This is a genomic window from Streptomyces sp. NPDC048671 (assembly GCF_055587045.1).
On the sequence record NZ_JBVJHB010000003.1, the window covers coordinates 57,672 to 112,200 of the forward strand.

Here is a 54,529-nt window from a genome sequence, read left to right on the forward strand (position 1 = left end):
TCCACTTCAACCACTACGACGTCGAGGTGGAGCCCACCGGCGACGAATCCGAGTGGATCAGTCCGCCGTACGCGGCCGAGATCCACGACGGCCGGATCTACGCCCGAGGTGTCGCCGACGACAAGGGCGCCCTCATGTCACGGGTGCACGCCGCGGCCGCCTGGCGGCTCTCCGGCCAGCAGCCCCCGGTCACCAGCCGTTACATCATGGAGGGGAAGCAGTGGCTGCACAGTCCCGGTCTCGGCTCCTTCGTCGGGGCGTACGCGGACCGGCTCGCCGCCGACGCCGCGCTGTGGGAGAACTCCTGGTGCGACGGTGAGGGCAGGCCGCTGCTGAAGCTCGGCGAGAAGGGCGTCCTGTACCTGCGGCTCACCTCCACCACCCTCAGCCGTGAGCTGACCAGCCAGAACACCGCGCTGCTGCCGTCCGCCACCGCTCGGCTCGTCGGCGCGCTGGCCGCACTCGTCAACCCCGACGGCACCGCCGCCGTCAAGGGCTTCGCGGACGATGCCCGAGTGCCCACCGACGCCGAGCTCGCCCTGCTGGGGACGATGCCGTTCGACGGCGCGTTCCTGAAGGGCCGGGCCGGGGTCGACGCCTTCCGGGGCGGCCTGAGCGACTCCGAGGCCGCCGTCGCCATCCGTACCGTCCCGACCATCACCATCGCCGGCGTCGAGGGCGGCAACAACGCCGACGACGTCACCCTCGGCATCCCCGCCACCGCCACCGCCAAGGTCGAGATCCGGCTCGTCCCCGGCCAGGACCCCGAGCGCGTCCTGGAAACCGTCCGCGCCCACCTCACCGCGGCGGGCTTCGAGGACGTGGTCCTCGATGTGATGGCCTCCAGCTCCCCGCACCGCACCGACCACACCGATCCGTTCGTGGGCCTCGTCGCCGAGACCGCCCGCGCCGCCTACGACGCCGAGCCCCTGATCGAGCCGTACACCCAGTGGATCGGCAACCAGGGCGTCCTGGCCCATCTGCCCATCGTCGGCGTGGGCGTCTCCAGGGCCGACGCCGGTATCGACGGCCCCAACGAGCACATCCGCCTGGAGGACTACCGCATGGGCATCAAGCACGTGGTCGCGATCATGGCCGCGATGGCGGCGACGGAATGAGCGCCCACGCCACGCATCTGAGGGGCACCGCCCACCGCGGATACCTCGAACTGCCCTGGGGCCAGGTCCACTACCGCCGCTCCGGTGACACCGCCGGCCCCGCCCTGGTCCTCGTCCACCAGTCACCGCTCTCCTCGGCCACCTACGAACCGGCCATGGCCGCGCTCGGCGCGCACGGCCTGAACACCGTCGCCATCGACATCCCCGGCTTCGGGATGTCGGACGCCGCACCGGCCCCGTGGTCCATTCCCGAGTACGCCGCGGCCCTGTGGCAGATCACCGACGCCCTCGGGCTCGACAGGATCCACCTCCTGGGCCAGCACACCGGCGCGATCATCGCCGCCGAGGCCACGCGCCTGCGGCGCGACCGGGTACTGAGCCTGGTCTTCCAGGGCATCCCGCTCTACAGCGACGAGGAGCGGGCCGAGAAGGCCGCCGGCTACGCGCCCGGCTACCGCCCCGCCCTCGACGGCAGCCACCTCCAGGTCGCCTGGAACCGGGTCAGGTGGCTCTATCCGACCATCTCCGCCGAGTCGTGCAGCCGCCAGATCGCCGAATACCTCAGCGTCGGCCCGGACTACGGCGTCGCCTACCGCGCCGTCTTCGCCCACCGGACCGACACCGACGCCCTCAAGGGCGTACCGACCCTGCTGCTGCACGGCAGCGAGGACGTCCTCGACCGGATGAACGACGTCGTCACGGCGGCGTTCCCGGACGCCCCGCTGGTCCGTGTCGAGGGCGGCACCGACTTCGTCGCCGAGGAGCGGCCGCAGGAGTTCGCGGACGCCGTGGCCGCCCACGTACTGGCCCACGCGGCCGCCGCCGAGCCGTCGTTCAAGCCGGTCTTCACCGCCGTCGTGGAGGTGTCGGACGGGCGCGCGGGACGCGCACGCTCCCGTACCGGTTCGCTGGACGTGGCCCTGACCCGGCCGGCCGAGCGCGCCGGGGGCGACACCGGCACCGACCCGGAGGAACTGTTCGCCGCGGGGTACGCGGCCTGCTTCGGCGGCGCGTTGGGCGTGGCCGAGCGCCGTCGGCGCGTCACCGCCGGACCGGTCACCGTCACCGCGTCCGTCACCCTCGGCACCGTCCCGGGCGGGGCGTACGCGATCGCGGTCCGGCTGAGCGTCACGGCGCCCGAATGCCCGCAGGAGACGCTGGAGGAGCTGGTGGCCCTGACCCACACCATCTGCCCCTACTCCAACGCCGTTCGAGGCAATATCGAGGTCATCACGGAGGTCGCCGGCGGTTCCTGACACCACCGGGCTCTCCATCCGCCGTGACCACCCACGCCGTGCCCCGCAGACGGGGCGGCCGACCGACCGAGGATCCCATGACCGTCATCGATGACACCGAAGAGCACAACAGCCGCAGCCGTTCCGGGATCGCCCGAGCCCTCGCGGTGATCGACGCCGTGGCACGTGCCCCGCACGCGCAGGGTGTCTCGGTGATCGCACGGGAGACAGAGCTGCCGAAGGCGGTGGCCCACCGCATCCTGCGCGAACTCGTGGCAGGGAACTTCCTCGCCTTCGAGGAGGACACCAAGGCCTACCGGATGGGCCCCGGCGCCCTCACCATCGGGCTCGCCGCGATGCGCGAACTCGACATCCCCACCATCGCCCACCGCCATCTGATCGCCCTGTCCGAGCGCACCGGCCAGACCACGACCCTCTCGCTGCGCCAGGGCTGGTCCCGGGTGTACGTCGACCAGGTCCTCTCCCGCCAGGAGATCCGGATGTCGGTGGCGCTCGGCACCAGCCACCCGCTGCACGCCGGTTCCTCCTCGAAGGCCATCCTCGCCGCACTCCCCGACTCCGAGGTGGAGGACTACATCGACCACCACCGTCTGGACGGCGTCACCGACGCCACCATCACCTCCGCCGCGACGCTGCGCGGGGAGATCGCGGTCATCCGCACCACCGGCTACGCGGTCAGCGTGGGGGAACGGCAGGTGGAGGCCGCCAGCGTCGCCGCCGCCCTGCACGGGCCGATCGGCCAGGTCGTCGGCTCGGTCTCGGTGTGCGGGACGAAGGCCATGTTCAGCGAGGCCAGCAGCCGTCAGCTCGGCGAATGGGTCACCTCGGCCGCCGACAACATCTCCGCCGACCTCGGCTCCGTACGGGACACCGCCGAGGAACGAAAGGACGCACCATGACGACTTCGGCACAGGCCGGCCCGGCGCGGGAGGCCCCGGACCCCGGACAGGGCCCCCTGCGGGGCATCCGCGTCATCGACGCCTCCACCATCCTGGCCGGGCCGCTCTGCGCCCAGCTGCTCGGCGACTTCGGCGCCGACGTGATCAAGATCGAGCACCCGGTCGCCGGGGACGGGATGCGCGGCCACGGCGAGTCCAAGAACGGCATACCGCTGTGGTGGAAGGAGATATCGCGCAACAAGCGCACCGTCGGCCTCAGCCTCTCCGATCCGGACGGGGCCGCCCTCTTCCGCCGCCTGGTGGCGGACGCCGATGTCGTCGTGGAGAACTTCCGCCCCGGCACCCTGGAGCGATGGGGCCTGGGCCCCGAGGTCCTGCACGGGATCAACCCGGGCCTGGTGCTCGTCCGCGTCACGGGCTTCGGGCAGACCGGCCCCTACGCCTCCCGAGCCGGATTCGGCACCCTCGCCGAGGCGATGAGCGGCTTCGCCCATCTGACCGGCGAACCCGACGGCCCGCCCACGCTCCCGGCGTTCGGCCTCGCCGACACCATCTGCGGGATCGCCGCCTCGTCCGCCGTCACCATGGCCCTCTACCACCGGGAACGGGACCCGGACCACCGCGGCCAGGTCATCGACATGAACCTGATCGAGCCCATCATGGCCGCCGTCGGGCCGTCCCCGACGGTCTACGACCAGCTCGGCGTCGTGGCGCAACGGCACGGCAACCGCTCCACCAACAACGCCCCGCGCAACACCTACCGCACCAGCGACGGCCACTGGGTGGCCGTCTCCACCAGCGCCCAGCGGATCGCCGAACGCGTCCTGGAACTCGTCGGCCATCCGGAGGTCGTCCGGGAGGAGTGGTTCGCCACCGGGGGCGGCCGGGCCGCCCACGCCGATCTGCTCGACGGCCTCGTCGGCGGCTGGATCGCCGAACGCACCCGCGAGAAGGTCATCGCCGAGTTCACCGAGGCCGGCGCCGCGGTGGCACCCGTCTACGACGCGCGGGACCTCGTCGAGGACCCCCACATCCGGGCCACCGAGATGCTCACCACCGTGGAGGACGAGGACTTCGGCCCGCTCCTCATGCACAACGTCATGTGGCGGATGTCCGGCACACCGGGAGCGATCCGCTTCACCGGACGCGCGCACGGCGCCGACACCGAACACGTACTCACCGGGGAACTGGGCGTCGGCCCCGAGGAACTGGCGGCCCTGCGGGAACGCAAGGTCGTCTCCTGACCTAGGTCGTGTTTTAGAAGTCCCGTCTGTCTCGCGTGGTCCGGCACGCACGCTCGCCGCGTTGCCGAAATGCCCTAGTAGCTCCGCTACGAGGGCACCCCGGCGCCTTGCGATCGCACGCACCGGACCACGCGAGACCCGCCCTCCGGGCGGCCGACGCTACTTCTAAAACACTCCCTAGGCGGTGGCCACGGCCCCGCCGCGCCGGCAGCAGCACACAGCACCACAGAGACAGAGACGGGACGCACCATGAACAAGACCGCATCGATCACACAGCCGGCGCCCACCGGAAGGCGGGATCCGCTCCTGGCAGCGGTACGCGAGGGAGTACGCGTCCTCGACCTCGGCCGCCGGCTCTACATCGGTATGCCCCAGTCGCCCAACCACCCCGCCTACTGGCACACCCTGCCGCGCCGCCACGGCGACCGGGTGCGCGCGGACGGCGGTTCGGCCGCCAACGACATGCTCGTCATGGGCACCCACGTCGGCACCCACATCGACGCCCTCGCCCATGTCTCCCACAACGGGAAGCTGTACGGCGGAGCCGACGCCCGGACCGCCGGGATCGGCGGCGTCTACCCCGACCACGGGGTGCACACCATCGCCCCGATGGTGCGCCGGGGCGTCCTGCTCGATGTGCCCGCGGCGCTCGGCACCGAGGTCTGCGAGCCCGGCCAGGAGATCACGGTCGCCGATCTGGAGGCCGCCGAACGCCTTCAGGGCACCCCCGTGGAGCGCGGTGACGTCGTGCTCGTCCGCAGCGGCTGGGGGCGCCGGTTCGACGGCCCGGACCGCGAGGGCTTCATCGGCAACGACTCCGGCGTCCCCGGCGTCGGCGAGGCCGGGGCACAGTGGCTCGCCGCACGCGGGGTGCACGCGGCGGGCGCCGACTCCATCGCCTTCGAACGGCTGGCGCCGGGAGCCGGTCACGCCAGCCTGCCCGCGCACCGGGTCCTCCTGGTGGAGTCCGGCATCTACATCATCGAGACCCTCGACCTGGAGGAGATCGCGGCCCGGCAGGTCCACGAGTTCACCTTCGTGCTGTCGCCGCTGCCGCTCTTCGGTGCCACCGGGTCCCCCGTGCGCCCGCTGGCCGTGGTGAGCGACCCGTCGGCGGGAGACAGCCGTGGCTGAGCCCACCCTCGCCCGGCACCTCGCCGAGTTCGCCGCCGAGACCTCGTACGAGGCCCTTCCGCGCGAGGTCGACGACAGCGTCCGCAAGCGGGTCATCGACGTGCTCGGCCTCTGTGTGGCCGCCCACCGGCTGCCCACCTCCGCCGCGATCGTCGAGCATGTCCTCGAACAGGGCGGACGGCCGACGGCCACGGTCGTGGGCGGCGGCGGCACACCGGTGCCCGCCCCGCTCGCCGCTCTCGCCAACGGCGTGCTCGCGCACTCCCTCGACTACGACGACACCCATCTGCCGTCCGTCCTGCACCCCAGCGCCTCCGTCGTCCCCGCCGCGCTCGCCGCCGCCGAGGCCGCCGGCGCGGACGGCCGCCACACCATCCGGGCCATCGCGGTGGGCCTGGAGGTGTGCGTACGGCTCGGCATGGCCGGCTACGACCGCGACTCCGGGAACTCCACCTTCTTCGAGCACGGGCAGCACGCCACCTCGATCTGCGGCGCGCTCGGCGGCGCCGTCGCCGCCGGGCTGCTCCTGGGCCTCACCACGGACGGCCTCGTGGACGTGCTCGGCATCACGGCCTCCATGGCGGGCGGCATCATCGAGGCGAACCGCACCGGTGGCACCGTGAAGCGGCTGCACTGCGGTCTGGCCGCGCAGTCCGCCGTCACCGCCGCCCAGCTGGTGCGCCGCGGCTTCACCGGACCGCCCACCGTCCTGGAGGGGCGCTTCGGGTTCTTCGAGGCGTTCCTGCACGGCGTCTACGACCCCACGGCCATCACCGACGGCCTCGGCACCGAGTGGGCCGTGCCCGGCATCTTCTTCAAGCCGTACCCGGCCAACCACTTCACCCACACAGCGGCCGACGCCGCCATGGCGCTGCGCGAGCAGGGCCTGGACCCGGCGCGCGTGGAGCGCCTCGTGCTCGGCGTGCCGGCGCCGGTGGTCCGCACGATCGGCCAGCCGATCGACCGCAAGCGCGCCCCCGAGACGGGCTATCAGGCCCAGTTCTCCGGCCCCTACATGGTGGCCGCCGGGCTTCTCGGCGGGGGGCGCGGACTCGGCCTCGGGCTGGACGACTTCACCGACGAACTCGCCCGCGACCCCGCCCGCCGGGAGCTGATGGCCAAGGTCGAGGTCGTCGCCGACGACATGGCCACCGGCATCTTCCCCGAGCAGTTCCCCGCGGTGCTCACCGCCCATGACAGCGACGGCCGCGTCTGGCGGCAGGAGGTGCTCAGCAACCGGGGCGGCCCCGACCGACCGCTGTCGGACGCCGAACTCGCCCTGAAGTTCCGCGACAACACCGCCGGCCGGCTCTCCGGCTCCGCCATCGATCTCGTGATGGACCGGGGCCTGAACCTCGCCGGACTCGACCGTATCCAAGATCTGCTCAGCCCCCTGGCCGAGCTGAAGACACTCGCAGGAGGCCAGTCATGACCGAGTACGACCTCGTAGTGAGGAACGTCCGGGTCGTCACCGACGAACAGGACGAGCCGCGGGCGGCGGACATCGCCGTCCTGAACGGGAAGATCGCCGAAGTCGCCCCCGGAATCGACGTCACCGGCGCCGCCGAGGTGGTCGACGGCGGGGGCAAGCTGGCCTTCCCCGGTGTCGTCGACGCCCACCAGCACTGGGGCATCTACAACCCGCTCGACCAGGACGCCGCGAGCGAGAGCCGCGCCTGCGCCCAGGGCGGTGTCACCTCGGCACTGAGCTACATGCGCACCGGGCAGTACTACCTCAACAAGGGCGGCACGTACGCCGAGTTCTTCCCCGAGGTGCTGGAACTGACCGAGGGCCGCGCCCATGTGGACTACGCCTACCACCTCGCCCCGATGTCCAAGGGCCACATCGCCGAGATCCCGGCTCTGGTCCGTGACCACGGCGTCACCTCGTTCAAGGTGTTCATGTTCTACGGCAGCCACGGACTGCACGGCCGCTCGGCCGACCAGAGCTCCTTCCTCATGACACCCGAGGGCGAGCGCTACGACTACGCCCACTTCGAGTTCGTGATGCGCGGTATCCAGGCCGCCCGTGAGCAGTTCCCCGACATCGCCGACCAGATCTCGCTGTCCCTGCACTGCGAGACCGCCGAGATCATGACGGCGTACACCAAGCTGGTGGAGGAGGCCGGCGAGCTGACCGGCCTGGCCGCCTACAGCGCCTCCCGCCCGCAGCACTCCGAGGGGCTGGCCGTCTCCATCGCGTCCTACCTCGCCCACGAGACCGGCCTGCCCACCATCAACCTGCTGCACCTGTCCTCCCGCAAGGCGGTCGACGCGGCGGTACGCATGAGCAGGGCGTTCCCCCACATCGACTTCCGCCGCGAGGTCACCGTCGGCCACCTGCTGGCCGACATCGACACCGCACACGGCCTCGGCGGCAAGGTGAACCCGCCGCTGCGTCCCCGCGAGGACGTCGAGGCCCTGTGGGAGTACGTCCTGGACGGCACGGTGGACTGGGTCGTCTCCGACCACGCCTGCTGCCGCGAGGAGCTGAAGTTCGGCGAGCCCGCGGACGACATCTTCCTCGCCAAGTCGGGCTTCGGCGGGGCCGAGTACCTGCTGCCCGGCATGATCACCGAGGGCACCCGGCGCGGCCTGCCGCTGGGCCGGATCGCCGCCCTCACGGCATGGAACCCGGCCCAGCGCTACGGCCTTCCCACCAAGGGCCGGATCGCCGTCGGCCTCGACGCCGACATCGCGCTGGTCGACCCGGAGGGCAGCTGGACCGTCCGCGCGGCCGACTCGGAATCCACCCAGGAGTACACCCCCTTCGAGGGCTTCGAGCTGACGGCCCGGGTCACCGACACCTTCCTGCGCGGGAACCGGATCATGGCCGACGGCAAGGTCGGTGACAAGGCGGTCGGCTCCTATCTGCACCGGCCGACCGGCAGCTGAGCGACGCGGCACGGCCGCCCGCGCACGCGGTGGGGGCGGGCCCCCCTCCCCCACCGCGTGCCCACTCCGAGCGGCCGCGCCGGTCGGGCTCAGCGGCCGATTCCATTCGAGCGGGACAGAAAGGCAGACGGCGCATGAGATCCGCCCTGTACGTACCTGGCGACCGCCCGGACATGCTGGCGAAGGCCCTCGACAGGGGCGCCGACGCGGTGATCGTGGACCTGGAGGACGGCGTCGCCCCCGGCTCCAAGGAGTACGCGCGGGCCACGGCCTCGGCCTGGCTGGAGGGCATCGCACCGGCCGTCCGGCGCGCCGGCCCGGAGATCTGGGTGCGGGTCAACTCCGGCCGGGAGGCGGTCGCCGACGCCCGCGAGGTGGCCCTGCCGGCCGTCAACGGTCTGATGGTGGCCAAGACCGAACAGGTCGGTGACCTCGTCGACGTGGCCGACGCGCTGTCCGCGGCTCCGTGGATCGCGCTGTGCCCGCTCCTGGAGAGCGCGGCCGCCCTGCTGTCCGCCCCGCTGATCGCGCGCGGGCCGCGGGTGACCCGCATGCAGCTGGGCGAGGCCGACCTGTGCGCCGACACCGGGATCGAACCCGGGCCGGACCAGAGGGAGTTGCTCTGGCCCAGGACACAGCTCGTGCTGGCCTGCGCGGCCGCCCGGCTGGCCCCGCCGCTCGGCCCGGTCAGCACCGACTTCCGTGACCTCGACGCCCTGCGCCGGTCCACCATCGCGCTCAAACGCCTGGGATTCGGTGGCCGGAGCTGCATCCATCCCGGGCAGGTCCCGGTCGTCAACGATGTGTTCACCCCGGCCGCCGCCGAACTGGAGCGGGCCCACGCGCTGATCGAACGGTTCGAGAGGGCGGACTCGGGGGTGGCCGTGGACGACTCGGGCCGCATGATCGACGAGGCGGTGGTACGCGGCGCCCGCCGCGTCCTGGCCGCCGGCCCGGACGGCAGGTAGCCGTCGGCCCCCGGCCCAACGTGCGCCGACCCCTATCACTCCGTCACTTGCGCAACCTATAGAGTATTGGAGACCGAAGCGAGAAGCCCGACGGCGCACACGGCGCCGGGGCGGTGAGGGTCCGAGGAGTGGCACCGTGTTCTCTGATGTGGGCCCGCTGGAAGTCGTCACACTGGCCGTCCTCGCGGTACTCCTCTTCGGACCGGACAAACTGCCGGGGCTCATTCAGAACGTGTCGACGTTCATCCGGAAGTACCGGGAGTTCTCCGAGAACGCGCAACAGGAGATCCGGTCCGAACTCGGCCCGGAGTTCAAGGACTTCGAATTCGAGGACCTGAATCCCAGGACGTTCGTGCGCAAACACGTCCTGGACGGCGACGGCCTGGGGCTCGACGAAATCCGCGACGCCCTTGACCCGAGGCAGGAACTGACGGAGGTCGCGAACGCGGTACGCGGCGCGGCCGACGATTCGGCGGAGCCCGCCGCACAACGGACGGCGAGCCCCGTTTCCCTCGGGAAGGACACCCCGGCGTCTGCGGAGCGGCCGCCGTTCGATCACGACGCCACCTGAGTCCGCAGCCGCGGGAGGTGGCGCCGCGTCCGCCCCGGTGCCGGGTTACTCGGCCCCGGAGGAGCCGGGTCCGGCGAAGTCCGGGCTGCTGAAGTCCGGGCTCGCGTAGCCGGGGGCGGTGAAGCCCCGGTCCGACGGGCGAGCCGGGCGCTCACGCGCGCTGTCGGCCGCGCCGGGCAGCGCGGGGCGTGCGGACGGGCGACCGGCTTCCCCGGTCAGCGATTCGCGCACCCCGCGGTGCAGGAACGGCACCATCCCCCGCTCCAGCAGCGCTCGTTGCCATCGCTCGCGTTCCTGTACCACCTCGGGGCGCTCGTCACCGGAGTAGGTGTCGTAGGAGGTGGAGCGGTTGCGCGAAGCCGCCACGATCATCGCGATGATGCCGGCCAGCGCGGCCGCCGCCGCCACGAGCGCGGCCGTCCACCCGGCGGTCACCAGCCCGTCCGCGAGATGGGGCTGCGCGCCGCTCAGGCGCAGGCCGTACCCGAGCAGCAGGAAGAGGGCCGCGGCCACGGCCACCACGCTGGGCGTGAGCACCACCAGTGCGGTCATCAGCCCGCTCCGGAAGCCCGACGAGCCCCCGGCGCTCGGCCGTACCCCACCGGAGGTGTCCGCCCGGCCACGGACTTGCAAGAGACCGTGGTACTCGGCGTCCGCGGCGGCTGCGATCCCGGTGCTCGCCGCCAGCGCGCGGGTACGCAGCTGTTCGGCGTTCACGGCCCCGTCCGCGCCGCTCAGCGCCTCGCGGACCGACGGGGAGTTCAGCGCCTGATCCAGCACGCGCTCGAAGTGGATCCGGTCGCGTGGCTGCACCTGGCCAGGCCCGTTCATACGTGTCCCCCGGTGAGATCGGTACCCAGGACTGTCGTCAGCCTTGCCGCGCAAGGCAGTCAGCCGATGTTCACGCCGTAGTCGGTGGCGATCCCGGCCAGGCCCGACGCGTACCCCTGGCCGATGGCACGGAACTTCCACTCCCCGCCCCTTCGGTAGAGGGCGCCGAAGACCATGGCGGTCTCCCCGGCAGCGTCGTAGGAGAGTTCGTAGCGGCACATCTCGCGGCCGGTCAGGTTGTCCACGACCCGGATGAACGCTTCGCTGACCTGGCCGAAGTTCTGACCGCGCGTCTCCGCGTCGTGAATGGACACGGCGAAGACGACCTGGGTGGCCTTCTCGTCGAGGCCGTCGAGGTCGACGAGGATCTGCTCGTCGTCGCCGTCCCCGTCGCCGGTGAGGTTGTCCCCGGTGTGCCGCACCGCGCCGTCGGGGCTGGTGAGGTTGTTGTAGAAGATGAAGTGCGCGTCGGAGAAGACCTTCAGGTCCGGCCCGCAGACGATCGCCGACGCGTCGAGGTCGAAGTCCGTGCCACCGACCGGCCGGGCGTCCCAGCCCAGGCCGATGGCCACATCCGCGAGCGGGGTGCCGTCCCGGTTGAGGACGACGTTCTGACCCTTGGCAAGGCTGACGCCCATGTGTGCTGCTTCTCCTGGGGTGAGGTGAGGATGGCCGGGCCTGCCGTGAGCCGCTCCGGCGTGACGCGTCCATTGTAGTTCAGAGCTTGCGCAACCATTGAAGCGTTGTCATGGACTCGCGTGACACGACGGACCCCGCGCCCGCGACGCCCCGTTCACCGGCCACCGTATCCGCCGGGTACAGGGCGAGCCGCCACCGGAGGGCCCCGCACCGGCCTCCGGACCGCGACTCAGCGGGGGGCCGCGTCGCTCTCCGGGACGGGGCGCGCGGAGGCCGCGTCGCCGGGGGCGGCCCGGATCGTCCGCGCCTGCGCCTCTTCGGCCGGGGCGGGCTCCGGGGCGGCCGCCGGCGCCGGGGAGTCCTCCTTCATCGCCTTCGCCTCGCTCTTGAGGATGCGCATCGACTTCCCCAGCCCGCGGGCGGCGTCCGGCAGCTTCTTCGACCCGAACAGCACGATGACCACGATCGCCACGATCAGCAGATGCCAGGGTTCCAGTCCGTTGCGGAGCATGCGTCAGCTCACCCTCTCTCTCGCTCGTTCCGGTGCGTGCCTCGATGACCGCGCCCGTCTTTAAGGTTGCTAGATTGCGCAACTGTACAACCTTGGGGCGGGGTCAGTCGTCTCCTCTGGATGAACCGGATGAATGAGAGCGCACACATGACAGGCAGCCACAAGACGGCACCGGTGCGCCGCGGCGGCGCTCGGGCAGCCGCCCGCGGCCGGCGGCGCAGGCGCGGCCGGGTACGGCTCGTGCTCGGGATATCTCTGTCGCTGCTCGTGCTCGTGACCGCGGGGGCCGGCTGGGCCTATTTCAAACTCAGCGGCAACATCGACACCTTCGGTGCCGACGGGATCTCCGACGACCGGCCCGCGGCCACCTCGAAGGGCCAGAACGTCCTGGTCATCGGTTCGGACGCGCGGACCGACGGCAACAGCGAACTGGGCGGCGGCGACAAGGGCGACATCGGCCGCTCCGACACCGCGTTCGTGCTGCACGTGTACGCCGACGGCAAGCACGCGGTCGGCGTGTCCATTCCCCGCGACACCCTCGTCGACATCCCCCGCTGCAAACTGCCCGACGGCAGCTGGAGCCGGCCCGAGTCCCATGTCATGTTCAACTCGGCCTACTCCGTCGGCCAGACCGCCAAGGGCAATCCCGCCTGCACCCAGAACACCGTGGAGGCGCTCACCGGTCTGCGCGTCGACCACACCGTCGTCGTCGACTTCAAGGGCTTCTCCGAGCTGACGGAGGTGGTCGACGGCGTCCAGGTGTGCCTGCCGCAGGACGTGTACGAGAACGACATCAACCCCAACCGGGCCACCCGCGGCAAACGCATCCTCGCCAAGGGGGAACAGACCGTCTCCGGCCGGGCGGCCCTGGACTACGTACGTCTGCGGCACGGGATCGGGGACGGCTCCGACATAGGCCGCATCCAACGCCAGCAGGCCTTCGTCGCCAGCCTGCTGAAAAAGGTGAAGAGCGACGGGCTGACCCCGACCAGGCTGCTTCCGCTCGCGAACGCCGCCACCAAGTCCATGACCGTGGACCCCGGCCTCGGTTCGGCCGAGAAACTGATCTCCTTCGTCATGTCCCTGAAGAACATCGACCTGCACAACACCAAGTTCATCACCATCCCCTGGCGGTACGAGGGGGCGCGCGTCGCGATCGTCGAGCCGGACGCCGACGCCCTGTGGGCGGCGCTCAAGGCCGACCGCACCCTCGACGGCCAGGACGCCAGCGGCGAGAAGCCCTCCGGCTCGTCCTCCCCGTCGCCCAGCGCCGACGAGCCGCCTTCCGGCGCGGGCATCGCGGTCGCCGTCTACAACGGCACCTCCCACACCGGTCTGGCCTCCCGGGCGGCGGCGGGACTGAAGGCGGCGGACTTCACCGTGACCGGCACCGCGACGGCGAGCACCCAGGACTACCGCACCACCGTCATCGAGTACGGGCCGGGCCAGAAGGAAGGGGCCAGGACCGTCGCCCGGCTCTTCGCCGCCGCGGAGCTCCGCTCCACCACTGCCTCGGGCATCAACGTGATCCTCGGGCAGTCGTACGCGGACGACCCCACCGCCACCGCCTCCGCCGCACCGACCGCGGTGCCCTCCAAGGTCGCCGACGACGCCCGCTCCGCCGACGACGACCTCTGCGCCAAGCTCTCGTACGGCTGACCCCACCGCCCTGCACACCCCTTCGCCCCCCTTCGCCCCCCTCGCCCCCTTCAGGAGAACCTCCATGCCTGTCATCACCGGAGCCCGGCCGGCGCTCCGCCCGGCCACGGCCCTGGCCGCGGTGTTCCTGGCCCTCGCCGCGTTCCTGGCACCCGGACCGGCGCACGCCGCCGCCGGCGGAACCGGCGCGGTGGCCGAGGCGCTGAGGAAGAGTCCCGTCTATGTCGACCCACGGGCCGAGAGGCAGCTCCCGAAGGCCGATGCCGACGCACTGGCGAAGAAGATCGAGGACGCGGACCGGCCGGTATTCGTCGCCGTGCTGCCCGAGTCCGCCGAGTTCCCGCAGGCGACCCTGCTGAAGGATCTGCGGTCGCTGACCGGTGTCACCGGTGTGTACGCGGTCCGTCTCGGTGACGGCTTCAACGCGGCCGCCGATGCGCGGGTCATGCCCCGCGACGCCGTCGCCAACCTCAAGGGGGCGACCGGGCGTTCCTCGCCCGAGGACGCCGGGGCGCAGCTGAACAGCTTCGTCGAACAGGCGCTCCAGCAGGCCGGCGGCAGCGCACCGGCCTCCTGGGCGGCGGACGGCGGGGACGACTCGGGCACCGGGCTGCTGGTCGCCGGCGGCGTGGTCGTCGCCGTCGGAGCGGGCGCGTACGCCCTCCACCGCCGGTCGAGGAGGAAGAGGCAGGAGCGCGAGCGCACCGAGCTGGAGGCCCTGCGTGTCGTGGTGGACGAGGACATCACGGCCTTCGGCGAGGAGCTGGACCGCCTCGGCTTCTCGCCGTCGGAGCCGGGTGCCACGGACGACATGCGGCAGGACTACACCCACGCGCTGGACGCCTACGACAGGGCCAAGACACAGATGGCCGGGGCGACCCGTCCCCACGACGTCCAGCAGGTGACCGGGACCCTGGAGCAGGGGCGGTTCACCCTGGCCACCCTGGCCGCCAGGCGCGGCGGTGACCCGCTGCCCGAACACCGGCTCCCGTGCTTCTTCGACCCCCGGCACGGCCCGTCGGCCACCGACGTGCGGTGGGCGCCGCAGGGAGGCACGCCGCGGCCCGTTCCCGCGTGTGCCGCGGATGCCGCGCGCATGGCCGATGGCGGGGAACCGTGGTCCCGGATGGTCGACACCGGCCACGGCAGGCAGCCCTACTGGAACGCGGGCCCCGCCTACACGCCCTGGGCAGGGGGGTACTTCGGCGGCGGGGGCGGGGGCGGCATGCTCGGCGGCCTCCTCGTGGGCACCATGCTCGGCGGTCTGATCAGTGCTCCCTCGGCATTCGCCGGCACCGGCACCCCGGCCGAGGAGCTCCCGGACGGCGGAGATTTCTCGGGCGCCGACTTCAACGCGGCTGACTTCGGAGCGGGCTTCGGGGGCGGGGACTCCGGCAGCGACTTCGGGGGTGACTTCGGCGGCGGGGACTGGTGACCGGCGCCGGTCATGTCCGTAGCGCTGCCGCGGCCCTGGCCCAGTTGGCGTGCAGTCGGTCCAGGTAGGTGCGGGCCTGGCTGCCCGGTTTCACGCCGCGGGCGAACGCGCTCATGTTGCCTGCCCCGGCGTTGTAGCCGAGGGCCGGCAGTTCGTCCCTGGAGTAAGGACCGGCCCACCGGGCGGGCAGCTGGGCGGCGAGGTCGTGCAGGTGCCAGGCGGCCGCCTCGATGGCCAGGTCCCGGTCGTCGGGCAGCTCCTCCCATCTCCGGTCGGCGAAGCCGTGTGCGCGCTTCGTCTCGTCGAAGGCCGCCCGGTGCATGTTCGCGATGCCGAACGAGGCTTCCGGCTTGCCGCGCTGCCAGGCCCGTTCCAGTTCGGGGTCGTGCGGTTTGTACGACTCGTTGTAGAGGATGGCCATCAGCAGCGTGGGGTTGATGCCCGCCTGCCGGGAGTGGGTGCGGACCTGCGTGGCGAAGTCCGCCGGATCGTAGGGGGCGCCGCGTTCCGGTGCGCTCGGGCTGCTGCTCGCGCTGTGCGGCGGGGAGGATGACGCGCCGGACGCGGGGCGGGGCGGGGCGTCAGGCGTGGAGGGGTGGCCGCAACGCGCGAGGCCCCAGACCGCCAGGGCGGCCAACGGTACAGCCAGCCAGCGCCAACACGGCCCGGAATCCGTCATGTTCAGGTCCTTCCAGGGCAGGACGGACGGCTCGTCCCCCGGTGGACGGCCGGCGTCCGGGACGGACCCGACGGCCGCCTCCGACGACGGCCGTGATCACCGGCGGCCTCAGGCGAACAGGTCACGGAGCCGGCGGGACGGTGCCTGCGCCGCGCGGTCGGCCAACTGTCCGACCATCAGCCGCACCACCGTCACCACGTCGGTGTCGTCGACGAAGTAGACCTGCCGCCGGCCCTCCCGCCGGGAGCGCACGAGACCGGCCAGCTTCAGCTTCGTCAAATGCTGGCTCACCGCGGGCAGGGCACCGCCCACGCGCTCCGCCAGCCCCGTCACATCGCTCTCGCCCTGCGCGAGCGTCCAGACGATGTGCAACCGCGCGGGTGACGCCAGCAGTCCGAACGCGGCGGCCGCTTCCGCCAGTACCTCGGCAGGCGGGTCCCCGAAGTCGCCCGCACCTGCCGCCATCGCCGCTCTCCCGCCATCGCCGCTCTCCCGCCTGTGTCGCGCTCCCGAAACCGAGCGGGCCAAGTGTATCGAGGCCACTTGACACCGGCGGCGGCGAATTCAGTTGGCGTACTCACCCATACCCCGTGGCAAGTACGCTCCGTGTCCCGCCTCCCCCACATAGGCACGGTCGTCGATCACCGGAACCCCGCGGGACAGCACCGTCTCCACCCTCCCCGTGACACGCTTGCCCTCGTAGGCCGAGTAGTCGACGTTCATGTGATGCGTTTCGGCGGACAGAACCTGCTCGGCCGCCGGATCATAGATGACGATGTCGGCGTCCGAACCAGGTGCGATCGTGCCCTTCCTCGGATACAGGCCGAACATGCGGGCCGGCGCGGCGCAGGCGATCTCGATCCAGCGGCGGCGGCTGATATGGCCGTCGACAACACCTTGGTGCAGCAGGTCCATGCGGTTCTCCACGCCCGGCATGCCGTTCGGGATCTTCGAGAAGTCCCCCCGCCCCATCTCCTTCTGCCCCTTGAAACAGAACGGACAATGATCCGTGGACACCACCTGCAGATCGTTCGTCCGCAACCCACGCCACAGAGCCTCCTGGTGCTCCCTCGGACGCAGAGGAGTGGAACAGACGTACTTCGCACCTTCGAAATCAGGCTCGGCGAGGTTGTCGGTCGACAGAAAGAGGTACTGCGGGCACGTCTCACCGAACACGGGGAGTCCCTCGTCCCGTGCTCGCGCCAGTTCGGCGACAGCCTCCTGGGCCGAGACATGCACCACATAGAGGGGAGCACCCGTCACTTGGCTCAGCTTGATCATTCGATGCGTGGCCTCCGCTTCGAGCAGCGCCTTGCGGACTTCGCCGTGGTAACGCGGGTCCCTCTCCCCGCGGGCCAGCGCCTGCTCCACGAGTACGTCGATCGCGAGGCCGTTCTCCGCGTGCGTCATCACCAGGCCACCGTTGGAGGCGGCGCGTTGCATGGCTCGCAGGATCTGACCGTCGTCGGAGAGGAAGACTCCCGGGTAGGCGGTGAAGAGTTTGAACGATGTGACGCCGGCCGAGACGAGGCCGTCCATCTCCTTGAGCGAGGACTCGTTCACATCGGACATGATCATGTGAAACCCGTAGTCGATCGCGCACTTTCCATTGGCCTTTTCGTGCCACGCGTCGAGCCCTTCGCCCAGGGACCCGCCCTTGGACTGGATCGCGAAGTCGATGATGGTCGTCGTGCCGCCCCACGCCGCGGCCCGGGTGCCGGTCTCGAACGTATCGGAGGCGAACGTGCCGCCGAACGGCATCTCCATATGGGTGTGGCCGTCGACGCCACCCGGAATCACGTACTTCCCGGCAGCGTCGATGACATGGTCGGCTGTCCACCCATGGCTGTCATGAGTGGCCATGGCCACGACTCGACCACCGTCGATGAGCACATCAACGTGCAACTCGTCGGAGGCCGTGATCACCAGTCCGCCAGTAATGAGAGTGCGTGCCATGGCTTCTGCTCCATTCGCGTCGGATCAACGGCGTTCGCTCATGAACCGTTCCTGCTCGCCCCGTGCGCCCCGATGAGGCACATCGGCATGGGTCTCGTCGGATGCGGTGACGACGGTGCCGCCGCGCGGGTGCGGCGCCGGGCCGAGTCGTACACGCCGGTGCGCCCGGCCCCGGACGGGCGAGTGCCGCGAGTCCGTGCGGGGGAACCCGCCGGACGGCGAGCGGCAGTCCTCCCCGGACCCGGGGGCGGCCGCCTAGCTTCGCTCCATGATCAGAAACGCAGTCATCGCCTCGGTCGTCATGTGTGCGTCGTTCGCCACCTCTCCCCCGGCCACCGGGACCGCCGTCCCGTCCGACGGCTGGCAGCGGGTCGGCTCCGGCATCCTGGGCGGGGTGAGCGGCATGGCAACGGCCGAGGGGGCGCCCGCGGGTCCCGGCCTGGCCGATGCCGTCGTCGTACGGGACAACACCGGGCCCCGCGAGTCCAGGGTGGCGACGGTATGTCTGCGGCCCGGCCAGGACCCGGTGGTCAGGGAACTCCCGTGGTTCGGCGTGCTCCCCGCCGGCCTGGAGGCGCTCGACGCGGTGCCCGGCCGCCCCGGGCACTACATCGCCGTGGCCGGCAGGGGCGATGCCTTCCACATCGTCGTGGCGAACGGCCGGGCGAAGGCCGAGGGCGGCCCCGTAGCGCTGCCGGGCCGGCGCGACGGCGACGATTACGCGGGCTTCGCACTCCACCGCGACAGCTCGGGCAGGACCTTCGCGGTGTGGGCGACGCGGGGCAGCGGCGACCGGCCGGCCGTCGTACGCGCCTCCTCGGTGCGCATCGGCGCGTACGGCCCGGACTTCGGCACCGTCAGCGCGCGGCAGGAGTTCGCGGTGCCGTTCCCGGAGCAGGCCGAGGTGCGGCACATCAGCGACCTGAAAGTCCTCGACGACGGCACCGTCATGGTGTCGTCGGCCTCGGACCCCGGCGTGGACGACGGGCCGTTCACCTCCGCCGTCTACGACGCCGGCCGGCTCACCGTCAACGTGGCCCATGACGCCGTGCTGCGCCTGAAGCCGGAGTCCGGCCTCGTCCCGCTCACCCTCTTCACCGAGCGGGACAACCGGAAGATCGAGGCCATCGCCTTCCTGCCCGGCCGGCACGCGATCTGGGGCACCGACGACGAGGAGAACGGGGGCTCCGTGAAGTTCGACCGCGCCGGACGGTAGCCCGACGGGCGGAATCGGCCTTGCCCGGCCGCGCCGCACCGGCGGCGCCCCCGCACCGGTACCGGGAGCGCCGCACATCCGCGGGCTCACCCCGCCGCTTGCAGCGCGTCGGCGAGGATCTCCGCACCCTCTTCCGCCTCCGGGATGGAGAGCGAGAGAGGCGGGGCGATGCGCAGGACGCTGGTGTTGTGGCCGCCGCCCTTGCCCAGGAGGAGGCCGCCCTCGCGGGCCGCCTCCAGGACGGCCGAGGCCGCCTCGGGGTTCGCCTCGTCCGTGCCGGGCTTCACCAGCTCGATCCCGATCATCAGGCCCCGGCCGCGCACCTCCCGGACGCACTCCGAGCCGGCGGCGATCGCCCGCAGCCGCTCGATGAGCAGCCCGCCGACCCGGCGGGCGTTGCCCTGGAGATCGTGTTCGAGGAGGTACGAGAGGTTGGCGAGGCCGGCGGCCATGGTGACCGGGGAACCGCCGAACGTCGAGATGGAGTTGGCGTCCAGGCAGTTCATGACGTCGGCGCGGGCGATGACACCCCCGATCGACATGCCGTTGCCGATCCCCTTGGCGAAGGTGACGATGTCCGGCGGACCGCTGCCCCCGTGCGCCTGCCAGCCCCAGAAGTGCTCGCCGGTACGCCCCCAGCCGGTCTGCACCTCGTCGGAGATCCACAGGATGCCGTGCCGGTCCAGGACTTCGCGGAACGCCGCGTACAGCCCGTCGGGCGGTGAGGTGAACCCGCCCACGCCCTGGATGGGTTCGGCGATGAGCGCGGCGGCGTCCCTGGTGTGGCCGAGCAGATCCTCCAGGTCCGCCACGCAGGCCGCGATGAACTCCCCGTCGCTCAGGTGCGCGTACGGTCCACGGCTGCGGACGCCCCCGTGCACGTACAGCGTCTGGAGCGGCGACAGACCGGTGGGCGACCACGCGTGGTTGCCGGTGACGGAGACCGCGGAGAAGGACCGGCCGTGGTAGCTGTTGCGCATCGCGAGGATCTGGTTCGACCTGCGGTACGCGGTGGCGAGCAGCAGCGCCGTGTCGTTCGCCTCGGTGCCGGAGGTGGTGAAGAAGACCCGGGCGTCCGGGATGCCGGAGAGGGAGACGAGGCGCTCGGCGAGCTCGACCATCGGCCGGTTCAGATAGAGCGTGGAGGAGTGGATGATCCGCCCGGCCTGCTCGGTGACGGCCTTGGTGACCTCGGGCAGCGCGTGGGCGGTCATGGTGGTGAGGATGCCGCCGAAGAAGTCGAGGTAGCGGTTGCCGTCCGCGTCCCAGACGTGGCGGCCCTCGCCGTGGGTGATCTCCAGCGGGTGCCGGTAGTAGAGCGCCATCCAGTCGGGGCTGACCGCGAGGTGGCGATGGTGCAGGCTGCTCACGGCTCCACCAGTCCCTCGTACGCGTCGGGGCGGCGGTCCCGGTAGAACGCCCACTGCTGGCGGACCTCGTCGATGAGCCCGAAGTCGAGGTCGCGGACGAGGAGTTCCTCGGCCTTGTCGCTGGCGACGTCCCCGACGAACTGACCGCGCGGGTCGACGAAGTAGCTGGTGCCGTAGAAGTCGTTGTCGCCGTACTCCTCCTGGCCGACCCGGTTGATCGCGGCGATGAAGTACTCGTTGGCGACGGCGGACGCCGGCTGTTCCAGCTGCCAGAGGTAGCCGGAGAGACCACGTGAGGTCGCCGACGGGTTGTACACCAACTGGGCTCCGTTGAGTCCGAGTTGACGCCACCCCTCGGGGAAGTGCCGGTCGTAGCAGATGTAGACGCCGACCTTGCCCACCGCTGTGTCGAAGACCGGCCAGCCGGCGTTTCCGGGCTTGAAGTAGTACTTCTCCCAGAATCCCTTGACCTGCGGGATGTGGTGCTTGCGGTACTTGCCGAGGTACGAGCCGTCGGCATCGATCACGGCGGCGGTGTTGTAGTAGAAGCCGGACTGCTCGACCTCGAAGACCGGGACGACGATCACCATGCCGGTCTCCCGGGCCAGTTCCCGCATCCGCTGCACGGTCGGGCCCTCGGGCACGGCCTCGGCCCAGCGGTAGTGCTCGGGGTCCTGTACCTGGCAGAAGTAGGGGGCGTTGAACACCTCCTGGAAGCCGATGATCCCCGCCCCCTGCCGGGCGGCCTCGCGGGCATGCTCCTCATGCTTGGCGATCATGGATTCGGTGTCGCCGGTCCAGGTCGCCTGGACGAGTGCGGCGCGTACGACGTGGGACATGAGCTGCTCCTTCGACGCGGCGTCAGAGAGCCTCTTGGCAGTTTCTACGCCCGTAGACACGTGCGTAGAGGAGAACGTAAGCCCCGCCACACAGCGGGGCAAGACCATCGCCGTGAACCAGCGGAGTCGATCATGTTTCACACCCGTGCGGTCCAGCCCGGAGAACCGGGGCGGTGGGGCAGGTCCCGGCGCTGTCCGATCCCCGTTACGCGCAGCGCGTGCACCACGTCCGCTCCCGCGCCCCGGACACCCCACGGGCCGCCGCCAGCAGTCGCGGTACGAGACGGCGCGGATCGCCCTCCGCGATCCTGGCCGCGTCCCGCCGGAGTTCCGCCGCCAGCACCGGCAACCGGTCCGCGGGCAGCCCGGCCGCCTCGCAGAGCACCCCGTGCGCCTCCCCCCTGCGGCCCTCCGTCCGCAGCCGGAGCAGGGCCGCGACGGTGTCCTGGGCCGACTTCAGCGCCACGGGGTCCAGAGCGGCGGCACCACGCGCGGCCGGGTCCTCGTTCACGCCCGGCGCGCCGCCGAACCGGGCGCCGCGCGGCTTTCTGCGCACGGGCGGGGCGGGGGCGGGCGTGGCGAGGGCGGGCATGGCAGGGGCAGGCTCGGGTTCCGACGCGGCTTCGGCGGCGAGTGTCCCCGGCGGCGCGGGTGTTCCGGGGCTCAGAAGGTGACGGCGATCCCGATGTGCGGCCGCTTGCCGAGCCGGACGATCGTCGCCGGGTAGTCCAGCAGCCAGTACTTCCAGGTGTACTTGCGGCTGATGGCCCGGCGCACGGCATTGGTGCCCTCGGCGTCGAGCAGCCGGCCGGTCCCCTCGGCGCTCGGGGCGCCCTGAGCGATCCGGCCGCGGACATCACAGACGGTGACGAGGACGCGGCTGTCGTTGCGCAGCCGCTTGACCTTCCACGAATCGGCCTTGGTCCAGATGAGCAGCTCGTCGCCGTCGACGGCCGCCCAGACCGGCGTGGCGACGGGCGTGCCGTTCTTCCGGTACGTGGTGAGGCTGACGTACTCGCTTCGGGCGAACTCCTGGAGGCTCATGGCGCAACCCTACGCACCGGCGCGGGTGCGGTACGCGGGCGCCTCCGGCACGCCCCGCTCCCGCCACCGCTACCCGGCCAACGGGACGACGTCCGGCTCGGGGGCGCAGCGCAGGAGCAGCTCGTCCATCGAGAGGCCGAGCGCGCCCGCCAGTGCCGCGACGGTGAAGAAGGCGGGGGTGGGGGCGCGGCCGGTCTCGATCTTGCGGAGCGTCTCGGCCGAGATTCCGGCGCTGCGGGCGATGTCGACCATGCTGCGGCGGCCGCGCGCCTCGCGGAGCAGGCGGCCGAGCCGCTCGCCTCGCAGGTGCTCTTCTGGGGTCAGGGGCGTTCGTACCATGCCGTCATTCTAATACCGCCTGAACCGGTATAGTAATTGGCATGGTGCAACTCAAGACAGACACATCCATCGAAGCCATGCGCGAGGCCGGCCGGGTCGTGGCGCAGATTCTGGCGGCCACCCGGGACGCGGCGGTGGCCGGCGTCTCACTGCGGGAACTCGACGAGGTGGCCCGCGGCGTCCTGCGCGAGGCGGGCGCCGGGTCACCGTTCCTCAACTACCGGCCGGACTTCGCCCCGGTCCCGTTCCCCGGCGTGATCTGCACGTCGGTCAACGACGCGGTCGTGCACGGAATCCCGACGGACCTGCGGCTGCGCGACGGCGATCTGGTGAGCATCGACGCGGGTGCGAAGCTCGGCGGCTGGGTCGGGGACTCGGCGATCAGCTTCACCGTCGGCCGCGCCCGGCCCGCGGACACCCGGCTGGTCGAGACGGCGTTCGCGGCGCTGGACGCGGGCATCGCGGCGGCCGTCGTCGGCAACCGGATCGGTGACATCGCGCACGCGGTCGGCCGGGTCTGCCGTACGGCCGGCTACGGCATCCTGGAGGGGTTCGGCGGCCACGGCGTGGGCCGGTCCATGCACGAGGACCCGGGCGTCCCCAACGAGGGACGACCGGGCCGCGGGATGCCGTTGCGGCACGGAATGGTGCTGGCCATCGAACCGATGCTGCTCGGCGGCGGCCTGGACACGTTCCACACCGACCCGGACGGCTGGACGCTGCGCACGTCCGACGGCAGCAGGGCCGCCCACGCCGAGCACACGGTGGCGATCACGGACGACGGCCCCAGAATCCTGACCGCGCTGTGAAAGCCACCGCGGACACGACCTAGTTGTTCTGCAGGAACTCCTTGGCCAGGGCGTCCCCGGCGGTCACCGCCGCGTCGTGGCTCTCGATCGGAGACACCTCGGAGTTCTTGAACAGGATGTACGTGACTCCGGATTCGGCGCCGCCCGTCTCCGGGTCGGGGTCGATGCCGAGGGCCTTCGCCGTGGCGTACGAGGCCTCACCGATGATCTTGTCGGGGCCGGTGTCGCCGACGACGGCGTACTCCACCTTGCCGCCGTAGATGACGGCGACGACGCCGCCGCCCTTGATCCCGGCGCTGCTGTAGTTCCAGATGCCGCTGCTGCTCGGCACGACGACGTACGGCAGCTTCTCCGCACTCAGCGGCTTGTCGCCCGAGGTGTGGAACGCGGTGTCGTCCTGGAACCACGGGTCGGTGTCCGTGTTGCAGGCGGTGGTCACCTGCCCGTCGCAGTCGATGTCCATGTCGGCCTTCCAGAACACCGCACCGTTCTTGCCGCAGACCGGCACCGTGGCCGATGTCTCCTCGTCCGTACGGTACTTGCCGTTCGAGATCTGCGAACAGGACGAGACCTTGGCCAGCAGGTCGGCCGCGCTGACGGAGCCCTCCCTGACGCCGGAGCCGGAGCCGGTGCCGCCGGAGGGGCCGTCGTCGGACAGCCGGGCGGTATGGGCGACGGTTTCGAGGTGCACCGCACCCGAGTGCGCGTTCCGTGCCGTCGCGGGAGCGGCGGAGGGGGAGAGCGAGCCGCCGGGGGCGGCCTGTGTCAGCGATCCGGCCGCGAGCAGAGCGGCGCCGGAGGCTGCGGCGAGGGCAAGCGTTCGCATACGCATGGTGGGGGGTGCCCTTCTGTTAGGAAAGTTTCCTTACCGAGATGCCAAGATGCTCCCCCAGGCATGTTCACGTCAATAGCCCGGAGGGCCGGCCGCCGCGTTCACCACGCGACGACCGGCCCCCCGTGTCTTGTTGTCGACGGCCCGTCAGGACCGGCCGGCCGGCCTCACCACCATGGCCGAACCGCCACCCCGCCGCTCCGGCTCGGCGGCCGCGAGCCATCGCCCGTCCGGCAGCCGCTGCACACCCGTCGCCGCACCGATCTCCGGGTTCGGCTTGAAGACATGCCCCAGGGCTTCGAGTCGCGCCCGCACCGGGCTGTCCCACAGCCCCGGTTCGAGCTCCGTCGTCGCGGCGTTGCGCTGGCTGGCGCGGGGCGCCGCGATGGCGTCCACCAGGGAGAGCCCCCGGTCGACCTTGCCGATCAGGGACTGCAGCACCGTCGTGATGATCGTGGCGCCGCCCGGCGAACCCAGGGCCAGCACGGGCTGCCCGTGCTTCATCACGATGGTCGGCGAGATCGACGACCTCGGCCGCTTGCCCGGACCCGGCAGGTTCGGGTCGTGGACGGCCGGGTCGGCGGGCGCGAACGAGAAGTCCGTCAGCTCGTTGTTGAGCAGGAAGCCGCGCCCCGGCACGGTCATCCCGCTGCCGCCGGTCTGCTCGATCGTCAGGGTGTACGCGACGACGTTGCCCCACTTGTCGGCGGTCGTCAGGTGAGTGGTGTTCTCCCCCTCGTACGTCGTCGGCGCGGCCTTCCCACCGGTGGCGCACTCCGCCGGGTGGCGGGGGTCACCCGGCGCGAGCGGGCTGGTCAGCACCGCGTCGTCCTTGATCAGGCACTCCCGCGAGTCGGCGAAGCGCTGGCTGAGCAGCCCCTTCGTCGGCACGTCCTCGAACTTCGGGTCGCCGACCCAGCGCCCCCGGTCGGCGAACGCGATCCGGCTCGCCTCGATGTAGCGATGCAGGTACCGCGCCTCGCTCGCCCTGGAAAGGTCCGTGGACTCAAGGATGTTGAGGGCCTCGCCCACCGTCGTACCACCGGAGGAGGACGGCGCCATGCCGTACACGTCGAGCCCCCGGTAGCCGGTCTTCGTCGGCGCCTGTCGCAGCGCCCGGTAGGAGCGCAGGTCCTTCGTGGTCAGGTCGCCCGGCCGCACCACGCGGGAGGACTTGGGGTCGACGGGCGGATTGCGCACCGTCCGCACGACATCCTCGGCCAGCTTGCCCCGGTAGATCTCGTCGAGGCCCTTGCGGCCGACCTCCTCATAGGTGCGGGCCAGATCCGGGTTCTTGAACACCGAGCCGACCACCGGCAGTTGACCACCGGGCAGGAAGAGCTTCCGGGTCGCCGGGAAGTCGGCGAACCTGGCCTGATTGCCCTCGGTCTGGGAACGGAACGTGCTGTCGACGACGAAGCCGTCCCGGGCGAGGCGCTCGGCCGGTTTCAGCACCTGACGGAGCGGTTTGCTGCCCCAGGTGTCGAGTGCCGTCTCCCAGGTGGCGGGGGTGCCTGGGGTGCCGACGCCGAGTCCGCTGGTGACGGCGTCGTCGAAGGCGAGCGGCTTCCCGTTCTCCATGAAGAGCGAGGAGTCCGCGCTGCGCGGCGCGGTCTCCCGGCCGTCGATGGTCTGAACGGTACGGGTCCTGGCGTCGTAGTGGACGAAGTAGCCACCACCGCCCAGCCCCGCCGAGTACGGCTCGGTCACCCCGAGCGCCGCCGCGGTCGCCACCGCCGCGTCCGCGGCGTTGCCGCCCTTGCGGAGCACCTCGATACCGGCGGCGGTCGCGTCGGCGTCGACGCTGGAGACCGCTCCCCCGTATCCCACCGCGACCGGGGACTTGGCCGGCGGTGCGACCGGTGGCGCGGACGCGGACGGGGCTGCCGCCCCGACCGACGCGACCACGGCGAGAACACCTAAGAACGACACATTCCGCGCGACGGAACGTCGCATGCGCACCTCCAGTGAAGGATCGTCCGCGCAGGGTAGCGCCGCCCCGGCCGCCCCGTCAGGACCGCCTCGAACTTGAGGCCGAATGCCCGCCAACATGCCCGCCCATGACTGACGGCGTACGCGACATCGTGCCGGGCGTGATACCCGCCGGCATCAGTACCGCCCGCCGGCGTTACCGACCCCCGCGGGAACGCCCGGAACCGCGCGGCAGAGTCCCCACCCGCGAGTTCACGCCTCGTCCCCGACCCCTGCCACCATCGCGTGCGCCTGCGTCGCCGTATGCGTGAGGCTGATCAGCCAGATGCGGACGCCCGCCGCTTCCGCCAGCGCCGCCGCCCGGCCCGTGAGGTGGAGGGAGGGCTTCCCCTCCGGGGCCCGCCGGACCTCGATATCGGTGAGCGGCGCACCGGCGAGGCCCGTACCCAGTGCTTTCAACACCGCTTCCTTGGCCGCGAACCGAACCGCGTACCGCTCGGCCGGGTCCTTCATGATGTCGCAGTAGGCGCGCTCCGCAGGGGTGAACACCTTGGCCCCGAAAGAAGGCCGGCGGGCGAGCACGCTCCGCATCTCCGCCACGTCCGCCAAGTCCGTTCCTACGCACAGGACTCGCCTGCCGACCAGGCGTTCTGTCCATGTCGTGTGAGGCGCCACTCCGGTATCCTCTCTCCTTGCCGCCTGCCCGGCCGCAGGCCAACGTGCCTGCCGCCAACCAACAGTGCACCACGGAACCGAGAGGGTCCCTGCGATGAGTGTGCGGTTCACGGTCGAGGCCAATCCCAGCCCGGCGAGTCGCGCCCGTCGCGCCGAGATCCTGGAAGACCCCAAGTTCGGCAAGTACTTCACCGATCACATGGCCCGTGTCGTGTGGACGAAGGACGGCGGCTGGCGGGACGCCGCCGTCGTGCCGTTCGCCCCCATCCCGATGCATCCGGCAGCCGCCGTCCTGCACTACGCGCAGGAGATCTTCGAGGGCATGAAGGCCTACCGCCATCCGGACGGCTCGGTGTGGACCTTCCGGCCCGAGGCCAACGGCAAGCGCTTCAACCGCTCGGCCCGCCGGCTGGCCCTGCCCGAGCTGCCCGTCGAGGTCTTCCTCGACTCCGTCACCGAACTGGTGCGCGCCGACCGCGACTGGGTGCCCGGCCAGGGCGAACAGAGCCTCTACCTAAGGCCGTTCATGTTCGCCTCCGAGGCGTTCCTCGGTGTGCGGCCCGCGGCCGAGGTCACGTACATGGTCATCGCCTCGCCGGTCGGCCCGTACTTCTCCGGCGGTGTGAAGCCCGTCTCCATCTGGCTCTCCGGTCAGTACACCCGAGCCGGGCGCGGCGGCACCGGCGCGGCGAAGTGCGGCGGCAACTACGCCGCCGGCCTCGCGCCCATGCTGGAGGCCGATGAGCACGGTTGCGACCAGGTGTGCTTCCTGGACGCCACCGAGGGGCGGTACGTCGAGGAACTCGGCGGTATGAACCTGTACTTCGTCACCCGCGACGGGCGTCTCATCACGCCTGAGCTCGGCACCATCCTGGAGGGCGTCACCCGCGCCTCCGTCCTCACCCTCGCCAAGGATCTCGGTCTCGACGTCGAGGAGCGGCCCGTCGACATCCGCGAATGGCGGGAGGGCGCCCGCACCGGCGACATCCGCGAGGTGTTCGCCTGCGGCACCGGCGCCGTCGTCACTCCCGTCGGCCGCCTCGTCTGGGAGGACGGCGAGGTGACCGCCCCGGACACCGGCGCCGAGGACTCGATCACCATGAAGCTGCGCCGCAGCCTCGTCGACATCCAGTTCGGGCGCGCCGAGGATCAGTACGGCTGGATGCGACGCCTCATCTGAGCCCGGTCGCCGCGGGCAGCGAGGCGGTGAGCAGGCCATGGCCCACCGCCTCGTTCGGGCAGGTCCCGCCGCAGTCGTCACCGGTGAGCGTCCGCCCCCGCGTCACCGGCAGACAGGCGTCCGCCAGGTCCGCGGCGGTCAGCGCACGGCCCTTGCCGATGCCCTGCTGCACCGCGAGCGCCACCACCCCGGCCGCGTACGCAGTCGCTCCCGATGTTCCGCTGGACACCAGCCAGCCGTCGTCGGGGGCGGTGCCGTCGTACGCGCTGTTACGACGGTCGAACATGCACCCCGGCTGGGTCGGGAACACCACGTAGTCGCCGTTGGGCAGCATGCCGCAGGGCCCGGACAGGTCGGGGACCCGCCGGCCGGGGAAGACGTCCGAGCGGTAGCTGGACGCCAGGTCGGCGGCCTGCCTGCGCCCGTCCGGCCCCACATGGACCCCGCCGACCGTGATCGCGTCCGGGGTCGCCACCGACTGGAACATGGCGGTACGCCGGTCCGTGGAACCGTTGCCGGCGGCGAACAGGACCGTGATCCCGCGCCGCACCGCGTTCGCGACCTCCAGGTGGAGGTGCGGCTCCGCGCGCAGGGTGCCCCAGCTGCACGAGATGACGTCCGGGGCCAGCTCCACCGCCCGCTGGAAGGCCGCCAGCGGGAAGGAGAAGCTTTCGCAGGCCATCTTGACCATGGTGAGGTCGGCCCCCGGCGCGACCGCGAGCAGCAGCGCCGACATGGCGGTGCCGTGGCCGCGTTCGTCCACGGCGGGATCGAGGGCGGACAGCGCGGGGAGGACCGTCGTGCGGTAGCCGTGGGCGCGGTGGTGCGGATGGTCGTACAGACCGGTGTCCACCATCACGACCCGGACCCCGTCGCCCCGGACACCGGCCGCGTGCGGCCGGCCGGCGCCCGCGAGGCGCACCGCGTCCTCGGGCAGCCGCAGATACCGGGCGTCGCGAGGGAGGGGCGGGGTGGCGCCGACGCCCAGCTCGAAGCCCGCCCGGGGGACCCGTACCTCCGCGACCAGCTCGGGGTGGAGCCGGGAGCGGAGCGGGCCGGCGGCGGCGAACTCGTGGCGGACCGTCTCCCGGATGTACTTGTTCCGCACCGGCCGCACCGGGTGGCCGAAGACCTCCGCCAGCAGGGCGGGGGCGCCGGAGACGGTGATGCCCACCTCGGTCCGGGCCTCGACGCCGAGCCCCTCGCGGGCGTACGCGCCGGCCAGCCGGTCCACGGTGCCGGGCGCCGGAAGGAACTCCTCCGCCCGGTGCCGCAGGAGCAGCGCGGGTTCGTCGCCGAGTGCGAGACCGGTGGCCGAGCGGGGCACGACCGTCAGCACGCCGCACCGCTCGAAGCGGGCCAGCTCCGCGTCGGTCACCTGGACTCCGTCCCGTTTCCGGCCGCGTCCGCTGTCGCCCGCAGCCGGTCGCGGTCGAGCTTGCCGGACGGCGTCAGGCTCACGTCCCCGTCGGCCAGGAACTCGATGCGGGCCGGCAGCATGTAGTCGGGCAGCCGCAGCGCGAGCTCCCGGCGCAGCCCCTCCTCGCGCGGGCCCGTGCCGCCGTCCTGCCGGCCCAGGACGAAGAGCATGATCGCCCGGCCGGTCAGCGGGTGGGCCACCGGGACCGCGCAGCAGTCCGTCACCCCGTCCACGGCCAGCGTCGCCGCTTCCACCTCGGAGAGGTGGACGAGGTTGCCGTTGATCTTCAGGGCGTCGTCGCGGCGCCCCAGGAAGACCAGGGCGCCGTCCTGCGGCCGCCGGCGCACGTAGTCGCCGGAGCGGTAGTACCGGCCCCCGGCGCCGGCCGGGAGCTCGACCACGGACCGGGCGGTGCGCTCCGGCTCGCCGCAGTAGCCCGCCATCACCTGCGCTCCGCCGATGAGGAGTTCGCCGGTCTCCCCGTCCTGGACCGGCCGCAGCTCGTCGTCCACGACGAGCACGTCGACGGCCGGCAGCGGATGGCCGATGGGCAGGAACTCCTCGCCGTCCTTGCCCGGGGCGTCGGTGAGGAAGAGCGTCGCGCTGTGCGTGGTCTCGGTGGGCCCGTACCCGTGCACGTACCGCAGTCCCGGTACGAGGGCGGAGAACGCCTCCAGGACCGACACCGGGCACGACTCGCCGCCGAACCACAGCCGCCGCAGCGAGCCGAGGTCGCGCCGCCCGGCGTCGCTGAACCGGCTCACCAGCATCCGGATCACGGACGGCACGAGCAGCGTGTCGGTGATCCGCCACTCCTCGACGGCCCGGGTGACCTGGGTGGGCATGCGCAGCCGGGGCAGCAGATGGACGCTGCCGCCGACCAGGAAGGTCGACCACAGATCCACGACGGAGGCGTCGAAGAAGAGCGGCGCCACATTGAGGAAGCGCATGCCGTCCTCGAAACCGACGGTCTCCTGCACCCCGGCCAGCAGGGCGCACATCGACCGGTGGCTGATCACGACGCCCTTGGGCGAGCCGGTCGAGCCGGAGGTGAAGACGACGTACGCGTGGTCGTCGGGGCTCCGGCCCGCCACGCCGGCCGGCCTCGGCCCGGCCTCGGCCGAGGGGTCCCAGCCGGTGCCGGCGTCCACGGGGTCCGCGCCCACCGTGACCACAGCCCCGGCCGGCGCGCCTTCGAGCAGTTCCCGGTAGGCGGGCTGGACCAGGGTGGCCGTGGGCGCGCACTTGCCGAGCAGCAGCGCGATCCGGGCCGCCGGCAGCGACTCGTCCAGCGGTACGTAGCGGGCGCCGAGCCGCAGGGCGGCCCACATGACCGCCACCGAGGCGGCGGACTTGTCCATCACCATCGCGACGGTGCCGCCCCGGCCCACGCCGAGCCCGGCGAGGAGGTCGGTCAGGGCCTGGACGCGCCGGGCGAGGGTCCGGTACGAGACCTGCTCGCCGGTCTCCAGGTCCACGACGGCCGTGGCCGCGCTGTCCCGCCGCCGCTCAAGAAGCTCGTCGGCGAGCATGACGTTCATCGTTCCTCCAGGCGAGTCCCGTCGAGGCGGCGGCGGATCGCCTCCAGCAGCTCCGGGAAGGTGTCCATCCGCTGGTCGTACGAGCCGAAGTGGCCCATGCCGTGCATGGCGTTGAACGTACTCCCGGTCAGCTCGTGCAGTTCCTCGGCGACCTCGAAGGGCACCCAGGGATCGTCCTTCGAGTGGAACTGCTCGATGAACGACTGGTTGGCGCGGATCGCGTCCCAGTCCCAAGGGGTGTCGAAGAAGCCGCTGCGCCGCTCCAGTTCGAAGCCGCAGTCGTGGTGGTGGCCGGCGACGGCGAAGGTGCCGAGGAGCGGCGCCTTCTCCGCGTACCGGAAGGCGGCCAGCGCGCCGGACGAGTGGCCGACGATGACCGTCCTCCCGTCCGGGCGGATGACGTCGGTGAGGTAGGGCAGCCAGTACCGCATCCGGCCCTTGATGGGGTCGGGGAAGGTCTCGGCCACCACCTCGGCGCCGAGGGCCTCCAGTTCCCGCTTGAGATACGGGAACCAGATGCCCTCGACGCTCGCTCCGGCGTTCCCGTGGATCAGCACCACGCGCACGTCCGGACGGATCTCAGACAGGGGACACCTCATCTTCGAGGAGTTCCTCCAGGAGACCGGCGAGGGAACCCAGCGTCGCGAAGTTCTCCGTCGTCAGCAGCTCGGGTTCGAGCTCGATGTCGTAGAACGTCTCGAAGCCCAGGGTCAGTTCGATCATCTGGGTCGAGTTGAGCGCCAGACCGCCGTTGAACAGCGGGGTGTCGGAGTCGAGTTCGACCAGCTGCGCCGGGAAGATGTAGGCGATCACCCCACGGAGGTCGTCCTCGATCTCCTTCTGGGTCTTGCGGGTGTCCACCGGCGGATCAGCTCCCCTCGGGCTTGGCGGAGGTGCTCTCCTTGGTGATCTCCTGCGCCGACTTCGGGCGCGTCTGGAGGAAGAGCGGGGTGCGCGGGATGTTCTGCGCGTCCTGGTGGAAGGGGTTGCGCTTGTTCTTCAGCGACAGGTACATCGTGCGCCGGGCGCGGGCCTTCTCCTCGTCCGAGTAGAAGAGGAAGGCGATGTTGCCGGCGTTCTCCCGGCCGACCTCGGTGAGGGTCAGGTCCTCGTCGGTCTCGATCGCGTAGCCCCCTTCGACCAGCCAGTCCACCTCGCGGCGGTACTTCTCGAAGTTGCCGACGTCACCCTTGCGGACACTGCCGAAGACCGGGAAGAAGACCATGACCCGGTTCTCGACCTCGTCCTCCGAGCAGATGCGGCCCTGCTCGATCGGGATGATGCCTTCCTCGACCTCCCGCATCCACCGCTCGACATCGGTGTGGTTGCGGTAGCTGCGCTCGCCCATGTAGTTCTCGGCGGCCGGACCGATGCCGAGGGTGTAGCTGGCGCGGTAGCCGTTGCCGCCGCAGGCGTGGTTGAGGCCGATCTCGCCCGCGTCGTCGAGGTGGGTGAAGAAGTTGATCAGGAGCTGCTTGTCGTAGCCGTACGCGGCCAGACCGTCCTTGATCTGCCGGTACTGATCCCGCTCGATGGCGCCCGACGGCTTCACCTCGGCGACCTTGCCGGCCCGGATCTGCTGGTCGAGGCGGGTGCCCTCCCACTGGTTGAAGCGGTACGTCTGCACGAAGCTGGGGCGCAGCTCGCCGCAGATGCCTTCCAGGTCCCGGGCCAGGACCTCGTCGTCCTGCCCCGGCAGGTTGTACATGAGGTCCAGGGCGAAGGTGCGGATGCCGGCCTTGCGGATGTTCTCGGCGGTCTGGTGGACCTGCTCGACGCTGGCCTTGATGGTGAGCTTGCGACGGATGTCCTCGTCGAGGGTCTGTACGCCGAAGGAGATGCGGGTGATGCCGAGTGACTTCAGCATCTCGATGTAGCCGTCCTTGGAGAGCCCGAGCGGGCTGCCCTCCAGGGAGATGCCGTCGACCTCGCTCAGGTCGAACTCGCGGTGGACGGCCTCCAGGATGGTGGCCATCGACTCCTGCTCCAGGGCGGACGGCGTACCGCCGCCGAACTGGACGTACTTGACCTTCGTCCCCTCGAAGTACTTCGAGCGGGCGTTGCGCTGGATCTCCTTGACCATCGCCTGGACGAAGCGCTTCTGCCGCTCGCCCTGGTACTTCGCCGCCGACTCCTTGAAGCAGGCGCAGAAGTTGCAGAAGGCCTCGCAGAACGGGATGTGGAAGTAGAGCAGGATGTCGGTCTGCTCCGGGTGGGACTGGCGGTCCAGGAACGAGAAGTACTCCGCCTTCTTGCCCTCGGAGTCGAGGGCGTCCTGGAAGGCGCAGATCTTCGGGTAGAACCAGGTGACGTTGGTGCGCTTCTCGGGGCTCTCGAACTCGTCCTTCAGATAGAAGTTCGAGTCGAGGCCCAGCATGAAGGGGTTCTCGACGTGGGTCGTCATGACCTAGGCTCCCGCTCTTTGGGTCAGGAAGGCTGGCTGGAGGGCTCGGCGGTGCCCTCGGCGGGCTCGCCCCTGGTGCCCCGGCTCTCGAAGATGACCGGGTACTTGCTGCTCATCTCGCCGTTGATCTCGATCCACTGGAGCTTGTCCTCCGGCAGGTCGATGTCCACCCAGATCGCCTCGGGCGGGCACTCGGAAACGCACGCGTTGCAGTCGATGCATTCCTCGGGGTTGATGTAGAGCATCTCGGGACCCTCGTGGAAACAGCTCACGGGGCAGACGTCCACACAGTCCGTGTACTTACAGCCCACGCATTCGTCGGTGACGACATACGCCATGGTTCTCTCCTCCCTCAGGCGTGTACGGGCGCTACTTCGGTGATCCGCCGCATCCAGCCGAACCGGTCGACGGACTCGCCCCGGTGGATGCCGTCCAGCAGGTCCCGGAAACGGGCGGTCACCGGGCCGGCCTCCTGCGACGGGAGCCGGTACTCCTCGCCCTCGTGGCCGAGGGAGACCACCGGCGACACCCCGGCGGCCGTGCCGGTGGCGAAGCACTCGGTGACGGAGCCGTCGGCAACGCCCTTGAGGACCTCGGCGAGTTCCACCGGCCGCTCGACGACGGTGGTCCCCGCGTCCCGGGCGAGCTTCACGACGGAGTCACGGGTGACGCCGGGCAGGACGGTGCGGTCGAGCGCGGGCGTGGTCAGTACGCCGTCGATCACGAAGAACGCGTTCAGCTCGCCGATCTGCTGGACGAAGCGCCTCTGCGGGCCGTCGAGCCACAGCACGTGGTCGTTGCCGTAGTTGTCGGCGATCTCGCCGGGCACCACGCCCGCCGCGAGCCCGCCCGCCGCGTTCACGTCACCGGTGCCGCCGGGCCAGGCCCGCACGTACCCGTCCAGGGTCATGGCCTTCAGCGGCTTCGCCTCCGCGGCTGCCGGCACCGACCCGAGCACGTAGAAGAGGCAGTCGTCCGCGGGCCCGGCGGCCATCGCCGCGCCGTCGGCGGCGAGCACCGCCCGCAGCCGCAGGGAAGCCCCCGCGTCCTGCGGCAGCCAGCCCTCGTCCAGCTCGACCAGCGCCCGGACCGAACTCCACACCCGGTCGAAGTCGACCTGCGGCATCGCGAGCCGGCGGGCACCGTTGTTCAGCCGCTTGATGTGGCTGTCGGGGCGGAACACCGCGAGCGTGCCGTCCGCGAGCCGGTACGCGGCGAACTCGTCGAGGACCGTCTGGCCGGCGAGCACGGCGGCGGCCGTGGGCCGCAGCGCCGGGATGCTGTCCCGGTCCGCCACGGTCAGCCCCCGCCAGCCGCGCCGCTTGCCGGTCCGCATGAAGAACGCGTGGTCGGTGAGGACGGGGCCGGCCGCCCCGTCCGCCTCGGGCCGCGGGCGCGGGGTGGTCGTGGGGGTGACGGTCAGTTCATTGCTCATGCGGGGGCACCTTCCTTGTCCTGGTGGCCGACGCCGTGGACGTCGACCCTCACGTCTGCGAGGACCGAGGCGACGAGGCCCTCGACCCGGTCAAGGTCGCCCTCGAAGTGGATACGGGCGACCCGGTTGCTGAAGATGTCGCCCGGGTCGAGCACCGCCCCCGGTTCCGCCTCCGGCAGGAGGCCGCGGAACTCGGCCGCCTGTGTGAAGGCGTCGATACCGGGGAGCGTTCCGGCGAAGGTGCCGGGCCGGTCGGTGGTGACGAACGCGAGACCCGCGCTCACCGGCGACAGCGCGCCGGGGTCGTGCCGCACCCCGCGCGCGGCGTCTGCCGTGGCGGCGCACAGGTCCACGCCGGGTCCGGCGAGCACCAGTTCGGGGATGTTGTCGCCGGCGAGCCGGGCCCCGACCTCGATCAGGACGGGGCCGCGGTCGCGGACGATCCGGGTCTCGATGTGGAACGGGCCCACCGTGAGGTCGAAGGCGGCCACGACCTCACGGGCGAACCGCTCCAGGACCTCGCCGTGCGGCGACCGTTCCGGCGCGGTGGCGATGTGGCCCATCTCGAAGAAGTCCGGCGGGGCGGAGAGGAACTTGGTGGTGACGCTCGCGACGTGCGGGCCGTCGGCGTCGACCCAGCCGTCGAGGGAGAACTCGGGGCCCTCCACGTACTCCTCGACGAGGGCGGTCCGGCGCGGGTTCGGGTGGAACTTCACGTCCTCGCCGGGGTCGTGCACGGCCGCGCAGGCCCGTGCGTACTCCTCCTGGTCGTGGCAGAGGCTCACCATCAGGCTGCCGCCGCAGTCGACCGGCTTGACCACGACCGGGAACGGCAGCGGACAGGGGCCCGTGTCCCCGGGGCCGACCGTGACCGAGCGCGGGAAGGCGACCGCGCGCTCCTCGCACCGCCGCCGCATGACGTCCTTCTGCCGCACGGCCTCGGCCGCACCCGCGCCGAGCGCGGGCAGCCCGAGGGCCAGGGCCAGTTCGGCGGCCTCCGGTACCGCGTACTCGAAGCCGGCGATGACGCCGGTGGGCGCGGCCCCGGTCTCCGCGACGGCCTTCTCGACCAGGCGGAGCAGCCCGGCCACCCCCGCGTCGGGGTGCCAGTCGACGACGGTCGCGCCGGAGTGCACCTCGGGCGGCAGCAGCTCGGGGAACTGGGTCGGTACGAGGCAGGGGACCCCGGCGGCCACCATCCGGGCGGTCAGCCGGACGCCGGCCGAGAGGGGCTGCACGACGATCAGCATGCGTCTCCGATCCCCGCGCCGCTGCGGGCGCCGTCACCGAGGGTCCGGCCGACGTGCAGAGTGAAGATCATCGGCACCGGGCCGAAGTTCTTGATCAGCCGCAGCCCCCTGGCCGCCGCGGCGGGCCTCGTCGTGACGCAGGCGTCGTACTGCCCGGCCGCGCACTGCGCCGCGGCGAGCGAGTTGCTGCTGGTCAGCGTGACATCGCCGAGTTCGGCCACCAGGCTGCTGGGGGCCGGGTGGCTGACGATCGTGGCCATGGCGGCGTGGTCCGGACGCCCGGCCAGGACCATGTCGTGGGTGTCGAGAATGAAGCTGTCGGCCATCTCCAGGCGGTGCAGGTTCCTGAAGACGAGGTCGTGCAGCCGGGGGTAGACGGCGCAGGCGAGGATGGCCTCGGTGCCGTCGAAAGCCATCGCGTCGAGGCCGTCCTCCACCTCGGTGTGGAGCACCACCTTCCCGGCGACGCCCCGCTCCGTGAGCCAGTGGTGAGCGGCCTTCTCCAGGTTGGTGCCCGTGGGGCCCAGGGTGTGGATCACGGTGACTCCCGACAGGGCGGGCTCCCGGTCGCTCGTCAAGGCCGTGCTGTTGTCGTTCATGCGTGTCGTCCCCCGTTCTCATCGGCCCATGTGATGGTCCGAAGCCAGCCATGCGTGTCGGGCGTACGTCTGTGCTGGACGTCGAGCAGGCTGTTCCGCAGCAGCGCGGTCATCGGGCCCTCCCCTCCGTCGCCGACGGTCATGTCCTCGCCGCCGATACCGAGCCGGTTCACCGGGACGACGACACCGGCCGTGCCACAGGCGAACACCTCGGCCAGCCCTCCGGAGCGCAGGCCGGTGCGGACCGCGTCGATCGTGGTGTGCTCCTGCGCGACCGCGATCCCCCGGTCCTCGGCCAGGGTCAGCAGCGAGTCGCGGGTCAGGCCACGGACGATGGTTCCGTCGCACGGCGGGGTCGTCACCCGTGCCCGCGCCCCGTCACGCCAGACGAGGAAGACGTTCATGGTGCTGAGCTCCTCGATCCGGCTCCGTTCCAGCCCGTCGAGCCACAGCACCTCGTCGTACCCGGCGGCCTGCGCCTCGGTACGGGTGAGGAGGCCGGCGGCGTAGTTCCCTGCGCACTTGGACTCGCCGGTGCCGCCGCGTACCGCCCGCACGGTTTCGGTCGATGTGGTGACCGACAGCGGACGGAAGCCGGCCCCGAAACACGGGTCCGCGGGGTAGGCCAGGATCACGCACCGGTAGCGCTTCGACGGCCGGAGCCCCAGGTCCGGCTCGGTGGCGATGAGCAGCGGCCGCAGATAGAGGCTCTGGCCGTAGCCGCCCGGCACCCATCGCTCGTCGGCCGCGACCAGCGCGGCACATGCCCGGGAGAACAGCGTGGCGGGCATTTCGGCCATCGCGAGCCGTGCGGCGGACCGGGCCAGGCGCCGCCCATGGTCCTCGGGCCGGAACAGGTGCACCGATCCGTCCGCGGAACGGAATGCCTTCAGTCCCTCGAACACCGCCTGCCCGTAGTGGAGTCCGAGCGTGGCCGGGTCCATCACCAGGTCGGCCCAGGGCTCGACGCGCGGCTCGGACCAGCCTGCCTCGGCATCCCAGTCGACAACGGCGGTGTGCCCGGTGGAGTAGCGGCAGAAGCCCGGGTCCTTGAGGATCGCTTCGAGCTCCCCGGCGCCGCGCGGCTCAGACATGGACCTCGGAGCCCCATAGGCCGAGCGGCGCGAGGGGGCCGCCGTAGCGGTCGGGCTTGGCCTCCGGGCGGCGAAGCAGCGTCCCGAAGAGGAAGTCCACGGCATCGGACCGGTAGACGGCGTCGTCCCGCGTGGCCTCGATCTCCTCGATCAGACGCACGAGTTCACGTACCGACTCGACGATGCGGGCCTTCGTTCCGAGGACGCTGCGCCCCTGGTCGTCCTGGGTGAACAGCCCCTGCGAGGCGAGCCAGGTGCCCAGTGCGAAGCCGGTGCCGGCGTCGAAGTTGCGTAGCGGCTCGGGCTGCGCCGGGTAGCGCAACAGCCGCTCCAGCAGGATGTACTCGAACACGATCTCGCCGTACGGCACTTCCTCCTCGAAGCAGGCGATCGCCGACTTCATGTCGACCTTGAGCTCCTCCAGGAGCCCCGGCCGCCAGGTCGTCTTGATCGCCAGGTGCTGGTCGAGGGGGCGCGGGCCGGTGTGGTGGAAGTAGTCGTGCATGTACCCCCAGACACAGCGCGCCTGGTAGGTGTCCTCCGGGTCCACGTCCGCGGAGACGAGCTCGTCCTCGCCCGCGAACGGCGAACCGGGCCCGCACAGGCGCTCCGTGATCGCCAGGGTGTGGGCGTATATCTCGGTGTGCCGGTTGAAGAAGAACCACGCGAAATTCTGGTCCGTGCAGCGCGTGGCGGCCGGGATGTTCTCGGGGAAGAAGACCACGCAGTTGCCCTCCCGCAGGCCGCGGGAGGCGGACAGCAGCCGGGTCGACTGGAAGACGGCCTTGGGGTGCGGGTAGGCGGCCTGGAGCAGAGAGGTGCTGTCCGGGTCCTGGCGGATCACCGAGAACGCCTCGATGTGGACATCGTGCCGGTCGCTGTTGGGAAGGGTCACGGGCCCCACGAAGGCGGCGGCCTCACCGTCCTCGGGCGCGGGCACCGCGTCCCGGGTGCTGTCGAAGTGCGGCACACCCTCGCAGCCCGCTTCCTGCCAGAGCCTCAAGTCCTTGCAGGTGGCGGCTATCTGACGCTCCGACATCAGCCCCCGCAGACCCTCGACAGCGGCACGGACGGCGTCGACCGCGAAACGTATCTCCTCGTCGGAGCCGGCCGGTGAGCCACCGCGGGGCTCGCTCCGCAGCTGCCGGAGACGGCCCACCGCGGGGATGACGTTCTGCTCGAACTCCAGAAGTTTGGCAACACTAAGCGGCCCCACAACACCCCCATGCAAGTGGCCCGGATGAACACTTCCCAGCGGAACACGCCTTGCCAGCGCCTCACTTGAAGTATTCGACCTGGAAGTTAGCTCCCGACTCTCCGGCAGGCAAGGGGTGTTCAGATGTTGACACGTAACACCCGCCTCCTCGCGACCCGCACCTGCCAGGAAGAGGCGCAGGTCCCGGATGCGCCGAATCCTGGGGAAGACCGGGGCGAGCCGTATATTCTGGCGCCACCTCGCGAGCGAGCGTCATGAGACCTACACCAGCAACCCGGTCGACACGCCATCCGTCAGCCGCCCCGCGCCCGCACTCCCAGCCCGCTCCACCCACAGATCGTCGAGCCCGAACAGCCGACTCATGACCGCTGGGCGTGCGAACGGGCGCGTTCGCCACCGTCGGGTATGGTCACCTTCGCCTCTTCGGCCGATCATGAACATCGATAACCCGTTCATCGAACTTGGTGACATGAAATATGGGGGAGCATGAGCCACGAAGAGAGGGAGAGCACGACCGAGGCCCCCGGAGGGGGCAGGGAACTCGGCGGCGGCGATGCGGGAATACCGAAACACGCCAATATGCCGACCCCTCAGGTGGCGCGTTTCGTGGCCGGACGCGGACTGGCCGCGCTCGGCGACCAATTCCTTCTGTTCGCCATTCCACTGCTCGCCTACAAATTAACGGGCAGTGCGTCGCAAACCGGCCTGATCTTCCTTGTCGAATGGCTTCCCCGTGTGGTCTTCCTGCCCGTGGCCGGGGTGTTCGCGGACCGAATACGCAGCTACGTCCTGTACATAGGATCGGACGTCGTCCGCTCCGGGCTGGCACTGACCGCGTTCGCCCTGATGTTCCTGCTGCCCGACGGGAAGTTCTTCACGCTGTGCGTGCTGGCCGCCGGCATGTCAGTGGCCGGCGCGCAGTCGTACGTCGCCCTTGAGGCCACGCTCCCCCGGTTCGTTCCCATGGACCAGATGGTCCGGGCGCAGTCCATCATCCAGGGGACGGAGCAGACCAGCGAGGTGGTGGGCCCGGTGCTCGCCGCGCTGCTCGCCGCCGCACTGCCGACCACCAGCCTGCTCGCGGTGATCGGTGTGGTGTACGGGCTGACCACGCTCAACACCCTGTCCCTGCGCCACTCGCTCCGGGTCGAGGCACTCGCCGGGGACACCGCCGAACGCACCACGGTCCGTTCGGTGATCACCGGCATAGGCGAGGGCGTGAGGACCCTGCTCAAGCTGCCCGCGATCCTGGGTCTGGTCGGACTGACCATGACGGTCAATCTCATGGTCGGTGTCGGCATGGCCACCAGCGCCGCCACCACCGTGGGCGTCTTCCACCAACCGGACAAGTACTACGCGGCGTTGAGTGCCGGAGCCGGCATCGTCGGCATCCTGACGTTCTTCGTCGTCCCGAGCCTGACGAAGCGGCTGAATCCTTTCGCCGCCCTGATGACGTCCTACTCCCTGATCTGCCTGGGCGGCATCGGAGTCGGCCTGGCGAACACCTTCACTCAGTACGCGGTGAGCTACGCGGTCCTGCTCGGGATCGTCGGATTCTTCAATGTCGTCATACGCACGGAGCGGGTCAGAAGAATTCCGCGCGAGCACTTCGCGAAAACGATCGCCATCATCATTCTCCTGAATCAGCTGTCACTGCCGGCAGCCGGACTCCTGGTGACCCTCTTCACTACGTCCTTCAGCGCCCAGAGCATTGTTCTGGGTTCCGTCATCGGCTCCGTCTGCGCCGTCGTCCTACTCATACCGCTTCTCGCCCGTCTGAGGAACTATCATGCGCATCCTGATCCTGCACCGAGTCACGGACAAAATGATCCGGCACGCGAACGGAATTGACCACGCGGCACACGACGTCACCTACGTCGGCCCTGCGGACCGGCTGGCCACCCTTCCGTCCGACCTCCGCTGCACGCGCATCGAGCGTCCCGACACCGGCGACCTCACGGAGGAGGTGCTGGCCGCCGTCTCCGGGCTCCCCGCCTTCGACATGGTGCTCGCGCTCTCCGAGTTCGACCTCATCGCCGGCGCCCGGGTGCGGGCGGCCCTCGGCGTGCCCGGCGACCGGGAGGAGGACATCCGGCCCTGGCGCGACAAGGTGGTCATGAAGTCCGCGGTCGCCGCGGCGGGTCTGCGGGTACCCCGGTTCCTGTCCCTGACCGAAGCGCTCGGTGCCGGGCCCGGTGGGCTGCCCTGGTCGGGCGAGACGGTGCTCAAGCCGCTGGACGGCGCGGCGAGCCTGAACGTCCACATCTACCCGACGGCGGACGCGGCCCTGGCGGCGGTCCGCGAGGCCGGAGTGCCCGAAGGCGCCGAGCAGGACGGCTTCGAGGTCGAGGAGTTCGTCACCGGACCCATCATCCACGTGGACGGCATGCTGATCGACGGCAAGCCCATGGCGATCCAGGCCAGCCGCTACGTCGGCACCTGCCTGGGATACGCGCAGGGAACGCCGCTCGGCTCGGTGCAGATCGAGCTGACCCCGGAGCTGAGCCGCTGGACCGCGGAGTGCCTTGCCGCCGTCTCCATCACCACCAGCCTCTTCCACCTCGAAGGCATCGAGACCCCGGACGGGCTGGTGTTCCTGGAGGTCGGCGCCCGCTTCGGCGGCGCCGACGTGGTGGACACCTTCGAGCTCGCCACCGGGGTGCACCTGCCCTCCCGCTACCTGCAGTTGGTCACCGGTGGTGCGGACGCCGAGAACCTGTCCTGGTCCCAGGGCGACGGGTCCCGCTACGGCTGGTTCACGTGGCCGAGCCACAAGCTCGGCGCCGAGTACTGCCGGATCGAGGGCGAAGCGGCGTTCCGCGAGAGCCCGCTCGTCCACCGGTGGAGCCAGCGCTCCGAGGACGAGCCGATCAAGACGGTGCTCAGCTACGCGGACACCGACATCCCACTGGCCGGAGTCGTCGGCCCCGGCGACTCGGCCGAGCTCGACCGATTCCTCCGTGACGCCTTCTCTTCCATACGTGTCGAACCCGTCACGCCCGAGAAGGCCGCCGGTACGGAGCCGGCCGGCTGACCGTACGCGCCGAGACCCTGTGACCGAGTGACGTTCTCCGAGCGCCACAGCTCATCACGGCCGGCTGACGCACATCATCGAGGCCGCCCCGCTCCAGTCCGTTCGGGGCGGCCCCGATGTCGCGGACGGCGCCACCCGCACCCGTCCGCGCGGACCGGACCGGCCGTGAGCGGCGCTCAGCTCCGCCGCAGCCGGCTCCGGACGGCCGCCAGCGCGGTGCTGACCTCGGTCAGCCGCAGCGGACGGGCCAGCGCCGCCACCACCAGGACGAGGACCGCCATCCCCGCGGCCGCCGCGCCGAAGTCCCCGAGCCCGGACCCATCCGTGTCCACGGCGCGGGCCGCCGCGTAGGCCAGCAGCCCCGCGGGCACACAGGCGGCCACGAGGCGCGCGTGCGCCCGCACTCCGGGCGAGCGCACCAGCGAGGGCCGTTCCGCGCCGCTTCCGGAGACCCTTCGGTGCAGTACGTACGCGGTGACGGCGAAGCCGGCGAACAGCGCGACGGAGTACGCCCCGGCCATCCCCGTGACCGCCCAGCGCGCGGGCAGCAGCAGATAAGCGGCGACCACGAGGCCGGCGTTGAGCGCCGCGATGACCAGGTTCAGGAAGAACGGCGTACGGGTGTCGCTCATCGCGTAGAACCCGCGGGAGAGCACGTACTGCCCGGAGTAGGCGATGAGCCCCGGTGCGAAGGCCGCCATCATGCCCGCCATCACGGTGATGTCCGCCGGGCCGGTCCGTCCGTAGCCGAACACCGCTCCCATCACCCACGGCGCGAGCGCGAGCAGCGCGGCGGCGGCCGGGATCACCACCGCTGCCGAGGTCCGCAGCGCGTACGAGACGTCCCGCCGCACCCCGGCCAGATCGCCGTCGGCCGCCGCCCTGCTCATCCGCGGCATCAGCGCCGTGACGAGGCTGACGGTCACGATGCCCTGCGGCACCACCCACAGCTGGAAGGCGTAGCTGTACGCGGTGTAGCCCGCGCCGCCCGCCACGCCCTGGTCCGCGGCGTGCTGGCCGCTCGCGGTGGAGAGCCGGGTCACCACCCAGTAGGCGGCCTGGTTGGTCAGCACGAGCATGACGAGCCAGCCGGCCGCGCGCAGCGGCCGGGTGAGACCGCTGCCGCGCCAGTCGAACCGCGGCCGCCAGCGGAACTTCGCGGCGCGCAGGGCGGGTACGAGTGCCAGGGTCTGCACGGCGATCCCGGCCGTGGTCCCCCAGCCGAGCACCTGGGCCTGTGCGGAGGTCAGACTGCCGTCCGAGCCCGCCGCGGTCCAGAGGTAGAGCCCGAACACGGCGATGATCACGACGTTGTTGAGGACCGGGGTCCACATCATCGCCCCGAACCTGTTACGGGCGTTGAGTACTTGCCCGAGGAGGGTGAAGAGCCCGTAGAAGAGGATCTGGGGCAGGCAGTAGCGGGCCAGGGCGATGGTGAGTTCGGCCTGGTCCCCGTCGTAGGTGGGGGCGTACAGGGAGATGATCAGCGGGGCGCCGGCGACGGCGAGCGCGGTGAGGACGAGGAGCCCGGCCGTGCAGAGGGTGAGGAGGCGGTCGGTGTAGGCGGCCCCGCCGTCGGTGTGTTCCTTGGCGACCCGGACCAGTTCGGGGACGAAGACGGCGTTCAGGGCGCCGCCGATCAGCAGCATGTACAGGATGTTGGGCAGGGTGTTGGCGACCGTGTAGCCGTCGGCCCGCAGTCCGGTGCCGAGCGCGGCGACGACGACCGCCGAGCGTATGAATCCCGTGGCCCGCGAGACGACGGACCCGGCGGCCATGACGGCGCCGCTGCGCAGCACCGAGCCCGAGCCGGGCTGTTCGTGCTCCTGCGTGGCGACCCCGGTGGCCGCGTCCGCGGCCGTCACCGGCGCGCCATGCGGGCCCGGAACGTCCGGTACAGGGTGTGGCCGGCCGCTCCGCGCACCGATGTCTCCCACTCTCCGAGGGTCTGCACGACCTCCCCGCCGGTGCCGGCTTGTGGCGCGGCGGTGCGAGGGGGTGGCCGTCGGGATCGAAGGGGGGAGAATACCGGACGCGGGGAGCCCGGCCTCTCACCGGTGTGCACGAGGGGCCGTGGACCGGCGGTGCGTTCCGGGCGGACGCCGGGCCGGCCGTTCCGCGTGGGCCCGGAGATCTTCCTCCGGCTCCCACGGCGTCCCGGCCGGTCACCGACGTGCCCTGATGGCCGACACCGTCGGCCCGTTGCGCACCGAGCACAGCCCGGCCGGCTCACAGCTGACCTTCCCCTCGCCGGCGCGGACCGTCGTGCGGTCCGTGCCGTTGCACGAGAAGTGATCACCGGCTGCTGCCGGGCGGGCACCGCTCCCGGGTACCGCCTCTCGGCGGTTCCCGGCTACTGCGCTCCCGGCAGGAGCGTTCCTGGACCGGCCGGTGCGACGTCCACCGCCTCCGTCCTCGGATTGCGCCGCTGCCGCTTGGCCACCCAGGTGGCGAACCAGGAGAGCAGCATGCACATCCCGATGTAGATCGGCGAGATCACCATCACTACAGGGATGAAGGGAAGATCGTAGTCGAGGTTGGAGGCGATGAGCTTCCCGGCATGAAGGAATTCCTCGTACGTGATCAGATAGCCGAGTGAGGTGTCCTTCAGCGCCACCACCAGCTGGCTGATGATGGTGGGCAGCATCGCGCGCACCGCCTGCGGGGCCAGGACGAACGCCGTGACCTGCGTCTTGCGCAGGCCGAGGGCGAACGCCGCCTCGTGCTGGCCGCGTTCCACCGAGTTGATGCCGGTACGGAACACCTCGGCGAGCACCGAGCCGTTGTACAGCGTCAGCCCGGCGACCAGGGCCGGCAGCGGCTGCGCCTTCAGCGCGACGAAGACGAAGAAGATCATCACCAGTACGGGCATGGCACGGAAGAACTCGACGACGACCGTGGCGGCCCAGCGCACCGGCCGGTGGTCGGAGAGCCGCCCGACGGCGAGGACGGCCCCGAGGACCAGCGAGAGCACCGCGGCGAACGCGAACGCCTTCAGGGTGTTGCCGAGGCCGCGCAGCAGCAGCTCCTGGATGCCCTTGTACTCGAAGGGCGACCACTTGGCGGCGGTGAACTGGTCGGTGTCGAAGAGCAGGTAGATGACCCAGCCGACCAGGGCGAGGATCAGGGCCGTCGAGACGACTCCGTAGACGCGATGCCGTCTGCGGGTCAGCGGTCCGGGGATGTCGTAGAGCGCGGTGGCGGAGGGCACGGAGTGGGTGGTCATCGGGCGACCCCCCAGCGCTTCTCCATCACGTTGAACACCACGCTGATCGACAGCGTGATGATCAGGTAGCCGACGGCGATCCAGACGAAGGTCCAGATGATGCTGAATCCCAGCTCGTTGAGGGTCTTGTAGGTGCCGAGCAGCTCGGTGACGCTGAACGCGCCGGCGATCGCCGAGTTCTTGGCCAGCGCGATGAGCGTCGAGCCGATCGGCGGGATCACCGAGCGGAACGCCTGCGGGAGCACCACGTTGCCGAGCGTCTGCCCGAATGTCATGCCGAGGCTGCGTGCCGCCTCGCCCTGGCCCTTGGGCACGGTGTTGATCCCGGAGCGCAGCACCTCGCAGATGAACGCGGAGGTGTAGCAGCCGAGTGCGAGGACCGCGAAGACCTTGAACGGGAGCACCAGGCCGAAGCGTGGCAGGCCGAGCAGTACGGCGAAGAAGAGCAGGGTCAGCGGGGTGTTGCGCAGCACCGTGACCCAGACCGTGCCGAGCACCCGGAACGAGCCGACGGGCGCCACCCGGCAGGAGGCCATCACGAAGCCGAGGACCATCGCCAGGATCGAGGCGTAGACGGTGAGTTCGAGGGTGCCGAGGAAGCCCTTGCCGTAGAGCGAGAAGTTCTCGGTGAGTACGTCCATGGTTCTGGTCGTCCTCTCAGGTCGCCGGGTAGCGGTCGATGGGCGGCGGCTTCGGTGCGGGCGCCCCGGAGAGTCCGAGCGTGGCCTCGAAGGCCTTCTTCCAGTTGCCGTTCTTCTCGTCGGCCTCCAGCGCGTCGTCCAGCGCGAGGCGCAGGGCTTTGTCGCCGCGCGGGACGCCGATGCCGTAGGGCTCCTCGGAGAACGGTTTGCCGACGACCTTCATCTCGTCGGGCGCCTTGGCCGCGAAGCCCAGCAGGATCGCGTCGTCGGTGGTGACGACGTCGACCTGGTAGGTCAGCAGGTTGTCGACACAGATGGAGTAGGTGTCGTAGGAGACCAGGTCGGCCTTCGGGTAGTCGGCGGCGATCCGCTGGTACGGGGTGGAACCCGCCGCCGAGCAGACCGTCTTGCCCGCCAGGTCCTGCGGGCCGTGGATGTCGTTCTCGTCGGTGCGGACCAGCAGCCCCTGCCCGGCCATGTAGTAGGGGCCGGCGAATCCGACGAGCTTCTTGCGCATGTCGTTGATCGTGTAGGTGCCGACGTAGTAGTCGATCTGCCCGTTCTGCAGCGCCGTCTCGCGGTTGGCCGAGGCGATCGTCTTGAACCGGATCGTCTTCGGGTCGAAGCCCAGCGAGGCCGACATCATCCGGGCGATCTCGATGTCGAAGCCGGAGTAGACCCCGGTGGCCGGGTCCTTCTCGCCCAGGTAGGGCTGGTCCTCCTTGGCGCCCACCCGCAGGTATCCGCGCTTCTTCGCCTTCGTCCAGGTGCTGGAGCCGGGCAGCCGGAAGCCGGTGTCGACCTGGTAGACGGGCAGCGCCCCGGCCTTAGGCCCCTTCACCGGCGGGCTGCCGTTCTTCCCGCAGCCGGCGGCGAGGAGGGCCAGCAGGAGGACGGCACAGGCGGCCAGTACTTTTCTCGTACGCAACACAGGGCCTCCCGTCAGTGCTTGAGGATCTTGGACAGGAAGTCCTTGGCGCGGTCGCTCTCCGGCGCGGTGAAGAAGTCCTCCGGGGTGCGGTCCTCGATGATGCGGCCGTCGGCCATGAAGACGACCCGGTTGGCGGCGGACCGGGCGAAGCCCATCTCGTGCGTGACGACGACCATCGTCATGCCCTCCTGGGCGAGTTGCCGCATCACTTCCAGCACCTCGTTGATCATCTCCGGGTCGAGCGCCGAGGTGGGCTCGTCGAAGAGGAGCGCCTTGGGGTCCATGGCGAGGGCGCGGGCGATGGCCACGCGCTGCTGCTGGCCGCCGGAGAGCTGGGCGGGGAACTTGTCGGCCTGCGAGGCGAGTCCCACCCGTTCCAGCAGTTCGCGGGAGCGCTGGTCGGCCTCGTCCTTCTTCCGCTTGCGGACCTTGAGCTGAGCGAGCGAGACGTTCGCCAGGACGGTCTTGTGGGCGAACAGGTTGAACGACTGGAAGACCATGCCGACTTCGGCCCTCAGCTGGGCGAGCCCCTTGCCCTCCTCGGGAAGGGGCCTGCCGTCGAGCGTGATGTGGCCCGACTCGATCGTTTCGAGCCGGTTGATGGTCCGGCAGAGGGTTGACTTGCCCGAGCCGGAGGGGCCGATGACCACCACCACCTCCCCGCGGCCGACGGTGAGATTGATGTCCTGCAGTACGTGCAACTTTCCGTAGAACTTATTGACGTCACGCAGCTCGATCAACGGATCGACGGCCATACGCTGCCCTACCCACTTATCGCTTGGTCGAGGTCAGCGCAAACTATCCATCCCGGCAAGGGACTTCACACCCGACACGCGTAAATGGGGCATAAGGCGTTTTATCGCGCCGCAGCGCGGAACGGTGCGGGGACCGTCCCGGTCCGCACCGCCGCCTCAGCCCTCGGCCGACTCCGAGTAGAGCTGGGACAGCTCCGGGGTGCCCGACATCGCCCAGCTCAGACCGGCCTCGACCACATCGATCTCGCGTCCTGAGGCGAGCCGCACCACGGGCTGGCCGCTCGGCCAGATGTGCCAGAGCGCACCGGGAACGTTGCGCACCAGGACCGTGCCCAGGTACAGCCCGGCGTCATTGCCCAGCCAGGGCAGCTCCTCCGGGTCGTCGCGCCAGCGCGGCGGCAGCTGGTCGAGTGCCGCCAACGAGGCAGGGGTGTCGTCCAGTTCGAGCCCTCTCTCCCCGGCCCGGACGCGGAGCAGGTCACATTCGGCGAGCAGTTGGGCCACGCCTTCCGGATCGGCGTCGACAGCGGCGGCGAGCCCCGCCTCCCGCGTACCGTCGTGACGCTTACGCCAGTTGTCCAAGAAAGGGATGTTCATACCGCTCAGGGTCGCATCCCGGCCCGGCTCCGCACCACAGGACGCGCGGTCTGCCGTTCGAGCGCTGAACACCTGACGTACCTCGTGTGTTCACCCGGCCATGTCCGGCAGCCTCGGGGCGGGCCCGGAAAAGGGGTGGTGACATCCCGTCGCGCACTGATAGCTTCGCGATCATGTGCAGCCCCGAGTCGGACAGAAGCTAGCCACCGGTCCCCCGGTGGCTTCCGGACCGGCCGGACCATGTCCGCCCCGGTCACGCACGGCTGCCACCCCGGACCCATGCGGTTGCGGGTTGCGCTTCGGCGTACGTACCGGGGTGAGAATCCCCCGGCGGTCACGGCTCCGCCGATGTGCCGTGTCACGGCCACGATCACGGTGACCGTTGCGCCGCGTTGCCGCTCGTTGACGCGAGCGGGTGCGGCCCGCATCCCCAACCGGTTCTGTCCATCAGCCGTCCATGGGGTTCCTTCATGCCATTTTCCGTTTACGCGCTCGGGCTCGCCGTCTTCGCCCAGGGCACTTCCGAGTTCATGCTCTCCGGCCTGCTGTCGGGCATCTCCGACGACCTGCGTGTCTCCATCCCCGCCGCAGCCCTGCTGACCTCGGCGTTCGCCGTCGGGATCGTGATCGGGGCGCCGCTGATGGCGCTCCTGGGGCGCAACTGGCCCCGCCGGCGGGCCCTGTTGTTCTTCCTCGGTGTCTTCGCGGCCGTCCATGTCGTCGGCGCGGTCACCTCCAGCTACGGTCTGCTGCTCGCGACACGGGTCGTCGGAGCGCTGGCGAACGCCGGCTTCTGGGCGGTCGCCCTGGTGACCGCGGTCGCCCTGGCCGGGCCGGGGGCGCGGGCCCGCGCGACTTCCGTGGTGGTCGGGGGTGTCACCGTCGCCTGTGTGGCGGGGGTCCCCGCCGGGGCGTGGCTGGGCGCCCAGTGGGGGTGGCGGGCGGCCTTCTGGGCCGTCGCCCTCGTCTCGCTGCCGGCGATCGCCGTGATCGCGGCGGCGATTCCGGCGGGGCGGCCCCCGTCCGCGCTGCCGAGCGCACGCGCCGAACTGCGGAGCCTGGCGGGGCGCGGGCTGCAGCTGACGCTGCTGACGAGCGCGCTCGTGCAGGGCGCGACCTTCTGCGCGTTCTCGTATCTCGAACCGATCGCCACCCATGTCACCGGGTTCGGCTCCGCGTGGGTGCCCGCCCTGCTCGCCCTGTTCGGGGTCGGCTCGTTCATCGGGGTCACCGTCTGCGGCCGGATCATCGACTCCCGGCCGGTCGCGCTGACGGCCGCCGGTCTGGTGTCGCTCGCCGTCGGCTGGGCGCTGTTCGCGTGGACGGCGGGGAGCCCCGTGGCGGTGTTCGTGCTCGTTTTCGTCCAGGGGATGCTGGCGTTCGGCACCGGCACCGCGCTGATCTCGCACGTGTTCCGCCTGGCGGACGGTGCGCCGACCCTGTCGGGTTCGTTCGCCACCGCGTCGTTCAATGTGGGCGGCGCGCTCGGCCCCTGGATCGGCGGGCTCGCGATCGGTGCGGGGTTCGGCTTCCGGGCGCCGCTCTGGGTGAGCGCGCTGCTGATGGTCCTGGCGCTCGGCACCGCCACAGCCGCGCGGGCCTGCCGCCCGGCCCCCGCACCGGTGCCGGCACTAGGATCCGGTGCGGACGCACACACATACGAACAGGGGAGTTCGAGTGGCTGAGGACCGAGCCGGGGTGGTCGTCTACTGGCGGCCGGGCTGCCCGTACTGCATGAATCTCCGGCTGCGGCTGCGGTTCACGAAACTGGAGTACACCGAGGTCAACATCCGGCGGGACCCCGAGGCCGCCGCGTTCGTCCGCTCCGTGGCGGACGGGAACGAGACCGTGCCGACGGTCACCGTGGGCGGTAAGGCCATGGTCAACCCGTCGAAGGGCCAGGTGCTGGAGGCCGTGCGGGCTCAGGCGCCCGGGGCGGGCGCCTGAGCAGGGCCGGCGCTCAGAGGTCGAGGTCGACGACCACCGGGGCGTGGTCGGACGCGCCCTTGCCCTTGCGCTCCTCGCGGTCCACGTAGCTGTCCTTGACGGCGGCGGTGAACGGGGCGTTGCCGTAGACGAGGTCGATGCGCATGCCCTTGTTCTTCGGGAAGCGCAGCTCGCGGTAGTCCCAGAAGGTGTACGGGCGGTCGTACTTCAGGGGGCGCGGCATGACGTCGGCGAGGCCCTCCTCGCGCAGCGCCGCGAGGGCGGCCCGCTCGGCGGGCGTGACATGGGTGGCGCCCTCGAAGAGGGCCGGGTCCCAGACGTCCTCGTCGGCCGGGGCCACGTTGAAGTCGCCGATGACCGCGAACGGCAGCGCCCCCGCGGCGTCCGCGGCGACCGCCGTCCGCAGCGCCTCCAACCAGCGCAGCTTGTACGCGTAGTGCTCGTGCCCGACCTCGCGGCCGTTGGGCACGTACACCGACCAGAGGCGGACGGGGCCGCAGGTCGCACTGATCGCGCGGGGCTCCTGCACGGCGTCGTACTCGGGGCCGCCCGGCAGCCCCGTAACGACGTCGGACAGGCCGGCCCGCGAGATGATCGCCACCCCGTTCCACCGGCCGGTGGCGTTGACCGCGGACTCGTAGCCGAGCTCGCGGAGCGCCTCCGCCGGGAACTGCTCGGCGGTGCACTTGGTCTCCTGGACGCACAGCACGTCCGTGCCGGTGCTCTCCAGCCAGGCGAGCAGCCTCGGCAGTCGGGCGGTGATCGAGTTGACGTTCCAGGTGGCGATGCGCATGTACGTAAACCTAGCGGCTGCCACTGACAGCCGCCGGGGCGCCGTCCCTCACACGGCCGTCGAGTCCCCCGGTGCCAGCCGCCCGTGGTCGGTGCCGCCGAGTCCGCCGATCTGGGTGTCGTAGATCGGGCGGGCGAGATCGGTGAGCAGCGCGTCGTGGATGTCGATGGCGCGGCGCGGCGCGACCTCGCGGACGTAGTCGATGACCTCGGAGATCTTGTTCCACGGAGCCATCACCGGGAGCATCAGGGTGTCGACCGGGCGGTCGGGCACGGTGAGCGCGTCGCCCGGGTGGAAGAGCGAGTCGTCCACCAGGAAGCCGATGTTGGTGATCCTCGGGATGTCCGGGTGGATCACCGCGTGGAGCTCGCCGTGCACCTGGACGTCGAACCCGGCGGCCGTGAAGGTGTCGCCGTGCCCGACGGTGTGGACGCGTCCCGGGAACGCCGCGCCGAGCTGGTCCGCCACGCTGCGCAGGGTCCAGATCTCGGCGGCCGGATTGGCCTCCAGGCCGGCCCGCAGCCGCTCCTCGTTGAAGTGGTCGGGGTGCTCGTGCGTCACCAGGATCGCCTCGGCACCGATCGCGGCGTCCTGCTCCGAGAAGCCGCCCGGGTCGATGACGAGCGTGCGCCCGGCCTTCTCCAGACGGATGCAGGAGTGGGACTTCTTGGTCAGCGTGAGCGCGAACGGCTCGGGGTTCACAGCGTTCATGTGTCCCATCCTGCTACGCGGGCGGTGTCGTCTCCGCCTGAATCACCGACCGCGCGATCGTGAATGCGGCGCCCGCGGCCGGAATGCCGCAGTACACGGCCGTCTGGAGCAGGACCTCCCGGATCTCGGCCGGGGTGAGACCGTTGCGCAGGGCCGCGCTGACGTGCGCGGCCAGTCCCTCCAGATGTCCGGAGGCGACCAGCGCGGTGAGCGTGACGGTGCTGCGCGTGCGCCGGTCCAGCCCCTCCCGGCTCCACACCTCGCCCCAGGCGTAGCGGGTGACGAGCTCCTGGAAGTCGTCGGTGAAGTCGTCGGAGGCGGCCAGGACGCCGTCCACATGGGCGTCCCCGAGCACCTCGCGGCGGATCCTCATGCCCTGCGGGTACGAATCGGCGCGCTCCTGCGAGGGGTCCGCGGGCCGCGTGGTGGCCGCGGTGATCTCCGCGACGGGCAGTACGGGGGCGGAGATCCGCGGGGCGAAGGAGGGCGCCGGGATGGCCGCCTGGGTGTCCTGCCAGGCGGCGGAGAAGTGGGTGAGCAGGAGGTCGGTGACGGCTCCGGGCTGCTCGACCGGGGCCAGGTGGGAGGCGCCCGGGACGAGGGCGAGGCGGGCGTCGGGTATGCCCGCGACCAGGGTGCGGGCGTCGCCGGGGCCGGTGACCTGGTCCTCGGCACCGACCAGGACGAGCGTGGGGACCCCGATCCGGCCCAGTGCCGTACGGATGTCGAAGGCGGCGAGGGCTTCGCAGGCGGCGATGTAGCAGCCCGGGTCGGTGGTGCGGACCATCTGGACGGCCCACTCGACGATGGCGGGCTGGGCGGCGGCGAACCCGGGGGTGAACCACCGCTCCGGAGCGGAGCGGGCCATCGGCTCCAGCCCGTTGGTGCGGACGATCACCCCGCGCTGCCGGAATTCGTCGGCGCTGGCGAAGCGGGCGGAGGAGGCCACCAGGGCCAGCGAGGCCACCCGGTGCGGATGGCGCAGCGCGAGGTCGGCGCCGATCGCACCGCCCAGGGAGCAGCCCGCGTAGCCGAAGCGCTGGACACCGAGGCCGTCGAGGGTGGCGAGCAGCCGGTCGGCGAGTTCACCGACTGCGGTGGCCGGGTGGGCGGGTGCGCCGCCGTGGCCCGGAAGGTCGAAACGGAAGACTCTCCAGTGCTTGATGAGCTCGGATATCTGCCGGTCCCACATGTGCCATGACGTACCGAGGGAGGGGCCGATCACCAGGACGGGGGCGTCTTCCGGTCCGTCGAAGCGGTATTGCAGGGTTTCTGCCGTCGTCTCACTCACCCGTTCAGACTCCCATCTCTCACGACAGTCCCTATGACCGGGGCACGACCGCTCGGCGCTGACAGGCGGCGGCGGGGCGCGGGGCCCCGGCCGCGCGCCCGCCGCAATGGTGTGTCAGACCACGGCGAGCCGGTCCACGAGCAGCTCCACCCTCGGCCCCGTCTCCTGCGGCGGCAGCCGTCCCGCCCGGGTCAGGGTCGCCAGCCCGTGCAGGGACGCCCAGAACACCTCGGTGAACAGCCCCGGGTGGACGCCGTCCCCGGCGACCTCGCCCAGGCTCTCCAGCAGCGCGGCGAAGGCGTCCTTGAGAGGTTCCGGGGTGTCCTCGTCCGCGAACGCCAGGCCGCCGTCGAGCTGGAACATGGCGTCGTAGACCGCCGGGTTGCGTGCGGCGAAGTCGAGGTAGGTGCGGGCGAGGGCGGCGACCCGGGTACGAGGTCCGTCCGCGGCGGAGGTCGCGGCCCGCAGCGCGGCGGCCATCTCGGCGGCGCCTTCGAGGGCGACGGCGCCGATGATCTCGCGCTTGCCGCGGAAGTGGCTGTAGAGGACGGGCTGGCTGTATTCGATGCGCTCGGCGAGCCGACGGGTGGTGACCGCGTCCCAGCCCTGCTGCTCGGCGAGTTCACGGGCTGTCGCCACGATGAGGCGCTCGCGCTCCGCCCGTTCGCGCTCCTTGCGTTCTTGTACCGACATGATTCGATCCTAGCACTGCTAGACAATCAAGCGGCAGCAGCACTAGCGTTGCATCATCATCTAGTGACGCTAGATCCCGGAAGGGTCGTCATGCTCAACGCGCTCCAGGCCTTCACCACCGTGGTCGTCGGCTTGATGGTGGGGGTGGAGTTCCGCGTCGCCGTCATCATCGCCGCCTTCACCCTGCTGGTCGCCGCCCTCGCCTGAGCCCACGGGCCCACCAGCCCGGTCGTCGGCCGCAACCGCCGTCGGACAGCAGGGGCCGGCCCCGGCCGGGGAACGGGCGGGGGCCCGCCCCTCGATGGGACGGGCCCCGCGTGGTGCGAGAGGATCAGCGGGAAACGTACTCGGCGTAGAGGAAGCCCTTCTCGTCCTGCATGTGCTGCTTGTTCTCCTTGGCGTACGTGATGCCGTACGGGCCGCCGAGGTTGAGGAACTCCGCGTTCGAGCGCGAGGCGTCGGTCTGCTGGTAGCCCGCGAGGACCTTGCCGGCCTCCCCGCCGCCGTCGTGGGCTGCGGCCGGGGCGGCGGCTACGAAACCTGCTGCGGCAACCGTGGCCAGGGTGATTGCAATACCTCGAAGCATGGGCACTCCCTCTGCGATACGTCACGAATGGTGCGGGCGGAACCACCATGACCCGGACACGGGACCGACTCGGTCAGGCACGTCGGTCCAGGACGAGGAAGGCACCGAACGGAGCCCCGGATTACTCCGGTCGGCGCAGTGCGCGCAGGGTCACGGGGTGGCCGCGGACACGACGTACACGACAGGGGACATCGGATCGGTCATGTCGACGGTGATGTCCTGGTTGGGGCGCGGGTCCTCGTTGGTGTGGGTGGTTCCCGCCCATGCGACGCCGTCGCCGAAGTACCAGCCCGCGACCTTCGTGTCGCGGTCGCCGACGGTGATGTCACCCGCG

56 protein-coding genes (2 of these 56 only partly in view) are annotated in these 54,529 nt (G+C 71.0%); 19 read left to right on the plus strand and 37 right to left on the minus strand.

Annotation, left to right across the window (positions count from 1 at the left end):
* From ACZ6S6_RS07155 to ACZ6S6_RS07195, 9 genes are all read left to right on the plus strand, one after another.
* A protein-coding gene (locus ACZ6S6_RS07155) for a M20/M25/M40 family metallo-hydrolase (RefSeq protein WP_469704277.1) crosses the window boundary here: on the plus strand, positions 1-1,118 show its 3' portion. It extends 244 nt beyond the left edge of the window; only the last 1,118 of its 1,362 coding nucleotides appear in the window; its start codon lies off the left edge, out of view; the stop codon is at positions 1,116-1,118.
* Positions 1,115-2,374, plus strand: coding sequence for an Ohr family peroxiredoxin (locus ACZ6S6_RS07160; RefSeq protein WP_469704278.1), 1,260 nt, complete (start codon positions 1,115-1,117; stop codon positions 2,372-2,374). Before ACZ6S6_RS07155 ends, ACZ6S6_RS07160 begins: the two co-directional genes overlap by 4 nt.
* 77 nt (positions 2,375-2,451) lie before the next feature.
* Positions 2,452-3,273: an IclR family transcriptional regulator gene (locus ACZ6S6_RS07165; protein ID WP_469704279.1), complete on the plus strand. Its 822-nt coding sequence runs from the start codon at positions 2,452-2,454 to the stop codon at positions 3,271-3,273.
* Positions 3,270-4,517, plus strand: coding sequence for a CaiB/BaiF CoA transferase family protein (locus ACZ6S6_RS07170; RefSeq protein WP_469704280.1), 1,248 nt, complete (start codon positions 3,270-3,272; stop codon positions 4,515-4,517). The genes ACZ6S6_RS07165 and ACZ6S6_RS07170 overlap by 4 nt, the downstream gene beginning before the upstream one ends.
* Before the next feature lie 249 nt (positions 4,518-4,766).
* Positions 4,767-5,651 (plus strand): cyclase family protein, encoded by an 885-nt coding sequence (locus ACZ6S6_RS07175; RefSeq protein ID WP_362958102.1) that lies wholly within the window; start codon positions 4,767-4,769, stop codon positions 5,649-5,651.
* The gene (locus tag ACZ6S6_RS07180) at positions 5,644-7,083 is read left to right on the plus strand and encodes an MmgE/PrpD family protein (protein ID WP_362958099.1); all 1,440 of its coding nucleotides are present in this window, start codon (positions 5,644-5,646) and stop codon (positions 7,081-7,083) included. The genes ACZ6S6_RS07175 and ACZ6S6_RS07180 overlap by 8 nt, the downstream gene beginning before the upstream one ends.
* Complete coding sequence (locus ACZ6S6_RS07185; RefSeq protein ID WP_469704281.1) at positions 7,080-8,546, plus strand: dihydroorotase; 1,467 nt, start codon at positions 7,080-7,082, stop codon at positions 8,544-8,546. The genes ACZ6S6_RS07180 and ACZ6S6_RS07185 overlap by 4 nt, the downstream gene beginning before the upstream one ends.
* A 134-nt stretch (positions 8,547-8,680) precedes the next feature.
* Entirely contained in the window at positions 8,681-9,514 is an 834-nt protein-coding gene (locus ACZ6S6_RS07190) for an HpcH/HpaI aldolase/citrate lyase family protein (RefSeq protein ID WP_469704282.1), read from the plus strand.
* 136 nt (positions 9,515-9,650) lie between these two features.
* Complete coding sequence (locus ACZ6S6_RS07195) at positions 9,651-10,085, plus strand: sec-independent translocase (RefSeq protein ID WP_469704283.1); 435 nt, start codon at positions 9,651-9,653, stop codon at positions 10,083-10,085.
* Positions 10,086-10,130: 45 nt separating this feature from the next.
* Here ACZ6S6_RS07195 and ACZ6S6_RS07200 read toward each other — a convergent pair whose 3' ends face one another.
* The 3 genes from ACZ6S6_RS07200 to tatA all read right to left on the minus strand — a co-directional run bounded on the left by ACZ6S6_RS07200 (position 10,131) and on the right by tatA (position 12,066).
* Positions 10,131-10,916, minus strand: a complete 786-nt coding sequence (locus tag ACZ6S6_RS07200) for a hypothetical protein (RefSeq protein ID WP_469704284.1) — start codon at positions 10,914-10,916, stop codon at positions 10,131-10,133.
* A 59-nt stretch (positions 10,917-10,975) separates the two neighbouring features.
* Positions 10,976-11,554: a TerD family protein gene (locus tag ACZ6S6_RS07205; protein ID WP_469704285.1), complete on the minus strand. Its 579-nt coding sequence runs from the start codon at positions 11,552-11,554 to the stop codon at positions 10,976-10,978.
* A gap of 230 nt (positions 11,555-11,784) precedes the next feature.
* Positions 11,785-12,066 (minus strand): Sec-independent protein translocase subunit TatA, encoded by a 282-nt coding sequence (tatA, locus tag ACZ6S6_RS07210; RefSeq protein WP_469704286.1) that lies wholly within the window; start codon positions 12,064-12,066, stop codon positions 11,785-11,787.
* A gap of 147 nt (positions 12,067-12,213) precedes the next feature.
* On the opposite strand from tatA, the gene ACZ6S6_RS07215 reads away from it, so the two are divergent.
* Positions 12,214-13,725, plus strand: a complete 1,512-nt coding sequence (locus ACZ6S6_RS07215; protein WP_469704287.1) for an LCP family protein — start codon at positions 12,214-12,216, stop codon at positions 13,723-13,725.
* Positions 13,726-13,789: 64 nt separating this feature from the next.
* Positions 13,790-15,160: a hypothetical protein gene (locus ACZ6S6_RS07220; RefSeq protein WP_469704288.1), complete on the plus strand. Its 1,371-nt coding sequence runs from the start codon at positions 13,790-13,792 to the stop codon at positions 15,158-15,160.
* 10 nt (positions 15,161-15,170) lie between these two features.
* Here ACZ6S6_RS07220 and ACZ6S6_RS07225 read toward each other — a convergent pair whose 3' ends face one another.
* The 3 genes from ACZ6S6_RS07225 to hydA all read right to left on the minus strand — a co-directional run bounded on the left by ACZ6S6_RS07225 (position 15,171) and on the right by hydA (position 17,795).
* On the minus strand, positions 15,171-15,839 hold the full coding sequence (locus ACZ6S6_RS07225; protein WP_469704289.1) for a transglycosylase SLT domain-containing protein: 669 nt from the start codon (positions 15,837-15,839) through the stop codon (positions 15,171-15,173).
* 108 nt (positions 15,840-15,947) lie between these two features.
* A complete protein-coding gene (locus ACZ6S6_RS07230; RefSeq protein WP_362958070.1) occupies positions 15,948-16,304 on the minus strand; it encodes an ArsR/SmtB family transcription factor in 357 nt (118 codons plus the stop codon).
* A gap of 99 nt (positions 16,305-16,403) precedes the next feature.
* Positions 16,404-17,795 (minus strand): dihydropyrimidinase, encoded by a 1,392-nt coding sequence (gene hydA / locus ACZ6S6_RS07235; protein ID WP_469704290.1) that lies wholly within the window; start codon positions 17,793-17,795, stop codon positions 16,404-16,406.
* A gap of 268 nt (positions 17,796-18,063) precedes the next feature.
* Here hydA and ACZ6S6_RS07240 point away from each other — a divergent pair, with 268 nt between their 5' ends.
* A complete protein-coding gene (locus tag ACZ6S6_RS07240; RefSeq protein ID WP_469704291.1) occupies positions 18,064-19,011 on the plus strand; it encodes a hypothetical protein in 948 nt (315 codons plus the stop codon).
* An 86-nt stretch (positions 19,012-19,097) separates the two neighbouring features.
* Here ACZ6S6_RS07240 and ACZ6S6_RS07245 read toward each other — a convergent pair whose 3' ends face one another.
* From ACZ6S6_RS07245 to ACZ6S6_RS07265, 5 genes are all read right to left on the minus strand, one after another.
* On the minus strand, positions 19,098-20,381 hold the full coding sequence (locus ACZ6S6_RS07245) for an aspartate aminotransferase family protein (RefSeq protein ID WP_469704292.1): 1,284 nt from the start codon (positions 20,379-20,381) through the stop codon (positions 19,098-19,100).
* Positions 20,378-21,220: a nitrilase-related carbon-nitrogen hydrolase gene (locus tag ACZ6S6_RS07250; RefSeq protein ID WP_362958058.1), complete on the minus strand. Its 843-nt coding sequence runs from the start codon at positions 21,218-21,220 to the stop codon at positions 20,378-20,380. The genes ACZ6S6_RS07245 and ACZ6S6_RS07250 overlap by 4 nt, the downstream gene beginning before the upstream one ends.
* Before the next feature lie 205 nt (positions 21,221-21,425).
* Positions 21,426-21,812, minus strand: a complete 387-nt coding sequence (locus tag ACZ6S6_RS07255; protein WP_469704293.1) for a hypothetical protein — start codon at positions 21,810-21,812, stop codon at positions 21,426-21,428.
* A 71-nt stretch (positions 21,813-21,883) separates the two neighbouring features.
* On the minus strand, positions 21,884-22,264 hold the full coding sequence (locus ACZ6S6_RS07260) for a PPOX class F420-dependent oxidoreductase (protein ID WP_469704294.1): 381 nt from the start codon (positions 22,262-22,264) through the stop codon (positions 21,884-21,886).
* 69 nt (positions 22,265-22,333) lie between these two features.
* Positions 22,334-22,603 (minus strand): helix-turn-helix domain-containing protein, encoded by a 270-nt coding sequence (locus ACZ6S6_RS07265; RefSeq protein WP_362958050.1) that lies wholly within the window; start codon positions 22,601-22,603, stop codon positions 22,334-22,336.
* Between the two features lie 41 nt (positions 22,604-22,644).
* Here ACZ6S6_RS07265 and map point away from each other — a divergent pair, with 41 nt between their 5' ends.
* On the plus strand, positions 22,645-23,412 hold the full coding sequence (gene map, locus ACZ6S6_RS07270; RefSeq protein WP_362958047.1) for a type I methionyl aminopeptidase: 768 nt from the start codon (positions 22,645-22,647) through the stop codon (positions 23,410-23,412).
* 19 nt (positions 23,413-23,431) lie between these two features.
* Here the strand turns inward: map and ACZ6S6_RS07275 are convergent, their stop codons facing one another.
* The 3 genes from ACZ6S6_RS07275 to ACZ6S6_RS07285 form a co-directional block, all read right to left on the minus strand.
* A complete protein-coding gene (locus ACZ6S6_RS07275) occupies positions 23,432-24,244 on the minus strand; it encodes a glycoside hydrolase family 75 protein (RefSeq protein ID WP_469704295.1) in 813 nt (270 codons plus the stop codon).
* 147 nt (positions 24,245-24,391) lie between these two features.
* On the minus strand, positions 24,392-26,200 hold the full coding sequence (gene ggt, locus ACZ6S6_RS07280) for a gamma-glutamyltransferase (RefSeq protein ID WP_469704296.1): 1,809 nt from the start codon (positions 26,198-26,200) through the stop codon (positions 24,392-24,394).
* 228 nt (positions 26,201-26,428) lie between these two features.
* Positions 26,429-26,851, minus strand: coding sequence for a holo-ACP synthase (locus tag ACZ6S6_RS07285; RefSeq protein WP_362958039.1), 423 nt, complete (start codon positions 26,849-26,851; stop codon positions 26,429-26,431).
* Positions 26,852-26,945: 94 nt separating this feature from the next.
* Between ACZ6S6_RS07285 and ACZ6S6_RS07290 the strand changes: the two genes are divergently transcribed.
* Positions 26,946-28,031 (plus strand): branched-chain amino acid aminotransferase, encoded by a 1,086-nt coding sequence (locus ACZ6S6_RS07290; RefSeq protein ID WP_362958036.1) that lies wholly within the window; start codon positions 26,946-26,948, stop codon positions 28,029-28,031.
* Here ACZ6S6_RS07290 and ACZ6S6_RS07295 read toward each other — a convergent pair.
* From ACZ6S6_RS07295 to ACZ6S6_RS07345, 11 genes are read right to left on the minus strand one after another with little or no spacing between them, the layout of a single operon-like run.
* Positions 28,024-29,409: a S8 family serine peptidase gene (locus ACZ6S6_RS07295; RefSeq protein ID WP_469704297.1), complete on the minus strand. Its 1,386-nt coding sequence runs from the start codon at positions 29,407-29,409 to the stop codon at positions 28,024-28,026. The genes ACZ6S6_RS07290 and ACZ6S6_RS07295 overlap by 8 nt on opposite strands.
* Positions 29,406-30,992 carry an amino acid adenylation domain-containing protein gene (locus ACZ6S6_RS07300; protein ID WP_469704298.1) on the minus strand — a complete coding sequence of 529 codons (1,587 nt, stop codon included), beginning with the start codon at positions 30,990-30,992 and terminating at the stop codon, positions 29,406-29,408. The genes ACZ6S6_RS07295 and ACZ6S6_RS07300 overlap by 4 nt, the downstream gene beginning before the upstream one ends.
* Entirely contained in the window at positions 30,989-31,591 is a 603-nt protein-coding gene (locus ACZ6S6_RS07305; protein WP_362958027.1) for an RBBP9/YdeN family alpha/beta hydrolase, read from the minus strand. The genes ACZ6S6_RS07300 and ACZ6S6_RS07305 overlap by 4 nt, the downstream gene beginning before the upstream one ends.
* Positions 31,572-31,853, minus strand: coding sequence for an acyl carrier protein (locus ACZ6S6_RS07310; RefSeq protein WP_362958024.1), 282 nt, complete (start codon positions 31,851-31,853; stop codon positions 31,572-31,574). The genes ACZ6S6_RS07305 and ACZ6S6_RS07310 overlap by 20 nt, the downstream gene beginning before the upstream one ends.
* 7 nt (positions 31,854-31,860) lie before the next feature.
* Positions 31,861-33,396: a coproporphyrinogen-III oxidase family protein gene (locus ACZ6S6_RS07315; RefSeq protein ID WP_469704299.1), complete on the minus strand. Its 1,536-nt coding sequence runs from the start codon at positions 33,394-33,396 to the stop codon at positions 31,861-31,863.
* Between the two features lie 23 nt (positions 33,397-33,419).
* Positions 33,420-33,734 carry a 4Fe-4S dicluster domain-containing protein gene (locus tag ACZ6S6_RS07320; RefSeq protein WP_362958018.1) on the minus strand — a complete coding sequence of 105 codons (315 nt, stop codon included), beginning with the start codon at positions 33,732-33,734 and terminating at the stop codon, positions 33,420-33,422.
* A 14-nt stretch (positions 33,735-33,748) separates the two neighbouring features.
* A complete protein-coding gene (locus tag ACZ6S6_RS07325; protein WP_362958016.1) occupies positions 33,749-34,831 on the minus strand; it encodes an aminotransferase class IV in 1,083 nt (360 codons plus the stop codon).
* A complete protein-coding gene (locus ACZ6S6_RS07330) occupies positions 34,828-36,081 on the minus strand; it encodes an ATP-grasp domain-containing protein (protein WP_362958013.1) in 1,254 nt (417 codons plus the stop codon). The genes ACZ6S6_RS07325 and ACZ6S6_RS07330 overlap by 4 nt, the downstream gene beginning before the upstream one ends.
* Positions 36,075-36,680 carry a bacilysin biosynthesis protein BacA gene (locus ACZ6S6_RS07335; protein ID WP_469704300.1) on the minus strand — a complete coding sequence of 202 codons (606 nt, stop codon included), beginning with the start codon at positions 36,678-36,680 and terminating at the stop codon, positions 36,075-36,077. Before ACZ6S6_RS07335 ends, ACZ6S6_RS07330 begins: the two co-directional genes overlap by 7 nt.
* On the minus strand, positions 36,677-37,774 hold the full coding sequence (locus tag ACZ6S6_RS07340; protein WP_469704301.1) for a branched-chain amino acid aminotransferase: 1,098 nt from the start codon (positions 37,772-37,774) through the stop codon (positions 36,677-36,679). Before ACZ6S6_RS07340 ends, ACZ6S6_RS07335 begins: the two co-directional genes overlap by 4 nt.
* Positions 37,767-38,990: a DUF6421 family protein gene (locus ACZ6S6_RS07345; RefSeq protein WP_469704302.1), complete on the minus strand. Its 1,224-nt coding sequence runs from the start codon at positions 38,988-38,990 to the stop codon at positions 37,767-37,769. The genes ACZ6S6_RS07340 and ACZ6S6_RS07345 overlap by 8 nt, the downstream gene beginning before the upstream one ends.
* 579 nt (positions 38,991-39,569) lie before the next feature.
* Between ACZ6S6_RS07345 and ACZ6S6_RS07350 the strand changes: the two genes are divergently transcribed.
* Positions 39,570-40,841: an MFS transporter gene (locus tag ACZ6S6_RS07350; RefSeq protein ID WP_469704303.1), complete on the plus strand. Its 1,272-nt coding sequence runs from the start codon at positions 39,570-39,572 to the stop codon at positions 40,839-40,841.
* The gene (locus tag ACZ6S6_RS07355) at positions 40,780-42,024 is read left to right on the plus strand and encodes an ATP-grasp domain-containing protein (protein ID WP_469704304.1); all 1,245 of its coding nucleotides are present in this window, start codon (positions 40,780-40,782) and stop codon (positions 42,022-42,024) included. The genes ACZ6S6_RS07350 and ACZ6S6_RS07355 overlap by 62 nt, the downstream gene beginning before the upstream one ends.
* Positions 42,025-42,200: 176 nt before the next feature.
* Here the strand turns inward: ACZ6S6_RS07355 and murJ are convergent, their stop codons facing one another.
* The 6 genes from murJ to ACZ6S6_RS07385 all read right to left on the minus strand — a co-directional run bounded on the left by murJ (position 42,201) and on the right by ACZ6S6_RS07385 (position 48,174).
* Positions 42,201-43,889, minus strand: a complete 1,689-nt coding sequence (murJ, locus tag ACZ6S6_RS07360; RefSeq protein ID WP_469704305.1) for a murein biosynthesis integral membrane protein MurJ — start codon at positions 43,887-43,889, stop codon at positions 42,201-42,203.
* A 488-nt stretch (positions 43,890-44,377) separates the two neighbouring features.
* On the minus strand, positions 44,378-45,250 hold the full coding sequence (locus ACZ6S6_RS07365) for an amino acid ABC transporter permease (RefSeq protein ID WP_362957994.1): 873 nt from the start codon (positions 45,248-45,250) through the stop codon (positions 44,378-44,380).
* Complete coding sequence (locus ACZ6S6_RS07370) at positions 45,247-45,891, minus strand: amino acid ABC transporter permease (protein ID WP_362957991.1); 645 nt, start codon at positions 45,889-45,891, stop codon at positions 45,247-45,249. Before ACZ6S6_RS07370 ends, ACZ6S6_RS07365 begins: the two co-directional genes overlap by 4 nt.
* A 16-nt stretch (positions 45,892-45,907) precedes the next feature.
* A complete protein-coding gene (locus ACZ6S6_RS07375; protein ID WP_469704306.1) occupies positions 45,908-46,819 on the minus strand; it encodes a glutamate ABC transporter substrate-binding protein in 912 nt (303 codons plus the stop codon).
* A 14-nt stretch (positions 46,820-46,833) separates the two neighbouring features.
* Complete coding sequence (locus ACZ6S6_RS07380; RefSeq protein WP_469704307.1) at positions 46,834-47,577, minus strand: amino acid ABC transporter ATP-binding protein; 744 nt, start codon at positions 47,575-47,577, stop codon at positions 46,834-46,836.
* 156 nt (positions 47,578-47,733) lie between these two features.
* Complete coding sequence (locus tag ACZ6S6_RS07385) at positions 47,734-48,174, minus strand: DUF6278 family protein (RefSeq protein WP_362957982.1); 441 nt, start codon at positions 48,172-48,174, stop codon at positions 47,734-47,736.
* A 470-nt stretch (positions 48,175-48,644) separates the two neighbouring features.
* On the opposite strand from ACZ6S6_RS07385, the gene ACZ6S6_RS07390 reads away from it, so the two are divergent.
* Together ACZ6S6_RS07390 and ACZ6S6_RS07395 are read left to right on the plus strand one after the other, a co-directional pair.
* Positions 48,645-49,859, plus strand: coding sequence for a Cmx/CmrA family chloramphenicol efflux MFS transporter (locus ACZ6S6_RS07390; RefSeq protein ID WP_469704308.1), 1,215 nt, complete (start codon positions 48,645-48,647; stop codon positions 49,857-49,859).
* Positions 49,852-50,121, plus strand: coding sequence for a glutaredoxin domain-containing protein (locus ACZ6S6_RS07395; protein ID WP_469704309.1), 270 nt, complete (start codon positions 49,852-49,854; stop codon positions 50,119-50,121). Before ACZ6S6_RS07390 ends, ACZ6S6_RS07395 begins: the two co-directional genes overlap by 8 nt.
* Before the next feature lie 13 nt (positions 50,122-50,134).
* On the opposite strand, the gene ACZ6S6_RS07400 is transcribed toward ACZ6S6_RS07395, so the two are convergent.
* The 4 genes from ACZ6S6_RS07400 to ACZ6S6_RS07415 form a co-directional block, all read right to left on the minus strand.
* Positions 50,135-50,914 carry an exodeoxyribonuclease III gene (locus tag ACZ6S6_RS07400; protein WP_362957973.1) on the minus strand — a complete coding sequence of 260 codons (780 nt, stop codon included), beginning with the start codon at positions 50,912-50,914 and terminating at the stop codon, positions 50,135-50,137.
* A 48-nt stretch (positions 50,915-50,962) separates the two neighbouring features.
* On the minus strand, positions 50,963-51,616 hold the full coding sequence (locus ACZ6S6_RS07405; protein ID WP_469704505.1) for an MBL fold metallo-hydrolase: 654 nt from the start codon (positions 51,614-51,616) through the stop codon (positions 50,963-50,965).
* A gap of 22 nt (positions 51,617-51,638) precedes the next feature.
* The gene (gene pcaDC / locus ACZ6S6_RS07410) at positions 51,639-52,916 is read right to left on the minus strand and encodes a bifunctional 3-oxoadipate enol-lactonase/4-carboxymuconolactone decarboxylase PcaDC (protein ID WP_469704310.1); all 1,278 of its coding nucleotides are present in this window, start codon (positions 52,914-52,916) and stop codon (positions 51,639-51,641) included.
* 114 nt (positions 52,917-53,030) lie between these two features.
* Positions 53,031-53,609: a TetR/AcrR family transcriptional regulator gene (locus tag ACZ6S6_RS07415; protein ID WP_362957967.1), complete on the minus strand. Its 579-nt coding sequence runs from the start codon at positions 53,607-53,609 to the stop codon at positions 53,031-53,033.
* Positions 53,610-53,672: 63 nt separating this feature from the next.
* On the opposite strand from ACZ6S6_RS07415, the gene ACZ6S6_RS07420 reads away from it, so the two are divergent.
* Positions 53,673-53,816: a hypothetical protein gene (locus ACZ6S6_RS07420; protein WP_469704311.1), complete on the plus strand. Its 144-nt coding sequence runs from the start codon at positions 53,673-53,675 to the stop codon at positions 53,814-53,816.
* Between the two features lie 124 nt (positions 53,817-53,940).
* Here ACZ6S6_RS07420 and ACZ6S6_RS07425 read toward each other — a convergent pair whose 3' ends face one another.
* Both ACZ6S6_RS07425 and ACZ6S6_RS07430 read right to left on the minus strand, forming a co-directional pair.
* Positions 53,941-54,195, minus strand: coding sequence for a hypothetical protein (locus ACZ6S6_RS07425; protein WP_362957961.1), 255 nt, complete (start codon positions 54,193-54,195; stop codon positions 53,941-53,943).
* Between the two features lie 150 nt (positions 54,196-54,345).
* On the minus strand, positions 54,346-54,529 hold the 3' portion of the coding sequence (locus ACZ6S6_RS07430) for a hypothetical protein (protein WP_362957958.1). It continues 413 nt past the right edge of the window; only the last 184 of its 597 coding nucleotides appear in the window; its start codon lies beyond the right edge, outside the window — the gene reads right to left on this strand; the stop codon is at positions 54,346-54,348.

Excerpts from the sequence above, each read along its gene's own strand:
- ACZ6S6_RS07365 (WP_362957994.1), bottom strand. The coding sequence starts at position 45,250 with ATGACCACCCACTCCGTGCCCTCCGCCACCGCGCTCTACGACATCCCC.
- ACZ6S6_RS07185 (WP_469704281.1), top strand. The coding sequence starts at position 7,080 with ATGACCGAGTACGACCTCGTAGTGAGGAACGTCCGGGTCGTCACCGAC.
- ACZ6S6_RS07425 (WP_362957961.1), bottom strand. The coding sequence starts at position 54,195 with ATGCTTCGAGGTATTGCAATCACCCTGGCCACGGTTGCCGCAGCAGGT.
- ACZ6S6_RS07370 (WP_362957991.1), bottom strand. The coding sequence starts at position 45,891 with ATGGACGTACTCACCGAGAACTTCTCGCTCTACGGCAAGGGCTTCCTC.
- ACZ6S6_RS07350 (WP_469704303.1), top strand. The coding sequence starts at position 39,570 with ATGCCGACCCCTCAGGTGGCGCGTTTCGTGGCCGGACGCGGACTGGCC.
- ACZ6S6_RS07305 (WP_362958027.1), bottom strand. The coding sequence starts at position 31,591 with ATGAGGTGTCCCCTGTCTGAGATCCGTCCGGACGTGCGCGTGGTGCTG.
- ACZ6S6_RS07215 (WP_469704287.1), top strand. The coding sequence starts at position 12,214 with ATGACAGGCAGCCACAAGACGGCACCGGTGCGCCGCGGCGGCGCTCGG.
- ACZ6S6_RS07315 (WP_469704299.1), bottom strand. The coding sequence starts at position 33,396 with ATGACGACCCACGTCGAGAACCCCTTCATGCTGGGCCTCGACTCGAAC.
- hydA (WP_469704290.1), bottom strand. The coding sequence starts at position 17,795 with ATGGCACGCACTCTCATTACTGGCGGACTGGTGATCACGGCCTCCGAC.
- ACZ6S6_RS07220 (WP_469704288.1), top strand. The coding sequence starts at position 13,790 with ATGCCTGTCATCACCGGAGCCCGGCCGGCGCTCCGCCCGGCCACGGCC.
- ACZ6S6_RS07260 (WP_469704294.1), bottom strand. The coding sequence starts at position 22,264 with ATGAGCCTCCAGGAGTTCGCCCGAAGCGAGTACGTCAGCCTCACCACG.
- ACZ6S6_RS07205 (WP_469704285.1), bottom strand. The coding sequence starts at position 11,554 with ATGGGCGTCAGCCTTGCCAAGGGTCAGAACGTCGTCCTCAACCGGGAC.
- ggt (WP_469704296.1), bottom strand. The coding sequence starts at position 26,200 with ATGCGACGTTCCGTCGCGCGGAATGTGTCGTTCTTAGGTGTTCTCGCC.
- ACZ6S6_RS07275 (WP_469704295.1), bottom strand. The coding sequence starts at position 24,244 with ATGCGTATGCGAACGCTTGCCCTCGCCGCAGCCTCCGGCGCCGCTCTG.
- ACZ6S6_RS07265 (WP_362958050.1), bottom strand. The coding sequence starts at position 22,603 with ATGGTACGAACGCCCCTGACCCCAGAAGAGCACCTGCGAGGCGAGCGG.
- ACZ6S6_RS07200 (WP_469704284.1), bottom strand. The coding sequence starts at position 10,916 with ATGAACGGGCCTGGCCAGGTGCAGCCACGCGACCGGATCCACTTCGAG.
- ACZ6S6_RS07225 (WP_469704289.1), bottom strand. The coding sequence starts at position 15,839 with ATGACGGATTCCGGGCCGTGTTGGCGCTGGCTGGCTGTACCGTTGGCC.
- ACZ6S6_RS07175 (WP_362958102.1), top strand. The coding sequence starts at position 4,767 with ATGAACAAGACCGCATCGATCACACAGCCGGCGCCCACCGGAAGGCGG.
- map (WP_362958047.1), top strand. The coding sequence starts at position 22,645 with ATGGTGCAACTCAAGACAGACACATCCATCGAAGCCATGCGCGAGGCC.
- ACZ6S6_RS07415 (WP_362957967.1), bottom strand. The coding sequence starts at position 53,609 with ATGTCGGTACAAGAACGCAAGGAGCGCGAACGGGCGGAGCGCGAGCGC.
- ACZ6S6_RS07320 (WP_362958018.1), bottom strand. The coding sequence starts at position 33,734 with ATGGCGTATGTCGTCACCGACGAATGCGTGGGCTGTAAGTACACGGAC.
- ACZ6S6_RS07240 (WP_469704291.1), top strand. The coding sequence starts at position 18,064 with ATGATCAGAAACGCAGTCATCGCCTCGGTCGTCATGTGTGCGTCGTTC.
- ACZ6S6_RS07355 (WP_469704304.1), top strand. The coding sequence starts at position 40,780 with ATGCGCATCCTGATCCTGCACCGAGTCACGGACAAAATGATCCGGCAC.
- ACZ6S6_RS07290 (WP_362958036.1), top strand. The coding sequence starts at position 26,946 with ATGAGTGTGCGGTTCACGGTCGAGGCCAATCCCAGCCCGGCGAGTCGC.
- ACZ6S6_RS07390 (WP_469704308.1), top strand. The coding sequence starts at position 48,645 with ATGCCATTTTCCGTTTACGCGCTCGGGCTCGCCGTCTTCGCCCAGGGC.
- ACZ6S6_RS07300 (WP_469704298.1), bottom strand. The coding sequence starts at position 30,992 with ATGAACGTCATGCTCGCCGACGAGCTTCTTGAGCGGCGGCGGGACAGC.
- ACZ6S6_RS07385 (WP_362957982.1), bottom strand. The coding sequence starts at position 48,174 with ATGAACATCCCTTTCTTGGACAACTGGCGTAAGCGTCACGACGGTACG.
- ACZ6S6_RS07250 (WP_362958058.1), bottom strand. The coding sequence starts at position 21,220 with ATGTCCCACGTCGTACGCGCCGCACTCGTCCAGGCGACCTGGACCGGC.
- ACZ6S6_RS07325 (WP_362958016.1), bottom strand. The coding sequence starts at position 34,831 with ATGAGCAATGAACTGACCGTCACCCCCACGACCACCCCGCGCCCGCGG.
- ACZ6S6_RS07190 (WP_469704282.1), top strand. The coding sequence starts at position 8,681 with ATGAGATCCGCCCTGTACGTACCTGGCGACCGCCCGGACATGCTGGCG.
- ACZ6S6_RS07170 (WP_469704280.1), top strand. The coding sequence starts at position 3,270 with ATGACGACTTCGGCACAGGCCGGCCCGGCGCGGGAGGCCCCGGACCCC.
- ACZ6S6_RS07330 (WP_362958013.1), bottom strand. The coding sequence starts at position 36,081 with ATGCTGATCGTCGTGCAGCCCCTCTCGGCCGGCGTCCGGCTGACCGCC.
- ACZ6S6_RS07255 (WP_469704293.1), bottom strand. The coding sequence starts at position 21,812 with ATGCCCGCCCTCGCCACGCCCGCCCCCGCCCCGCCCGTGCGCAGAAAG.
- ACZ6S6_RS07340 (WP_469704301.1), bottom strand. The coding sequence starts at position 37,774 with ATGTCTGAGCCGCGCGGCGCCGGGGAGCTCGAAGCGATCCTCAAGGAC.
- ACZ6S6_RS07335 (WP_469704300.1), bottom strand. The coding sequence starts at position 36,680 with ATGAACGACAACAGCACGGCCTTGACGAGCGACCGGGAGCCCGCCCTG.
- ACZ6S6_RS07165 (WP_469704279.1), top strand. The coding sequence starts at position 2,452 with ATGACCGTCATCGATGACACCGAAGAGCACAACAGCCGCAGCCGTTCC.
- ACZ6S6_RS07400 (WP_362957973.1), bottom strand. The coding sequence starts at position 50,914 with ATGCGCATCGCCACCTGGAACGTCAACTCGATCACCGCCCGACTGCCG.
- ACZ6S6_RS07380 (WP_469704307.1), bottom strand. The coding sequence starts at position 47,577 with ATGGCCGTCGATCCGTTGATCGAGCTGCGTGACGTCAATAAGTTCTAC.
- ACZ6S6_RS07230 (WP_362958070.1), bottom strand. The coding sequence starts at position 16,304 with ATGGCGGCAGGTGCGGGCGACTTCGGGGACCCGCCTGCCGAGGTACTG.
- ACZ6S6_RS07160 (WP_469704278.1), top strand. The coding sequence starts at position 1,115 with ATGAGCGCCCACGCCACGCATCTGAGGGGCACCGCCCACCGCGGATAC.
- tatA (WP_469704286.1), bottom strand. The coding sequence starts at position 12,066 with ATGCTCCGCAACGGACTGGAACCCTGGCATCTGCTGATCGTGGCGATC.